At 63.0% G+C, this 57671-nt stretch carries 44 protein-coding genes (1 of these 44 running past the window's edge); 32 read left to right on the top strand and 12 right to left on the bottom strand.

What is annotated here, in order from left to right; genetic code table 11:
- Nucleotides 1-1356, top strand: a 1356-nt coding sequence (locus F4Y38_02130) for a collagen-like protein (GenBank protein MXY48075.1), incomplete at its 5' end; no start/stop codon positions are given.
- 385 nt (nucleotides 1357-1741) lie between these two features.
- Here F4Y38_02130 and F4Y38_02135 read toward each other — a convergent pair.
- Nucleotides 1742-2482: a UDP-2,3-diacylglucosamine diphosphatase gene (locus F4Y38_02135; protein MXY48076.1), complete on the bottom strand. Its 741-nt coding sequence runs from the start codon at nucleotides 2480-2482 to the stop codon at nucleotides 1742-1744.
- A 205-nt stretch (nucleotides 2483-2687) separates the two neighbouring features.
- Here F4Y38_02135 and F4Y38_02140 point away from each other — a divergent pair, with 205 nt between their 5' ends.
- The 11 genes from F4Y38_02140 to F4Y38_02190 all read left to right on the top strand — a co-directional run bounded on the left by F4Y38_02140 (nucleotide 2688) and on the right by F4Y38_02190 (nucleotide 16084).
- Nucleotides 2688-3113: a BlaI/MecI/CopY family transcriptional regulator gene (locus F4Y38_02140; GenBank protein ID MXY48077.1), complete on the top strand. Its 426-nt coding sequence runs from the start codon at nucleotides 2688-2690 to the stop codon at nucleotides 3111-3113.
- On the top strand, nucleotides 3106-4992 hold the full coding sequence (locus F4Y38_02145) for a M48 family metalloprotease (GenBank protein MXY48078.1): 1887 nt from the start codon (nucleotides 3106-3108) through the stop codon (nucleotides 4990-4992). Before F4Y38_02140 ends, F4Y38_02145 begins: the two co-directional genes overlap by 8 nt.
- A 40-nt stretch (nucleotides 4993-5032) precedes the next feature.
- Nucleotides 5033-6484 (top strand): NTP transferase domain-containing protein, encoded by a 1452-nt coding sequence (locus tag F4Y38_02150; GenBank protein MXY48079.1) that lies wholly within the window; start codon nucleotides 5033-5035, stop codon nucleotides 6482-6484.
- Complete coding sequence (locus F4Y38_02155; protein MXY48080.1) at nucleotides 6481-7254, top strand: methyltransferase domain-containing protein; 774 nt, start codon at nucleotides 6481-6483, stop codon at nucleotides 7252-7254. The genes F4Y38_02150 and F4Y38_02155 overlap by 4 nt, the downstream gene beginning before the upstream one ends.
- Nucleotides 7194-8777, top strand: coding sequence for an oligosaccharide flippase family protein (locus F4Y38_02160; protein ID MXY48081.1), 1584 nt, complete (start codon nucleotides 7194-7196; stop codon nucleotides 8775-8777). The genes F4Y38_02155 and F4Y38_02160 overlap by 61 nt, the downstream gene beginning before the upstream one ends.
- Nucleotides 8774-10048 (top strand): hypothetical protein, encoded by a 1275-nt coding sequence (locus F4Y38_02165; protein MXY48082.1) that lies wholly within the window; start codon nucleotides 8774-8776, stop codon nucleotides 10046-10048. Before F4Y38_02160 ends, F4Y38_02165 begins: the two co-directional genes overlap by 4 nt.
- Before the next feature lie 61 nt (nucleotides 10049-10109).
- Nucleotides 10110-11759 carry a TolC family protein gene (locus tag F4Y38_02170; GenBank protein MXY48083.1) on the top strand — a complete coding sequence of 550 codons (1650 nt, stop codon included), beginning with the start codon at nucleotides 10110-10112 and terminating at the stop codon, nucleotides 11757-11759.
- Nucleotides 11760-11791: 32 nt separating this feature from the next.
- On the top strand, nucleotides 11792-12736 hold the full coding sequence (locus F4Y38_02175; GenBank protein ID MXY48084.1) for a DUF3047 domain-containing protein: 945 nt from the start codon (nucleotides 11792-11794) through the stop codon (nucleotides 12734-12736).
- 123 nt (nucleotides 12737-12859) lie between these two features.
- Entirely contained in the window at nucleotides 12860-13459 is a 600-nt protein-coding gene (locus F4Y38_02180; GenBank protein MXY48085.1) for an ABC transporter substrate-binding protein, read from the top strand.
- 62 nt (nucleotides 13460-13521) lie between these two features.
- Complete coding sequence (locus F4Y38_02185; protein MXY48086.1) at nucleotides 13522-14982, top strand: alkaline phosphatase family protein; 1461 nt, start codon at nucleotides 13522-13524, stop codon at nucleotides 14980-14982.
- 10 nt (nucleotides 14983-14992) lie between these two features.
- Entirely contained in the window at nucleotides 14993-16084 is a 1092-nt protein-coding gene (locus tag F4Y38_02190) for a radical SAM protein (protein MXY48087.1), read from the top strand.
- On the opposite strand, the gene uvrA is transcribed toward F4Y38_02190, so the two are convergent.
- Nucleotides 16081-21996 (bottom strand): excinuclease ABC subunit UvrA, encoded by a 5916-nt coding sequence (gene uvrA / locus F4Y38_02195; GenBank protein MXY48088.1) that lies wholly within the window; start codon nucleotides 21994-21996, stop codon nucleotides 16081-16083. The two genes, F4Y38_02190 and uvrA, sit on opposite strands and share 4 nt — an antisense overlap.
- Before the next feature lie 235 nt (nucleotides 21997-22231).
- Here uvrA and F4Y38_02200 point away from each other — a divergent pair, with 235 nt between their 5' ends.
- Both F4Y38_02200 and F4Y38_02205 read left to right on the top strand, forming a co-directional pair.
- Nucleotides 22232-22960 carry a methyltransferase domain-containing protein gene (locus F4Y38_02200; protein MXY48089.1) on the top strand — a complete coding sequence of 243 codons (729 nt, stop codon included), beginning with the start codon at nucleotides 22232-22234 and terminating at the stop codon, nucleotides 22958-22960.
- Nucleotides 22961-23076: 116 nt separating this feature from the next.
- Nucleotides 23077-24120, top strand: coding sequence for a Gfo/Idh/MocA family oxidoreductase (locus tag F4Y38_02205; protein MXY48090.1), 1044 nt, complete (start codon nucleotides 23077-23079; stop codon nucleotides 24118-24120).
- A 281-nt stretch (nucleotides 24121-24401) separates the two neighbouring features.
- Here the strand turns inward: F4Y38_02205 and F4Y38_02210 are convergent, their stop codons facing one another.
- Complete coding sequence (locus F4Y38_02210; protein ID MXY48091.1) at nucleotides 24402-24818, bottom strand: hypothetical protein; 417 nt, start codon at nucleotides 24816-24818, stop codon at nucleotides 24402-24404.
- Between F4Y38_02210 and F4Y38_02215 the strand changes: the two genes are divergently transcribed.
- Genes F4Y38_02215 through F4Y38_02225 form a run of 3 tightly spaced genes read left to right on the top strand, consistent with a single transcriptional unit; the run spans nucleotide 24802 to nucleotide 27431 of the window.
- Nucleotides 24802-25431, top strand: a complete 630-nt coding sequence (locus F4Y38_02215; GenBank protein ID MXY48092.1) for a DUF971 domain-containing protein — start codon at nucleotides 24802-24804, stop codon at nucleotides 25429-25431. The genes F4Y38_02210 and F4Y38_02215 overlap by 17 nt on opposite strands.
- Nucleotides 25432-25442: 11 nt before the next feature.
- On the top strand, nucleotides 25443-26597 hold the full coding sequence (locus F4Y38_02220) for a Gfo/Idh/MocA family oxidoreductase (protein ID MXY48093.1): 1155 nt from the start codon (nucleotides 25443-25445) through the stop codon (nucleotides 26595-26597).
- Nucleotides 26598-26603: 6 nt separating this feature from the next.
- Complete coding sequence (locus F4Y38_02225; GenBank protein MXY48094.1) at nucleotides 26604-27431, top strand: SDR family oxidoreductase; 828 nt, start codon at nucleotides 26604-26606, stop codon at nucleotides 27429-27431.
- Nucleotides 27432-27468: 37 nt separating this feature from the next.
- On the opposite strand, the gene F4Y38_02230 is transcribed toward F4Y38_02225, so the two are convergent.
- Nucleotides 27469-28893: an aminotransferase class V-fold PLP-dependent enzyme gene (locus tag F4Y38_02230; protein MXY48095.1), complete on the bottom strand. Its 1425-nt coding sequence runs from the start codon at nucleotides 28891-28893 to the stop codon at nucleotides 27469-27471.
- 346 nt (nucleotides 28894-29239) lie between these two features.
- On the opposite strand from F4Y38_02230, the gene F4Y38_02235 reads away from it, so the two are divergent.
- Entirely contained in the window at nucleotides 29240-29446 is a 207-nt protein-coding gene (locus F4Y38_02235; protein ID MXY48096.1) for a cold shock domain-containing protein, read from the top strand.
- A 117-nt stretch (nucleotides 29447-29563) separates the two neighbouring features.
- Entirely contained in the window at nucleotides 29564-30460 is an 897-nt protein-coding gene (locus tag F4Y38_02240) for a 6-aminohexanoate hydrolase (GenBank protein MXY48097.1), read from the top strand.
- 40 nt (nucleotides 30461-30500) lie between these two features.
- On the opposite strand, the gene F4Y38_02245 is transcribed toward F4Y38_02240, so the two are convergent.
- The 5 genes from F4Y38_02245 to F4Y38_02265 all read right to left on the bottom strand — a co-directional run bounded on the left by F4Y38_02245 (nucleotide 30501) and on the right by F4Y38_02265 (nucleotide 41512).
- Complete coding sequence (locus F4Y38_02245) at nucleotides 30501-33251, bottom strand: hypothetical protein (protein ID MXY48098.1); 2751 nt, start codon at nucleotides 33249-33251, stop codon at nucleotides 30501-30503.
- Between the two features lie 39 nt (nucleotides 33252-33290).
- Nucleotides 33291-37634 (bottom strand): autotransporter domain-containing protein, encoded by a 4344-nt coding sequence (locus F4Y38_02250; protein ID MXY48099.1) that lies wholly within the window; start codon nucleotides 37632-37634, stop codon nucleotides 33291-33293.
- Between the two features lie 150 nt (nucleotides 37635-37784).
- Nucleotides 37785-38918 carry a phytanoyl-CoA dioxygenase family protein gene (locus F4Y38_02255; protein ID MXY48100.1) on the bottom strand — a complete coding sequence of 378 codons (1134 nt, stop codon included), beginning with the start codon at nucleotides 38916-38918 and terminating at the stop codon, nucleotides 37785-37787.
- The gene (locus F4Y38_02260) at nucleotides 38671-40185 is read right to left on the bottom strand and encodes an aminotransferase class V-fold PLP-dependent enzyme (GenBank protein MXY48101.1); all 1515 of its coding nucleotides are present in this window, start codon (nucleotides 40183-40185) and stop codon (nucleotides 38671-38673) included. The genes F4Y38_02255 and F4Y38_02260 overlap by 248 nt, the downstream gene beginning before the upstream one ends.
- A 79-nt stretch (nucleotides 40186-40264) precedes the next feature.
- Nucleotides 40265-41512: an adenosylhomocysteinase gene (locus tag F4Y38_02265; GenBank protein MXY48102.1), complete on the bottom strand. Its 1248-nt coding sequence runs from the start codon at nucleotides 41510-41512 to the stop codon at nucleotides 40265-40267.
- 237 nt (nucleotides 41513-41749) lie between these two features.
- Here F4Y38_02265 and F4Y38_02270 point away from each other — a divergent pair, with 237 nt between their 5' ends.
- The 9 genes from F4Y38_02270 (at nucleotide 41750) to F4Y38_02310 (ending at nucleotide 48905) form a co-directional block, all read left to right on the top strand.
- Entirely contained in the window at nucleotides 41750-43093 is a 1344-nt protein-coding gene (locus F4Y38_02270) for an MATE family efflux transporter (GenBank protein ID MXY48103.1), read from the top strand.
- Between the two features lie 13 nt (nucleotides 43094-43106).
- Nucleotides 43107-43550 carry a D-tyrosyl-tRNA(Tyr) deacylase gene (locus F4Y38_02275; GenBank protein ID MXY48104.1) on the top strand — a complete coding sequence of 148 codons (444 nt, stop codon included), beginning with the start codon at nucleotides 43107-43109 and terminating at the stop codon, nucleotides 43548-43550.
- Nucleotides 43547-44131 (top strand): septum formation protein Maf, encoded by a 585-nt coding sequence (gene maf / locus F4Y38_02280; GenBank protein MXY48105.1) that lies wholly within the window; start codon nucleotides 43547-43549, stop codon nucleotides 44129-44131. The genes F4Y38_02275 and maf overlap by 4 nt, the downstream gene beginning before the upstream one ends.
- 12 nt (nucleotides 44132-44143) lie before the next feature.
- Nucleotides 44144-44662: a hypothetical protein gene (locus F4Y38_02285; protein MXY48106.1), complete on the top strand. Its 519-nt coding sequence runs from the start codon at nucleotides 44144-44146 to the stop codon at nucleotides 44660-44662.
- Nucleotides 44663-44742: 80 nt separating this feature from the next.
- A complete protein-coding gene (locus F4Y38_02290; protein MXY48107.1) occupies nucleotides 44743-45036 on the top strand; it encodes a hypothetical protein in 294 nt (97 codons plus the stop codon).
- 80 nt (nucleotides 45037-45116) lie between these two features.
- On the top strand, nucleotides 45117-46100 hold the full coding sequence (locus F4Y38_02295) for a Gfo/Idh/MocA family oxidoreductase (protein MXY48108.1): 984 nt from the start codon (nucleotides 45117-45119) through the stop codon (nucleotides 46098-46100).
- Nucleotides 46101-46177: 77 nt separating this feature from the next.
- Nucleotides 46178-46969, top strand: coding sequence for a glucose 1-dehydrogenase (locus F4Y38_02300; GenBank protein ID MXY48109.1), 792 nt, complete (start codon nucleotides 46178-46180; stop codon nucleotides 46967-46969).
- Between the two features lie 216 nt (nucleotides 46970-47185).
- Nucleotides 47186-47788: an RNA 2'-phosphotransferase gene (locus F4Y38_02305; GenBank protein MXY48110.1), complete on the top strand. Its 603-nt coding sequence runs from the start codon at nucleotides 47186-47188 to the stop codon at nucleotides 47786-47788.
- Between the two features lies 1 nt (nucleotide 47789).
- Nucleotides 47790-48905: a hypothetical protein gene (locus F4Y38_02310; protein MXY48111.1), complete on the top strand. Its 1116-nt coding sequence runs from the start codon at nucleotides 47790-47792 to the stop codon at nucleotides 48903-48905.
- Nucleotides 48906-49033: 128 nt separating this feature from the next.
- Here F4Y38_02310 and F4Y38_02315 read toward each other — a convergent pair whose 3' ends face one another.
- Together F4Y38_02315 and F4Y38_02320 are read right to left on the bottom strand one after the other, a co-directional pair.
- A complete protein-coding gene (locus tag F4Y38_02315) occupies nucleotides 49034-50041 on the bottom strand; it encodes a potassium channel protein (protein MXY48112.1) in 1008 nt (335 codons plus the stop codon).
- A gap of 113 nt (nucleotides 50042-50154) precedes the next feature.
- Entirely contained in the window at nucleotides 50155-52083 is a 1929-nt protein-coding gene (locus F4Y38_02320) for a hypothetical protein (GenBank protein MXY48113.1), read from the bottom strand.
- A gap of 322 nt (nucleotides 52084-52405) precedes the next feature.
- Here F4Y38_02320 and F4Y38_02325 point away from each other — a divergent pair, with 322 nt between their 5' ends.
- Nucleotides 52406-53329 (top strand): phytanoyl-CoA dioxygenase family protein, encoded by a 924-nt coding sequence (locus F4Y38_02325; GenBank protein ID MXY48114.1) that lies wholly within the window; start codon nucleotides 52406-52408, stop codon nucleotides 53327-53329.
- A 40-nt stretch (nucleotides 53330-53369) separates the two neighbouring features.
- Here the strand turns inward: F4Y38_02325 and F4Y38_02330 are convergent, their stop codons facing one another.
- The gene (locus F4Y38_02330) at nucleotides 53370-54131 is read right to left on the bottom strand and encodes a class I SAM-dependent methyltransferase (protein ID MXY48115.1); all 762 of its coding nucleotides are present in this window, start codon (nucleotides 54129-54131) and stop codon (nucleotides 53370-53372) included.
- 145 nt (nucleotides 54132-54276) lie between these two features.
- Here F4Y38_02330 and F4Y38_02335 point away from each other — a divergent pair, with 145 nt between their 5' ends.
- The 3 genes from F4Y38_02335 to F4Y38_02345 all read left to right on the top strand — a co-directional run.
- On the top strand, nucleotides 54277-55824 hold the full coding sequence (locus tag F4Y38_02335) for a sulfatase-like hydrolase/transferase (protein MXY48116.1): 1548 nt from the start codon (nucleotides 54277-54279) through the stop codon (nucleotides 55822-55824).
- Nucleotides 55825-55979: 155 nt separating this feature from the next.
- Nucleotides 55980-56762, top strand: a complete 783-nt coding sequence (locus F4Y38_02340) for an SDR family oxidoreductase (GenBank protein ID MXY48117.1) — start codon at nucleotides 55980-55982, stop codon at nucleotides 56760-56762.
- A 44-nt stretch (nucleotides 56763-56806) separates the two neighbouring features.
- A protein-coding gene (locus tag F4Y38_02345; GenBank protein MXY48118.1) for a sugar phosphate isomerase/epimerase crosses the window boundary here: on the top strand, nucleotides 56807-57671 show its 5' portion. It continues 182 nt past the right edge of the window; the window shows 865 of its 1047 coding nt (coding positions 1-865); it begins with the start codon at nucleotides 56807-56809; its stop codon lies off the right edge, out of view.

A 57671-nucleotide genomic window follows, 5' to 3' on the forward strand; every position in this document is an offset into this window, starting at 1 on the left:
CCCGAAGGTCCGCAAGGTCCCAAGGGTGACCAAGGTGATCAGGGTGATCAGGGTGCTCAGGGTCCCGCCGGTCCCGAAGGCCCCGCCGGTTCCGAAGGTCCGCAAGGTCCCAAGGGTGACCAAGGTGATCAGGGTGATCAGGGCCCCGCCGGTCCCGAAGGTCCCGCCGGTCCCGAAGGTCCTGCCGGCCCCGAAGGCCCGCAAGGTCCCGAAGGCCCGCAAGGTCCCGAAGGTCCGCAAGGTCCCGAAGGTCCGCAAGGTCCTGAAGGTCCGCAAGGTCCTCAGGGCGAGGGCGTCGACACGGATCAGATAATCGATAGCGGCGTGCTGTCCGACATTCATCACATCAAGTTGGTCCAGGATGGCGATATGGATATGACCGCCGTGTATGACGCACCTGACTACGACCTCAGGGAAGGTACGGAAAACACCCTGGATCTGATCATGGCAGTGGGCGATATGACCACTATCGCCGCGAAAGCCGCCAGCCAGGACGGGTCGGTCCTTTCCGTCGACTTCGCCTTTGCGTCCGACTCCGAAGCTGTTTCGGCAGAAGGAGGTATGATCGAGGCCGTAGCGCCAACCACCGGCGCAATGATCACCATCACGGCCGTGGGCAGAGGCGTGGAGATCGAGTTGATGGTCAATGTGCTCGATGAAATCAAGCGGATCGAGTTTGCTTCGGGCCAGGCAACCTCATATGTGCTACCGGTCGGCGGTTCGATCGACTTGATGACGCCCGTCGCCTATGATGCCGAAGAGGACGGAGAAATGATCGCCGGCGCCGAAGCGCAAATCGTCTGGGTGAGTTCCGCACCCGACGTGGTCAGCGTGGACGGCAACACCATAACGGCGGAAAGCACTGGCAAGGCCGAAATCAGGGCCATGGGTCAGGGGATTAAGTCCAAGGCCAAGATCATGGTCACCGTTGCCGGCGGTACAGGAGTCATCAGGTACGTGATGAATCCATACCCGTCCAGTGCTGCCGACCGTACAAGGGCCCTGACGCTTGCCGTGGAGGACGATCCGGACACCGCAGACGAGGATGAAACGGTGGCGAGATCAGTTGAGCCTGCCACGAACATCGTGCTTGAAATCCAGGTTCTGGAGGTCGGTCCTGACGGTAGGACTTCGAACAATGATGATACCTTGACGGCGACCGTCCGTAGCCAGAACCCGGACGTGATTACCATTCCCGAAGGTCAGAACCCGGTAGTGATATCTAACGCTCTGGGGACAATTACCATCCAAACCGATGAGGAGTGGATTGTTGGTCACGGAACGGCCTACCTGGTGGTTTCGATTCCCGGCGCCGAGGATCTGCCGCTGGCTCCGATCATGATCAACGCACCCTGAACCGTCGTTTCAGGTCGCATAACCGTTCACCAGGTTCGGGATAATCCGGGCCCGTAGCCAGGGTGCTGGCAGAATCCTGGAAGTACCGTAAAAGTTCTGGGGTGTCGCCCGGGATTATCCAAAATGAGGTCAGGATCCTCTCTTGAGGATCAGCCTTCGCGGAAACCTCATGCATTTGTATCAGGCACCCTGAAACACCTTCCCGTTCGCCCTGAGTAGGAGCTACGGCCACTGAAAGGGGCGAACGGCCTGACATCAAAAGCCCCGGCAGTCTGTCGTGCTGGGGCTTTTTCTTTGCAGGATGTGCTACATTCGGCGTTACAGACTGGAGCGTGGCAAGCAGGAAGGTGAGCCCAACCCGCCGTTCGCTGATTTCGTTCCGCGCTTATCCCCCCGGGGAACCGTACCGCTCCAGGGTCATCACTCCGTCGCACAACAGGCCATAGGTGTCGTGCTGTAGCCAGTCCCCCAGGTTGATGTAGACCTTGTCCTCCCTGTGCTGCAGAGTCGGGCAGTGGTTGTGCCCGAAGACCACCGCGTCGTAACCCTTATCGAGTAGTGAGAAGGCCAGGTCCCGGTAAGCTTCCCGCGGGTCCCACGTCGTGGGTGTGCCGTGGCGCCTGCTCAGCCGCGAGGCCAGGCGGCCGATCCTGAAGCCGCAGTCCGGGTGAATCAGCTGAAACAGGCGGATGCTGAAGGCGCTGTGCATGATCTTCGAAAGCAGGCGGTATCCAAGGTCCCTGGATATGAGGCCGTGGCCGTGGGCGATATGTATCCTCCGGCCGTGATGGGTTACAGTCAGCGGTCCCTCGGCCGTTTCCACCCCGACCTGCTCGTCCAGGAAGGTCCCCAGCCAGAAGTCGTGGTTTCCGGCGAGGTAGGTGACCCGGACGCCGCTTTCAACCAGCGAGCTCAGTGCGTGCAGCACCGTGTAGTGCTGGCGCGGTACCACGGTGCGGTACTCGAACCAGAAATCGAACAGATCGCCCACGATGTACAGATGACCGGCCCGGCCCCTGAGACTTCGCAGGAAGTCCAGCAACCGATCTCTTCTACGTTCTTCCGCCGCATAATCGTCGGTGCCGAGGTGGGCGTCGGAAATGAAGTAGACGGGTTTAAGACTCATATCAGGCACCAGGTCCGAAAAAGGCTGGCAAACGCCGGTTTTCCGGGGATCCAGGGGGATAACTTTGGATTGACAATTCGCCGTGCGCGCGTTAATTAAAATACATTAGGGCATATATTTAACTAACGAAATCTTTGGTCGCAATCGCAGTGCGCGAACACCCCGGCCCGGACGCGTCGGCGTGGTGAACCGGAGAAGGGAACGGATGGCGAGAAAGAAGCTGTCGTCGTTGACGGACCTGGAAATCGATATCATGAACGTCGTCTGGCGGCTGGGACGGGCAACGGTGCGCCAGATCGTCGATTCGCTACGAAACCAGCGTCCCCTGGCGTATACCACGGTGCAGACGGTCCTGTCCATACTCACGCAGAAGGGCGTCGTCCGGTATACCCGCGAAGGCCGGGCCTATGTCTACACCGCCATTCTGAAACCCGAGGGCGTGCGCCGTGAAACCGTCCGGGCCGTCGTGGACAAGCTGTTCGCCGGATCGCCGCAGTCTCTGGTGCTGCACCTGATCGAATCGGACGCGTTGACCGCGGAAGAAGCCGAGAGCCTGCGCAAACTGCTGGACCGGTTGGCTTTGGAGACGTCGGACACCCCGGAGACGAAGCCGGAGGCATCGGATGATTGATTCCGTCCACGCCATAAGCCTCTTCGAACGGTTTGGCCGGCAGGTCGTGGACCTGTTGTGGCTTCCGAGCCTGGAAGCGTTGCTTCTGGGCGTCCTGGTCTGGGTGCTGCTGTTCGTGAACCCGGGATGCCCGGCCAGGATACGGCACTTCCTCTGGCTGCTGGTGCTGGCCAAGCCGCTGCTGACCCTCGTGCTGCCCTGGCATGGACCGTTCGAAATCCCGTGGGCGTCGATGGCAAGCCATGGTGTGCCTGCCACGGGCGGTCACAGCGCCCTGGCATCCGTAGTCTACGCCGTCGCGGGTCTGGTCTGGATGGGTTTCGCCGGTTTCGGCCTCTACCGCATCGGTTCATCGGTCATCACCATGACCCGGAGAAGGCGGCGGTCCGTCCCGGTCGCCGTCCCCCGGGTAGCCGCGCTATTCGACCGGTGCCTGGCCGAATCGGGCTTGAAACGCAAAGTGGCCCTGCGGGTCTCCGACGAGTTCGAGGTACCCGTCCTGATCGCCGCCGGGCGCCCCGCCGTCGTGATCCCCTCCTGGTGCATCCTGGAGCTTTCCAGCGCGGAACTCAGGCAGGTCCTGCTTCATGAACTGGCCCATTATGCCCGGCGGGACCACCTTACGGTCTTCCTGATCCAGTTCAGCAGGTTCTTTTTCTTCTTCCACCCGGCGGTATGGTACGCCGCGTATCGTGCCGGGATCGAGGCGGAGCGGGCCTGCGACGCGAACGTCGTGCGTGTTTCCAGGCAACCGGAGCGTTATGCGTCCACCCTGTTGAAGGTAGCCACGGGCAGGGTCCGGACGCACTGGCAGGCCGCCCTCGAACTGGCGCGGTCGGCCTCCATGGCGGCCCAGCGTATCCGGGACGTGCTCGGTTCGACGGTGAACCGGAAGGACCGTGCCTTCTTCCCGTTGCTCGCCGCCGGTATCTGCTCGCTGATCGCGGTCATGCCCCTGTTGCGGCCGGCGGTCGAAACCCCCGGAGACGCGACCGTACCGCCTCGGACGAGCATGCCCGGCGAACCGGCGGTTCCCGTCCGGATCGATACGGTGCCCGGTACGCAGCATCACGAAGATCCGGGTCCCGAGACGCAGGTCGCGCGGGCGGCAGACGCACCTCAAGCGCCGATCCGTCCAGCCATTCGCCGGACCATGGTAGACGGCCGGCCCGCGCCGCGCCGGTCCATGGCCGTCATGATGCAAAAACCGGCTGTCCGTCCCCCGGACGGGAAATTCGGATCCACGGAGCGCGAACGGATCAACCCCGCTGCGCTCGGACATGCCGCCGCCCCGGTCATCCCGGCTCGGACCCTGTCTGCGGGCAACCAGGTCAGGCAGGGACGGATCGAGGTGCAGGGCGTGGGCCGGACCGGCAATGAGCTGTTCGATCCCGGTACGGTCTCCCTGAGCGCCGGCTATTTCATTACTCCGACCCACCAGTTCGGCGGCGTGTTTTCCATTCGAAGGCCCAACGATACGGAAGCCTTTGACAATACACAGCGGTCCTCCGGCGCCCCGTACGGCGGTTCCCTCCTTCGAGCCCGGAGGCTGGCCGGTTTCGGTTCCTCGTCGGCGCAAGGGACGGTGATTGAGACCTCCGATGAAGAGCAGGCCGAACGGATCACCCGGATCGGCGCCTTCTACCGGTACAATCTGCTCGTTCCGGGCGATTCCTTCACGCCTTTCTTCGGATGGGGCGCCGGCATGGAGATCAGGCCGCAGAACCGGAACATGACCATCATCGACGCCGGGGTCGGGCTGCGATACTTCTGGGAACGGCACGTCGCCGTGGTCGTACAGGCATCCTACCGGAAGGAACTGGATGTCATCTCTCGTCCTTACCCGGAGATGACACTGGGCTTTTCCGCGATCTTCTAGCTTCTTCCTTCTTCCACATGGCCATCTGAATCTTTATCAAATGGATCATCATCCCCGAAGAGCGGCCCCGGCGCTCATCATCGCCGGCGGCGCGGGAGTGCGCCTTCAGGCCGTCACCGGTCCGGTGCCCAAACCCCTGTTGAAGCTGTGCGGCGTACCGTTGATCAAGCGGATCATACTGACGGCCGCGCGGGCCGGCGTAACGCGGTTCGTGATCGTAACGGGGTACGAGGCCGACCGGTTTCACGAGGTCCTTTCAAACGATCCCGGTCTGGACGCCCTCGAGATCGAATGGGTCCACAATGAACGATGGCATCTGCCCAACGGGGTTTCCGCCCTGGCCGCCCGCTCCCGCCTGGCGGAACCGTTCGTGCTGCTCATGGCCGATCACCTCTTCGAGCAACGGACGCTGGAGCGTCTGCTCGAGGAACCGGTGACCGATGGGGAGTGCCTGCTCGCCGTCGACCGGAAAATCGACCGCGTGTACGACGTGGACGACGCGACCAAGGTCGAAGTGCACGGGGATAAGGTGGTGCGCATCGATAAGGAACTGCAAGCGTTCAACGCGGTCGACACCGGCATGTTCCTCTGTACGCCGGCCCTGTTCGACGCCCTCGATACCGTGGAAGGACCGGAGGGCTGCGCGTTGAGCGACGGCATCCGGGCGCTTGCCGCGGAAGGGCGGATGCGCGCCTTCGACGTGGGCGATGGTTACTGGCAGGACGTGGATACGCCCGAGATGCTGGCCCATGGCGAAAAGGCCCTGCTGGGTCGCCTGGTAAAACCCACCGACGGCTGGGTGTCCCGGCATATCAACCGGCCGGTTTCGACCCGCATCAGCCGGTGGCTGGTCCGGACGCCGGTCACTCCGAACATGGTGACCCTGGCCACATTCCTTACCGGCCTGGCCGGGGCGTGGTCCGTGCTGGACGGCACCTACTGGCCGGTGCTGCTGGGCGCGCTGCTGTTCCAGGTTTCGTCCATCCTCGACGGCTGCGACGGGGAAGTGGCGGTGCTGACCTTCCGCGAATCGAAATACGGCTCGTGGCTCGACACGATCACGGACAACCTGACCTACCTGGCGTTCTTCGCGGCCGTGGTCTGGGCCTACGCGGGCGGCTCCGGGGAAACGGTAATCCGGACCCTCGGCCTGGGATCCGTCGCCGTGGTGGCCGTCTCGATTCTCGTGATGTACTACTATCTGCTGCAGACCGGGGGGAGCGGCAGCCTTGTCCGGTTCAACCGGGCCTTCGAAGAGCACGCCGTCGGGCGACGGCGCCACCTCTTCTCCAGGCTGCTCAACCTGTTCAGGATGATGGCCAAACGGGATTTCTTTACCATGCTGCTGCTGTGCTTCGCCGCCCTCGACCTGCTGAACTGGATGTTCTGGACCGTTACGGCCGGCGGCCTGGCCATGGGCCTGGCCATATTCATTTCGACGGGAAGGCTGCTGGCGCGTGACCGGGCGGTGGCCGGGGACATGCGCTCATGAGCGGGTTGCTGGACCGTGCAAGGGGACTCTTCGCCCTCCGGCTCAGGAAGGACTTCAACTTCCGCAGGGCCCAGGAAACGGTCCCCGCGTTACGCTGGCTGAAGCCGCGCAAAGGCGAGCGTATTCTCGATATCGGCTGCGGAGAAGGGACCTATGACTACCGGGTCGCCCTACGGGGCGCCCGGGTGTTCGGTTTCGACCTGGACCGGAACCAGTTGCGCCGTGCCCAGGTCCACCACAAGACGCCCTTCACGGGTTTCGTCTGTGCCCATTCGGACGCGTTCCCCCTTCGGTCGGGGCAGTTCGACACGGTCATGAGCCTGTGTGTCTTCGAGCACCTGCCGGACGACAGGCAGACGCTGCGTGAGATGTGGCGCGTGTTGCGGCCCGGGGGGCGCATCCTGCTGACGCTGGACAGCCTGAGCCTCGAGGAGATCGGCGAGCCCTGGCGCGACGAGCACCGGAAGCGCCACAGCGTCCTGCAATTCTATACGCACCCGTCGGTCGGCTCGTTGCTGGAAGCCTGTGGATTCAGACTGATCAGGCACCGGTACCTGCTTCGTTCCCGGCTGGACCTGGCGTTGATCCGGCTGAGCTACGCCACGGAGCGCATGCACGCGGTCCCGGCGGCGGTGATCCGGTTGGGACTGGTATCGGCCGGCAGGATGATATCCGCGGTCTTCAACCTGTTCACCGGGAATCAACGGGGATGGACCCTGTTGATCGAAGCGGACAGGATGACCCCCGGTCCGGCGAATCCCCCATCATGACACGTACCCAGGAGCAACCGGCTCCGGCCCGGTCCCGGTCCGACGCATCGACGATCGCCCGGGGCGCGGCCGTCAATTTCATTGGAACGGTAGCGCGGCTGATCAAGTCCGTGTCGTTCATCGTCCTAACGCGGCTGTTCGGCGCCGAGATCTTCGGTCTGTACATGCTCGGGTGGACGATCGTGGACCTCGTGTCGAAGGTCGGCCAGTTCTCGCTGGACAAGGGGCTGGTCAATTTCATCCCGCGCATGCGCGAGGACGGGGAAACGGAGGCCATCCACCGGACCATCGCGCAGGCCCTGGGCGTGGGCCTGCTGCTGAGCGCGGGGGTCGGCGCCGCGCTCTATGCCGGTGCGGCCCCACTGGCGGACGGCCTGCTCGACAAGCCCCGGCTTGCCGGCATGCTGCGGCTGCTGGCGGTCGGCCTGCCGCTCATCGCCCTGACCCAGATCATCCTGGGCGTCACCCGGGCGCACAAGGTCATGAAGTACGACGCCATGGTCCGGGGCGCGGTCGAGCCGCTGGTGCTGTTCGGAGCGGCCTGTGTCCTGTTCTACGCGGGGTGGCGCACCTACGGCATCGCCGCGGCCCACCTGGCCGCGCTGGCCTGCGGCCTGCTATACGCCGTTTACGTGTTCACCCGATTCTATTCCTGGCGGGCCTGTCTCGCCCACCTGCGCGCACTGCGGGCCGTCACACCGCTGACCCGCTTCTCGCTCCCGGTTATGGGCTATGAACTGGTCTACATGTTCATGATCCGCCTGGACGTGCTCATGGTCGGCTACTTTCTGCCGGCCGCACAGGTGGGCGTTTACGTGATCGCGGTCGAAATCGCCCTGGTGACCAAGAAAGTCCGGCAGTGGTTCGACCCCGTTTTCAGTCCCATCGTGGCCGAACTGAATCACCGCAACGACCTGCGGCGGCTGGAGCTCAATCTGCGGCTGGTCACCCGGTGGGTGCTGACCATCGGCCTGGCGTTCCTCTGCGTGGTGTCGCTGGTCGGAAATGAATTGCTTGGACTTTTCGGACCCGAATTCGTTGCGGGATTCATGACGATGGTCGTCCTGGCCATGAGCCAGGTCGTCTACGCCGCCATGGGTTCGGGCGATACCGTGCTCATCATGTCGGGCCGGCCCTGGCTGAATCTCGTGAACACCGTCGCGGTCGTGGTGGTCAATTTCGTCCTGAACCTGTGGCTGATACCGGCCCTGGGCATCCTGGGCGCAGCCCTGGGAACGCTGGCGGCGTTCGGACTGTTGACGCTGATCCGCCTGGCCGAAGTGTATCACCTGTTCCGGATCCTTCCCCTGTCCTGGCGCATCCTGAAGCCATGCGCCGCGGCGGTCCCCGCCTTCGCGTGCGCATACCTGGCGGGCGTCTACGCGACTGATATCCCGTGGCTTCGCATGGCCGCGCTGCCCACGATCTTCCTGGCCGCCTACCTGGGCGTACTGGGTCTCCTGGGGTTGGAGGAGGATGACCGGGTCGCCCTTCGGCGCTTGCGCGGACGGGGCGGACCATGAGATTCAGCGTAATCCTGTTCGCGGATACGGAATCCCTGGCGGCCGGCGCCGGCCGGTCGATTTACGGCATTTCGTTGCTGGAGCGGCACCTCCGGGTCTTCGCTTCCCTGGGGGCCGGGCAGGTCACGGTTGTCGGACCTTCGCCCGGGCGGGGATCGAATATCCGGGTCGACGGATTCGACGATCGCTGGTACCGGGAACTGGACGCCGTCGATTACGTACGTACGGACGAAAGCCCCACCCTGTGGCTGCCCGGGAAAGACGAAACGGCCCTGGTCATGGAGGCCGGTCACCTGTACGATCCTCGGGTTCTACGGGCAATGATCGACGAAGGCCCGATCCGGAGAGCCGTGGACCCGGCGGTCAGGGAATCCTGCAGGCTGCTGGTGGCGGACTCGGACTTCCTTGCAGGACTCGCGTCGTCCTGGACCGGCTCGGAGTCGTTGTGGTCCGCGCTGGACTCGGCGCAGGAATCGACCTGTCCGGTATTCGACCTGCGCGAAATGGATCCCTATATCGTGGATCTGCGCCGTAGCCTGCCCCCCTGGTGGCTGGTCGTCGATTCGGACCTGAAGATCCGCCGGGCGGAAGCCCTGCTGACCGACGCCGCACAGAAGGGTACGCTGGATTTTCCCGCGGAGTTTATCCATCCGCCCCTGGAAAACCTGATTACGAAATGGATTTCGGCCAGTACTGTGACGCCGAACCAGGTAACCTCCCTCTCCGTACTGCTCGCCTTTCTGACCACCGGTCTTCTGGCCGCGGGGCAGATGGGCACGGGATACCTCGCCGCCGGACTGGTGATCGCCTTCATCGTCGGGGTGCTGGACGGTGTCGACGGCAAGTTGGCCCGCGTGACGGTGCGGTGCACCCGGTTCGGGGACCGTTTCGAACATATCCTGGACGTAGTCTGGGAACTGACCTGGTACTGGGCACTGGGGTGGATGCTCAGCGCCGGCGGCGAGGTGGTCGGTCCCTTTGTGCTCGCCACGGTGATCACGTTCTTTTATCTGCTTGACAAGGCGGCCACGGGGATGTTCAAGTCCAGGCAGGGCATAGAACTGTTTGACTACGCGCCCGTGGATCGCTTCTTTCGCCGTATCGGCGCCCGGCGCAATACGAATGTCCTGGTGCTGCTGGCGGGTATGGCCGTCGGCATGCCGGAGGAAGCGTTCACCTGCGTGGCGATCTGGACGGTAATCACGGCGGCGTTCCATTGGACGCGGGCGATCTGGCTACTGTCGCAACCGTCGCCTGCCGACAGGTCCTGATTCCGCCGGTCGAGAGAACGAAGGGAACCGGGTACGCTCGCCGGATGTGCCACTTCCGTGCATGGAGCGGCCATCGCTATTTGTTGGATCAATAGGTGGGCGGGCGCGTTTAATATACTTGAGAAAGGGCGCATTTTCGATTACGGTGGGTCGTCGCATGAGGCGAGTCGGCGATTACGGCGACCACAGTGAGTCGGCGACTACATTGATTATGGCGGGTCGGCGACCACAGTTATCACGGCGCGTCGACCCGTACGGTGTGAAGACCCCTGCGAGAAGCGGAGGCATCGTGTTTCGTGTTCTGGCCCACATCCTGGCGGTATCGCTGATTGCGGGGCCGGTATTCGCGCATGGTCCGGGAGGATCCGACCAGGCCGACCAGGATAACCAGGCCGTCCAGGCCGACCAGGCCGCCCAGGCCGCCCAGGCCGTCCGGATGACGCTGGAACAATGCGTCGACCGGGCGTTGCGGGTCAGCCCGGATATCGAACAGGCGATCCTTACCGTCGAAGGCCTGGAAGCCAGGTTGAGCGAAGCGAGATTCGCGGGCATCACGCCCCGGTTGCAGTGGACCAATATCTTCGGTCCCGCGCCGGGCATAGAAGGCGATACGGAAGAGATCGAGACCATCCGGAGCGACTTGACCGATCTGGGCGTTTTCTCACGCACGCAGATCGAACTGGTCCAGCCGCTGTACACCTTCGGGAAGCTCAGCAACGCGAAGAAGGCGGCCGGATACGGTCTCGAAGCGGGCGAGGCAGCCGTGGAATCCCGTAAGTTCGAGGTGGCGTTCCAGGTGAAGAAGTTGTTCTATGGACTCGTACTGGCGGGGGAACTCAGGGACATCATCCTGGATAGCGTAGAAAAGGTACAGGAGGCCCGGGACCGCGTAAACGAGATGATCGAGGAGGACTCGGAAGACGTCGGCCAGAACGACCTGTTGAAAATCGATGTCTTCGAATTCGAAGTGCAGCAGAGCCGGGCGCGGACCGAGAAGTCGATCGAAATGGGGAAGGCGGCGCTGAAGACCCTACTCGAAATAGACCGCTCCGTTGATTTCGATATCGTCCATAGGGCCGCGGAGATCGAAACGGCGGACCTCGAAGAACTGGACGTTTATATAGAACGGGCGAAGAACCGGCGGTACGACATCCGGCAGCTGAGGGCCGGAGTGCTGGCCCGCCGGGCGCTGCTGAAGGTGGCCAGGAGCGACTTCTACCCCCAGATCGCCCTGGCGGGATCGCTCCAGTGGGGCATCGCACCGCACAGGCCGGAGCTCGACAATCCTTTTCTCAGGGACGAGTTCAATTTCCTTCGCGGCGGCGCCGTAATTACCTTGCGCCAGAACTTCAATTTCGGCCTGACCCGCGCGAAGTACCTAGCCCGGAAGGTGGAACTGGAAGCGCTGGTGAGCAAGGAATCCCAGGCGATGAGCGCCGTCGCGCTGCAGGTGGAGCAGACCTACCGCGACGTGATTGAGGCCCGTACCAACGTAGTCAACAGCGACCGGGCCCTTCGCTCCGCCAGGGCATGGCTGACATCGGCTCAACTGGGTTTCGACGTTACCGGAGACAGTTCGGAACTGCTGGATGCGTTTACCGCGCATGCGAAGATGCAACAGGCGCACCGGCAGTCGATGTACCAGTACCGGGTTTCGTTGGCCGAACTCGATCATGTGACCGGCAACGGGATTTACAATGGACGGCGCTGATCACGGTGCCGCGTTGAAGCACGGAACGGAGGATGGGAATGAACCATAGGCGTGGGGAGACGGACATGGGACGTGGTATATCGGCGGGCAAGGCGCGGGGCACGCCGGCAGGAAAGCCTCGTGGTTGGCCGTCCGGCAGGGCCTTCGGTTTGCTGGCAGGCGCCGGCCTGCTGATCTGCGCCGCGTTCATCGATCCGCCTTCCGTCCTTCGCACGGACACGGATCCACAGGTGCTGACGGCCCGGGAATCCAGGACGGCCTGGACGGTCTGGCCGCAGACCGCCGCATTCGTTTCGGGCGTCTCGCGGGCGGACCATGCTGACCATGCGTCCCTTCCCCAGCGTGGCGACAATCATCGTAAGTCCATCACGATTGATGACTTCGACGATTCGGCCCCGGGCGGCTTTCCCCTGACCTGGAAAGCCTGGCGTGGCGACGATGACCTGGCCCGAACTTTGTACACGATCCGTGAGGAGAAGGACAACCGGTATCTCCACGCGGCCGACGACGGCTCCTCCATCATCATTCTCAAGCAAGTCAGCGAATGGGATGCGAACGAATACCCGGTGCTGTCCTGGCGGTGGAGGGCGACGGTCCTGCCCGAAGACGGCGATGAACGCATCCGTTCCAAAAACGACAGTTCCGTGGCCGTATACGTGGTCCTGGACCAGAACTTCATCGGCGTGCCCAAGACCCTGAAATATGTCTGGAGCACCACCGTTCCCGTCGGTACGCACTACCGCCGCGAAGGCATCGGCCGTCCCCACGTGATCGTGCTCGAGAGCGGGGAGGAGAAACTCGGACAGTGGGTCGAGGAGTCGGTCGACGTGCATGCGGACTATGTCCGGATCTTCGGGAAGAAGCCGCCCCGGAAAGCCGTCGGGATCGGCATTCTGACGGATGGCAACGCGACGGGAACGGATTCGAAGGGAGACTACGACGACTTCGTGGTTTATCGCCGGGACACCGGGTCCTGACCCGGCCGGTTTGGACGATCCTGACGATCCGGGCGATCCTGACGATCCGGGCGGTCCGGCGGGGTCGTGCGATCAGGCCGATCCGGCGATCCGGCCGGAAGCATAAAAGGATGGAGGTGGGAAATGCATGTGAATCGCCGTGCGGTCCGCCGCCTGGGATGCTTTGCCGCCTGGGCTGCGGTGTCGCTGCTGGCTTTCGGGAGTTACGCGCAGAAATACTCGCCCATCGAAACGCTGAAGCAGCGGGACGCCGCGCTCCGCGCCCTGGACGGGGCCACCACCGAAGCGGCAATAGACAGCCTGGTACGCCACGCCGTCGTCTCCGGGTTCGATTTCGAACGGCACAGCCGCATTTCACTCGGCAGGCACTGGCGGGAGCGGACGGACAACGAGCGGGAGGAGTTCGTTTCGGTCCTGCGCAGGTGGACCGAAAGCCGGGCCCTCGACAAGCTGCGCAAGCGGTCGGACAGGACGACCTACGACGGAGAAGAGACCCGGGGCACCCGGTCGCTGGTGAGAACGACGGTATGGTACAAGGGCACCAAAACGCTCGTCGACTACAAGATGGAGCTTAAGGAAGGGGAATGGCTCATCTATGACATGGTGATAGACGGGGCGAGCGTCGCGCTGGCCAATCGGGATGCTTTCTACAAGAAGATCAGCAGGACCTCCTACGACGAACTGCTCAACACCCTGCGTGCGAAAACCCTTGAAATCGAGTAGTGAAAAGAGTATACTTTCAAGCCTGTAATGTATACTTGAATTGAGTAATGTAACGATGTCCTATGTTTTTAGGAGACGGGATGGCGGCGACGGTCTATAATCGATGTTTTTTTTTCCTCGTCGACGGCGCACGGGAAGACGTTATGCGGAAATTGATCGAGGCCGGCGAACTTCCGTCCCTGCGGCGGTACGTCCTCGACCGGGGAGATTACCGGAAAGCGGTGACCTCGTTCCCGTCCACGACCGGTCCGGCCCATGTGCCCTTTCTGACCGGCTGTACGCCCGGTACGTGCAATCTCCCCGGCATCCGCTGGTTCGACCGGTCCCGGCCGGAGGGGTTTACCCATTTCGGGCAGGCGCGCAGTTACGTGGGACCGGGAGGATTGTGTATCGACAGCGATCTGAGGGACGGTATCCAAACCGCCTTCGAATACTTCGACCGCCCGGCGGGGGTGTTCAGCTTATTTAACAAAGGGTTGGGCATATTCGAAAACCGAACGTTGCTGACCAGGAACTGGTACTTGTATTACGCCCATTTATCCGGCCGTTGGCAGGTCATGGACGCAGCGGCCTGGAGGTACATCGACCGGGCCGTCGACCGGGGCGTTGATTTCCTGTCGGTCGTATTCCCGGCGGTGGACGAATACTCCCATTACACCGATCCGTTTTCGGACACCACGTTGGAGGCCTACCGGGCATTCGACCGGGGATTCGGCAGGCTGGCGGAGCGGCTTCAGCGGCTGAACAGGCTGGACGACACGCTTCTCGTGGTCTCCAGCGATCATGGCCTGACCTCCACCCACACGCATTTCGAGCTATGGTCCTTTCTCGACGAAATCGGATTCAACACGCTGTACTATCCCCGGATCCTGCGCAGTGGATGCGACGCGGCAATGATGGTTTCGGGCAACGGCATGGCGCATATTTACCTGAAGAAGGGCGAGACCTGGAAAGAAAGGCCTTCATACGATGAGATCCGCGCACTGGGGGAAACCGATCCGATTGAAGCCCTGCTCGAGCAGGAGGCGGTGGACCTGGTGGCGGCGACCCGGGAGGACTCGGTCATCGTCTGCGGGCGCCGGGGGATCAGTGAAATCAGGGAGGTGTCCGGCGGTATCGCATACCGGGTGCTCGAGGGCAAGGATCCTTTCGGCTACGGCGGCATGCCGGCCGAAGCGTCCGATGAGCAGATGCTCTCCGCCACGTTCGACACGGACTATCCCGACGCGCCTTACCAACTGCTGCGCGTCTTCGGTTCGCCGCGGTCCGGAGACATGATCGTCAGCGCACGGCAGGGCTACGATCTGAGATACCGGCATGAACATCCCGAGCACAAGTCGACCCACGGTTCATTGCATCGCGACCATATGCACGTGCCTTTGATGATGAACACGGACATTGCGGCGGAATGCGTCCGCACCGTGGACGTGTTCCCCGCCATGCTGAACCTGACGGGACGCACCGTCAAGGGGACTATAGACGGCAGAGATTCCGTCACCGCCGCCCCGCGCGCGGTGGCGTAGGAGCGCATTCATGTCCGAACAGGTTCAGATCTCACCGGCGGTGGAACCCATCGCGCCGTCTCCCGCGCCTCCCCCACTGCAGCCGGACGCGGGCTATCTCGGGTACGACCGGACGTTGTTGCGGCCCATGTCCCTCGCTACGAAGCTTCGAGCCCTGCTCAAATACCTGTGGGTGCGATTGAAGGGCGGGCCGATGGTGGTGAACATGGAGGTGACCTACCTGTGCAACGCCACCTGCGATTTCTGTGATTACTGGAAGACGAAACGTTCGGGCAAGCTGGGCGATTACGATTACGTTGCGGCGCTGCGGAAGCTGAACCCCCTGACGGTCACCCTGACCGGCGGGGAACCCACGATCAACAAGCAACTGCCCGAGGCGGTAAGGCGCATCAAGGAATCCCTGGGATTCGTCTACATCGGCATGGTCACCCACGGATCTCTGCTGACCGTGGAAAAGGCCATGGCCCTGTGGGATGCCGGCCTGGACCACATTTCGATTTCGTTGAATTATATCGGACGCGAACACGACGAGGAACGGGGCATCGAGGGTCTCTACGAGCATATCACCACGCTCGTGCCCCAGTTGACGGCCCGGGGGGTCAACGTGATCTTCAACACGGTGATCATGCGGGAGAACCTGGACCACGTCGTGCCTATAGCGCACCTGGCGCGAACCATAGGCGCGAAGGTTTCCTACAGCTGCTACAGCGACTTCAAGAACGGGAACGAAACCCACCTGGTGGATCCCGCCCACGCCGAACGGCTGGAATCCGTGATCGAGGACCTGATCTACCAGAAGTCCCGGTTGGGCAACATCGTCAGTTCCGCCTGGTACCTGCGCCGCATCCCCGCCTATTTCCAGGATACTCTCACGCGGTCCTGCACGGCGGCCGGCAAGTGGCTGGTGCAACTGACCCCCGACGGTGACATAAAGCCCTGCGCGGAACTGCCCGTACAGTCCGGATATGCCGACTTCAAAAAGGTCTCGAAAAAGATCGATTGCAACCGGTGCTGGTACAGTTGCCGGGGCGAGACGGAATCTTCGTTGAAGATCGGCAGGTTGTGGGAAGGCCTTGAGAGGGTTTGGAAAGCGGGCGTCTAATCGACCCCCGCCAGTTCTCTCGATAGTATCCGCCCGGTATGGGACAGCGATCCGGCGATCTCCTCGGGCGTCCCCGCGGCAACCACGTGACCGCCCCGGTCACCACCTTCCGGTCCGAGATCGACGATCCAGTCTGCCGTCTTGATGATGTCCAGGTTGTGCTCGATTACCAGCACCGTATTCCCCTTGTCCACCAGCCGGTTCAGGACCGTCAACAGCTTGCGGATGTCGTCGAAGTGAAGTCCCGTGGTCGGCTCGTCCAGCAGGTAGATGGTCTTGCCGGTGCCCGGCCGGGAGAGTTCCTTCGCGAGTTTGACGCGCTGCGCCTCGCCCCCCGATAGCGTGACGGCCGACTGGCCCAGCTTGATGTAGTCGAGTCCTACGTCGTACAGCGTCTGCAGCATGCGCCGGATGCGGGGCACGTTCTCGAAGTGCTCGAGGGCCTCGGCCACGGTCATGTCCAGGACATCGGCGATAGTCCTGCCCTTGTAGGTCACCTCCAGCGTCTCCTTCATGAAGCGCTTCCCGTCGCAGACCTCGCAGGTCATCCACACATCCGCCAGGAAATGCATCTCGATCTTGCGCACGCCGAGTCCCTGGCAGGCCTCGCAGCGGCCCGCGGGCACGTTGAAGCTGAACCGCCGGGGTTCGTACCCCCGCATGCGGGCCTCCACGGTCCGGGCGAAGAGCTGGCGGATCGGCGCGAAGAGCCCGACGTAGGTGCACGGGTCCGACCGGGGGGAATGGCCGATGGGCGTCTGGTCGATGTTGATGACCTTGTCCACGAAGCGCAGCCCCTTGATCTCGTCGTGGGGACCGGGATTGACCTGGGCGCGGTGCAGGGTGGAGGCCAGCACGGGATACAGGATATCGTTGACAAGGGAGCTCTTCCCCGATCCGGACACCCCCGTTACGCAGATGAAGACGCCGAGGGGCAGCGTCACGTCGATGTTCTTCAGGTTGTTCTGGCGGGCCCCGATGATACGCAGCCGGTTGCGGCCCGGCTTGCGGCGGTCCGTGGGCACTTCGATGCGCAGCCGGTCGGCGAGGTAACGCCCGGTGAGCGAAGCCTCATGTTCCTTGAGGGACTCGGGCGCGCCCTGGCCCACGATCCGGCCCCCGATCACGCCGGCTCCCGGACCGAAGTCCACCAGGTTGTCGGCATGTTCCAGCGTGTCGCGGTCGTGTTCGACCATGATGAGGGTATTGCCGAGATCGCGCAGGTTCTCCAGGGCCTCGATCAGCCTGAGGTTATCCCGTGGGTGGAGTCCGATCGTGGGCTCGTCCAGCACGTAGAGCACACCGGTCAGTCCCGATCCGATCTGGCTGGCCAGACGGATCCGCTGCGCCTCGCCGCCTGATAGCGTGGGCGCCCGGCGGTCGAGCGTCAGGTACTCCAGCCCCACGTCCAGCAGGAAGCGCACGCGGTTTCGGATCTCCGTCAACACCTCCCCTGCGACTTCACGCTGAGACGCGGAGAGTTCCAGCTTCTCGATGAAGTCCATGGCGCGGTCGACGGGGAGGGCGCAGAGCCCTGCAATGGACACGCCGTCGATCAGCACGGAAAGGCTCTCGGGCCTGAGGCGCCCACCCTCACAGGCCGGACAGGGCGTCGGCTGCAGCATACGGGCCAGCTCAGGGAAGCGGTTCGCGTACCGGGCGACCAGTTCCACCGTCGGGAAGATGCCCCGGAACTGGAAGGACAGGCCGGGTACTCGCTGGTCGTCCACCCACCGGTCGCTTCCATAGAGCAATACCTGGAGCTGTTCCGGCGACAAGGCGTCGACCGGCGTCTCAAGGGTAAATCCATGCGAGGACGCCACCTGTTCCAGCAGGTCGAGCAAAGACCGCTCGCCCATGGGGCTTACACCTGCTGCACCTTCCCCCGCGGCGCCATCCCCCCAGATCGCGGCCGCGGCTTCACGCACCGGTTTCCCGCGATGGGGTATCAGCAGGTCCAGATCGATCCCGGGCTGGGTACCGAGTCCCTCGCATTCGGGGCACATGCCCGTACGGTGGTTGAAGGAGAAGCTCTGGGGCGTGGGCTCGTCGTAGCTGTTGCCGCAGGACGGACAGGAATAGTACCGGCTGAAACGGATGTCGCGGGGTCCGGCGGTGTCCGGCTCCTCCACCTCGGCGATCAGCAACCCTCCCGAAAGTTCCAGGGCCGTCTCCACCGAGTCGGCCAGGCGCTGGCGCACGTCGCCCTGCATGACGATCCGGTCCACCACCACGCACAACTCGTGGCGCCGCCGCCGGTCGATCTCAATGTCCTCCTCAAGCCGCCGCAATTCGCCGTCGATGCGTACCCGGATGAACCCGTTCCGGCGGGCCCGGTCCAGGAGGACGTCGTACCCCTCGGCGCCTTCGGGTTCCAGCGGGGCGTGGAGCGTGGCGCGGGTCCGGTCCGGAAGGGTCATGATGCGGTCCACGATCTGGCTCGGTGTCTGCGCGCCGATGGGCACCCGGCAGGCCGGACAGTGGGGGACGCCCACGAGGGCATAGAGCCCTCGCAGGTACTCGTAGATCTCCGTGATGGTACCCACCGTGGAACGAGGGTTCCGGCCCGGGGACTTCTGTTCGATGGAAATGGCCGGGGAAAGGCCGACGATGTGGTCCACCTTCGGTTTCTGCATCTGCTGGAGGAACTGCCGCGCATAGGCGGACAGGGATTCCACGTACCTTCGCTGGCCTTCCGCGTAGATCGTATCGAGGGCCAGGGAGGTCTTCCCCGAGCCCGATACGCCCGTGAACACCGTCATCCGGTCCCGGGGGATCGTCACGGAGAGATCGTTCAGGTTGTGTTCCCGCGCGCCGCGTACGGTGATCTCCCGGATGTGGCCGTCTGCTCCGGCGGTCCGGTCGTCTGCTCCGGCAGTTTTGCCGTCCGCGTCGGCGGTCCGGTCGTCTGCACCCGTTGACTGCCCGGCGGCCGGCGTAGATTCCGGAATCGCCGGCAATGATTCTGGGGTCGCCGGCAGTGATTCCGGAATCGCCGGCGTCGCCGCCGAAGGCCCTGGCGACATGCGAGGCCGCAGCACCTTGGCCAGGATCTGGCCGGTGGAAGATTCGGCGACGTCCGCGACAGTCTCCGGCGTCCCCTCGGCGATGACGCGCCCGCCCGCTTCTCCACCCTCCGGTCCCAGGTCGATGATCCAGTCGGCGGTCTTGATCACGTCGATGTTGTGCTCGATGACGACGACGGTGTTTCCCTTGTCCACGAAGGCGTTCAGCACGGCGAGCAGGTGGGTGATGTCTTCGAAGTGCAGGCCGGTCGTGGGTTCGTCCAGCACGTACATGGTCCGCCCCGTGCTGCGCTTGCACAGCTCGCGCCCCAGCTTGATGCGCTGCGCCTCGCCGCCCGACAGCGTGGGCGCGGGCTGGCCCAGCTTGATATACCCCAGGCCCACGTCATAGAGGGTCCGGAGCACCCGGGCGATGGAAGGAACGTGCTCGAAGATATCCAGCGCTTCCTGCACGTCCAGCCCGAGTACGTCGGCGATGGAATGCCCCTTGTACTTCACCTCCAGGGTCTCACGGTCGAACCGCCTGCCCTCGCAGACGGGACAGGAAACCCACATGTCCGCCAGGAAATCCATCTCCACCCGCGTCGCGCCGTTGCCTTCGCAGGCCTCGCACCGGCCGCCCCGCACGTTGAAGCTGAAACGGCCAGGCTTGTAGCCACGCAACCTGGCCTCCGGGGTTTCGGCAAAGAGGGCGCGGATCGCGTCGAAGACTTTCGTATAGGTCGCCGGGTTCGATCTCGGCGTGCGGCCGATAGGCGCCTGGTCGATATTGATGACCTTGTCCAGGTGACTCACGCCCTTGAGGCCGTCGAACTCGCCCGGCTGGGTGCCGGCCTTGTTCAGCGACCGGGCCAGGGCCGCGTACAGGATATCGTTGATCAGCGAGCTCTTGCCCGAACCGGACACGCCCGTGACGCAGGTGAACCGGCCCACCGGCAGTCGGACGTCCAGGTTCTTCAGGTTGTTCTGGCGCGCGCCCAGGATCGTCAGCCAACTGTCGTTAACGCCGCGCCGGGAGACCGGAACGGGGATCGTCTTCTTCCCGCACAGGTACTGGCCGGTCAGCGAAGCCGTGCTGGCGGCCACGACGCCGGGACGGCCCTCGGCCACGATCTCGCCGCCGTTGACGCCTGCGCCCGGGCCGAAATCCACGATGTGGTCGGACGCCCACATGGTCTCTTCATCGTGTTCGACGATGATGACCGTATTGCCCTGGTCACGCAAATAGCCCAGGGTATCCAGCAGGCGCCGGTTGTCCCTGGGATGCAGGCCGATGCTCGGTTCATCCAGCACGTACATCACGCCGACGAGCCCGCGGCCGATCTGGCTGGCGAGCCGAATGCGCTGCGCCTCCCCGCCGGAAAGCGTCGGCGCCGTACGTTCGAGCGTCAGGTATTCGAGGCCCACGTTGAGCAGGAATTCGAGCCGGGCGATGATCTCTTTAAGCGCTTCGTCGCCGATCTGGCGTTCGGCGTCCGACAGGGACAGTTCCTCGAAGAACGCGCGGATGTCGAGGATGGGCAGCCGGCACAGCGCGGCGATGGAATGGCCGCCCAGGGTGACGGACAGCGCTTCGGGCTTCAGGCGTTCGCCGTGGCATTGGTCGCACTCCCCGATGGCCATGTACCGTTCGAGTTCGGCCTTGTGCCGCTGGGACTTGAGCGTATGGTACCGCTTTTCGAGGTCGTTTACGACCCCGTTGAACCGGTCCTTGTGCGACCATTCGCCGCCCTTTCCGTTGCGGAACGTAAAGGTGATGCGCTTGTAGCCCAGTCCGTACAGCACCACCCGCCGCGCCTCTTCGGCCAGGCGCTCCCACGGCGTATCCAGGCTGAATCCCACGTGCCCGGCGATCCCTTCGTAGAAGTGCCGTTTCCATAGATTGGCGATCGTCCCAAGGGGTTCGATCGCGCCCTCGTTGATGGACTTCGACGGATCGGGCACGATGAGCCTGGGTTCGATCCGCATCATGGTGCCCAGGCCGTGGCAGTTGGCGCACATGCCCTGCGGACTGTTGAAGGAGAACAGCTGCGGCGTCGGTTCTTCGTAACTCAGATCGCACTTGTTGCAGGCGTACCGGGTGCTGAAGAGCAAGTCGGAAGTCCGGCCGTCTTCCTCTAGCTGGACCATGACGGTACCCTGTCCCAGGTGCAACGCGCCTTCGACGGCTTCGACCAGCCGGGTGCGGATGTCTTCCCGCATGACGAGCCGGTCCGTCACCACTTCGATCGTGTGCCGCATGTTGCGGTCGAGGTCCGGATCTTCGGAGAGGTTGACGACCTCGCCGTTCACCCGTGCCCGCAGATAGCCCTGCCGGCGCAGGTCCTCGAACAGGTCACGGTACTCGCCGCGGCGCCCCTGGATCACCGGCGCCATGACGAGCATCCGCGTACCTTCCGGCAGCGCCAGGATCCGGGCGACGATCTGTTCGAGGGTCTGCGCCCCGATCCGTTCCCCGCACTTCGTGCAGTGGGGCACCCCCACACGGGCGTAGAGCACGCGCAGGAAGTCGTAGATCTCCGTGATCGTCCCGACGGTGGACCGGGGATTGAGCCCGGCGGCTTTCTGTTCGATGGAAATGGCCGGCGCCAGTCCCGTGATCCGGTCGACGTCCGGTTTCTGCATCTGGCCGAGGAACTGCCTTGCGTAGGCGGAGAGCGATTCGACGTACCGCCGCTGGCCCTCGGCGTAGAGGGTGTCGAAGGCCAGCGAGGACTTGCCTGAACCGGATACGCCGGTAAAGCAGATCAGCGCGTCTTTCGGCAGGTCCAGGTTCACGTTCTTCAGGTTGTGAACGCGGGCCCCTTTGATCTGTATGGTCGTTCCGCCCATGGGATGAAGGTCGGTTTCCGAGGTGTTGAGAATCAGGTCGTTTCGCGCCGGCACAGCAACCGGAAGTTGCTATACGGGTGTTTAGAAATCAAGGTATTTTAACGACACCCGGATGATCACGTAAAAGATGCTTGTCATACGTGATGGCGGGGGTTAATCTGAGGCGTTCGGTCCTGGATTTCGACCAAATGTCCCTCGATGCGGCAGGCGGCCGATCCTGCCTTGCCGGCAGCGTTCAATCGGCCAATCCTGCTTTGCCGACAGCGTACAGGCGGCCGGAGCAATCATCATGACCAATCCCTGGTACGTCGACTACTTCGGCGAAGACTACTACCATTTCGACCACCACGCGGACACGGACCTCGAAGTGGATGGCCTCGCGCGTCTGATCGGGCGTCCGGACGGGAACTTAGTCCTGGACCTCGGCTGCGGCTACGGACGCGTGAGCACGCCGCTGAGAAAACGCGGATACCGGGTCGTGGGATACGACCTGTCTCCCCCGCTGCTGAAGCGCGCCCGCGAACGGGACCCCGCTGGGACCTGGACCTGGGTAAGGGGCGATATGCGCGAACTGCCTTTTACCGGGCGGTTCGACACGGTCATCAGCCTGTTCAACACCCTGGGATATTTTGAAGAGGAAGACGAGAATTTCAGGGTACTGAAGTCGGTCTCCGAGGCACTACGCCCCGGCGGGCGGCTCGTGTGCCAGCTCGTCAACCGCGACTACCTGGTCCGCCGGTTCGTCGCCCAGGAAGTCCATCGGCGAGACGGACTCATCCTGCTCGAAGAGCGCGAGTTCGATCCCGTGGCCAACCGAGTCCATACCCGTTCGACCGTGCTCAACGGCGCCGAAAAGCGGACGTACGCGTCATCCATACGGATCTACACGGTGACCGAACTGGACCTGCTCCTGGCCGCCGCAGGCATGACGATCGGGGCGGTCCACGGCGGACTCGATTTCAGGCCGTACGACTGGGATACGAACCAGTTGGTCATCGTCGCCGAACGGACCGGATAGCGATGAACCCGGGCCGAATCAAGCCCCCAATCTGCTTGACAAGAACCCCCTCCGACCGTAGGATTCAATGTCGTTTCATTGCATCCGGGCAAGGATAGAACGCAAAGGAAACTTACATGGCATCCGACCCGTTGCGCGTGGGGGTAATCGGGCTTGGATTCGGCCAGTACCACGTCCGCGGCTACCAGGCCTGCCCCGGCGTGGTGGTCGAGACCATCTGCAGCAGGACGGCGGCGACCGCCCAGCGCGTGGCGAAGGACTACGGGATCGCCGAGACCCAAACGGATTACCGCGCGGTGCTGGATCGCGGGGACATCGACGCGGTGAGCATCTGCACGCCCGTGAACCTGCACCGGCAGATGGTCATGGAGGCCCTTGAAGCCGGCAAGCACGTGCTTTGCGAGAAGCCGCTCGGATTGAATGCCGGAGAAGCGAAAGACATGCTCGAAAGCGCCCGCCGGAGCGGCAAGGTCCACATGACCAATTTCGGCTGGCGGTTCAATGGTCCAGCCTTTCGCATGAAATCCCTGCTCGACGAGGGCTACATCGGCAGGGTCTACCACCTGAACGCCCGCTACATGATGGGGTACCGGGCGAGTCCCCGGAAAGCGCACAGCTGGCGGGAGCGGCGCCTGGAGGCGGGGCTCGGCGCCATGGGCGACCTCGGCGTGCACCTGATCGACATGACACGGTGGTGGGCCGGTGAGTTCGAACGGGTGTGCGCGTTGATGCACACGCTCATCCCCGAACGTCGCGCGCCGGACTCCTCCGCCATGCGGGAATCCGAGCTCGAAGACGCCTGCGCCTTCCTCGCCCAGATGCAGGGCGGGGTCCAGGCCGTGTTCCACGTAAGCCGGTGCGCACTGTACACGGACTTCATTCACATCGACATCCACGGAAGCGACGGTGCGCTGCATTTCCAATTCGTACGGGACACCATGCAGGCCAGTCTGAAGGGCGGCCAGGGGCTGCGGGGCAACCTACAGCCGCTGTCCGTGCCGTCCCGGCAAGGCGCGCTGTCTCCGCAGCGGCACTTCGTCGAAGCGATCCGGTCCGGCGTCGAAGCCGATCCGAGTTTCCACGAAGGGTACTGCGTGCAACAGGTCGCCGACGCCATAACCACCTCCGAGGAGCAGCAGACATGGGTATCCCTTTCCTGAAAATGCGACGTGTTCCGCGACGTTTTCCGTGGCGGGTTCCCACCCGGTTTACGACCATGCTGATGATCCCCCTGTTTCTAACCTGGATTCCCGGCTGCGCCGGACCGGAACTGGAGCCGGAAACCACGGACGCGGGCCCCGATCAGGCCCAGGTCATCGCGGAAGAGGTGATGGAGGCCATGGGGGGGCGGGATAACTGGAACGCCACCAGGTATATCCGGTTCTCGTTCTTCGGGTTCCGCACCCACTACTGGGACAAGCACGAAGGTCGGCACCGCCTTTCATGGACCGACCGCGAAAGCGGGCAGTCCCACGTGATCCTGATGAATCTGAACACGGGGGAAGGGCAGGCGTTCGTTGACGGCTCGGAAGTCACGGACATTGAGGCGCGGAACCAATCCCTGGAGCGTGCCCGGGGCGCGTGGATCAACGACACGTACTGGCTTCTGATGCCCTACAAGCTGCAGGATCCGGGCGTTGACCTGGCCTACGATGGCGAGGAAGTCGTAGACGGCGCGGTCTACGACAAACTGCATCTCAGTTTCAGTGAAGTGGGGAATACGCCGGGCGACGAGTACTGGGCCTATATCAACCGGGAAACCCGCCTCATGGACAAATGGGTCTATCTCCTGCAACTGCGGGAGGGCCAGAACGAGCGAAGCCGGGGCGAATGGAAGTGGAATGACTGGCGCAGGCATGGCGACATCCTGTTGTCCGCGGAACGCGAGCGGATGGACGGCCAGAAGCGTTCCCACGAAGACCTGGCGGTGCTCGAGTTCGTGGACGATCGGGTATTTACGTCGTCCGACCCGGTATCTCCCGAGATGGTGCGGGAGCGAACCGGGCAGCCTGAGCCCGGCGTTTCCGATTCACCTGGCGCTTCCGAGTCGCCCGGCGCTCAGGACGGCGCCACCAGACAGCCCGCCACCACACAGCCCGCCGAAGGGTCGGAGTGATGGAGTCGTCATGTCCACCGCACCGCCCTCGCCCGAACACGTTGCCCTCGATCACCCGGAAAAGGGCGAACTGACCGTTTTCTGGAACGACGGCAGCGCAAGAAAGTACGCCCTGGCCGATCTTCGTAAAGCCTGTCCCTGCGCCACCTGCCGCGACCTGCGGGATCAGTTGTCCTCCGCCGGCGGGTTGACCCTGCTTGCCAACGAATCGCTGGATCCGAGTGTCGAAGTGATCGAAATGAGTACCGTCGGCCGCTACGCGCTGCAGTTTACCTGGAAAGACGGCCACAACACCGGCATCTACACGTACGAGTATCTGTACGGTTCGGGACAGGACCTCGACGGGAAAGGCTAAGGAGTGATTCGATGAAGGTCAAGATCGGTTTCCTGGGGGTGGCCCATCCGCACGCCCGTCCCCATTTCCGCACCCTGGAGCTGCTGGACGAGGTGTCGGGCATCGTGGCCTGGGACGAAGATGAAGAAGCGCTTGAACGGTTGCGGCGCGAGGACCATCCCAAGCTGGAACCGGGACAACCTACCTTCGAACGGATCATGGAGCGGGAGGACATCCCCATCGTCGTTTCGCTGGCGACGAATGACCGGAATCCCGAATGGGTGATCCGGGCGGCGAAGGCGGGAAAGCATGTCCTGACCGAGAAACCGGTCGCGGCCAGCAGCGCGGACATGGCGCCCCTGCTCGACGCGGTTCGCGGCGCCGGGGTCCGTCTGGGCGTCTACTACACCTGGCGGTCCCATCCCATCGTCAATGATCTCAGGGCGTTGATCGGCGCGGGTGTCATCGGAAAGTTGTTGTCCGTAGAAGGCCGGATGGTCACGTCCCAGGTCCGTTTCCGCGACCCTTCGCACTGGCTGTTCCGGAAGCGGATTGCCGGCGGCGGCATCCTCAGCTGGCTGGGCTGCCACTGGATCGACGCGATCCGGTACATCACGCGGGACGAGGTCGCGGCCGTTACCGCCATGGTGGATACGTTGAACGAGCAGCCCATCGACGTAGAGGATACGGCCGGGGTGATCATGCGGATGGGCAGCGGTGCGATCGCCACGCTTCACGCCGGATACCTCCTGCCCATCAGCCAGGCCGGGTACATGTCGGGCAGCTACGACACCTACCTGGGTTTCCGCGGTCTGGAGGGCAACATCACCTGGTATCCCACCGATGAGGATCGGCCCATTGTTGTCGAGAGCACGTCGAAGACCTGGAACGCCACGCCCCGCCGTGAATTGAAGTACGTCGTCGCGGAATCCGAGGCATACGGGGGCCGGTATGGTCAGGATTTCGTGGGGCGGTTCATCGCTTCGGCCATGGGGGCCGGTCAATCCGCCGGATCGGCCAGCCCGGATGGCCCGGACGGCCAGAGCGACTCGGACGGCCCGAACGACCCGAGCAGCCCATACGATGACGGGGAGAACGCCCTGCGCGTGCTGCGGATCATCGAAGCCGCGTACCGGTCCAGCGAAACGGGCTGCATGGTTTCCCTGGAACAGGACCGGGAGGGTTAAGCGCTCATGGCTTCGATGCGTGATAAAGTGGTGGTGGTTACCGGCGCATCGACCGGTATCGGGCAGGCGGCGGCCGTGGCCTTTGCCCGCGAAGGCGCCACGGTCGTCCTGGCAGCCCGTTCCGAGGGAAGATTGGAACGAATCGCCGCGGACATCGAAATGGCGGGCGGACGGGCGGTCCCAATGGCCGTGGACGTCACGGACCGGTCCGCCGTCTTCGAGAAGATGAAAGAGATCGCGGCGTCCCAGGGAAGCATAGACGTGCTGGTCAACAACGCGGGTATCGGCCTGCTGAGCCCGGTGGACGGGATGGATCCGGAGGAATTGAAGCGGATCTTCGAGGTGAATTTCTTCGGCCTGATCTGGTGCACGCAGGCGGTACTGCCCCACATGATCAGACAGAAAAGCGGCCGGATCGTCAATGTCTCATCCGTCGCCGGCAAGCGGGCGCTGCCCCACATCTCGGCCTACAGCGCAAGCAAATTCGCTGTGCAGGCCTTTTCGGACAGCCTGCGCATGGAAGTGGCCGAACACGGCATCACCATTACGGTCCTGTGTCCGCCCCGGGTCGACACGACGTTCCACGACACGCCCCTGATGAGACAGAAGGGGCAGCGGATGAGCGCCCCTTCGATCTCCGCCGAATACGTGGCCACGGCCATTGTCCGCGCCGCCCGCCGGGGAAGCCGGGAAGTCGTGGTGTCCTTCTACGGCAAGTTCTTCGTCTTCTTCCACTGGTTGTCGCCCCGCCTCCTGGAATGGATCATGAAGCACCTCTGGATGCGGCTTGACACGAAGAAGACCGAAAGGACGGGCAGCGACGAGCAACCTTGAAGTCCGCCATGAAGCCCCGCGCTGAAGTCCGTCCCGGCTATCCGTTCACCGATTTCGAAATCTCTTCGACCGCGCCGAGGAGTCTATCCACCTCGGCCGCCGTGACCATGATGTGCATCGAAGCGCGGTTGGCGTCCCAGCCGACCTGCAGGTGGGTCACGCTGCGGATGTAGATGTTGTAATTTTCCATCAGCTTCATATTCAGATCCCGCGTCGGCACGCCCTTGATCCTGAAGGGGACCAGTCCGGCGTGTAACCGTGGATCCTCGGAAGCGAACACCTCCACGCCGCCGATATTGCGGAGTCCGTTGGCCAGCTTGCCGGCCAGGTAGCGGATGCGGGCCTCGATCCCTTCAGGGGTCAGGTGGTTGTGGAAATCGAGCGCCGCGTTCACGGCCGTCCACTTCGCATAGCAACTGGAACCCCGGCGTGTGTACTGGCCGGCAGAACTCATCCGCTCGAGCCAGCGCTCGTTCGAGGAGAGGTCTTCGCCGTACATGTTCTTCCCCGCGAAGGGCGTGGTCGAGGTGACGGGCTGGATCCGGTCGAACATGTCCTCTTTCACATAGAAGAAACCGGACTGCATGGAGGCCAGCATCCACTTGTGCGACGGACCGGCGTACATGTCGCATGCCAGGTCGTGCATGTCGAGCTTGACCATGCCCGGAGGCTGGGCGCCGTCGACCAGTGTGATGACGCCCTTTGATCTCGCCATCTCGCAGATCTCCTTGACCGGCATGAACAGTCCGTCCGTGTAGTTCGTGTGACAGAAGCTGAGCAGCTTGGTCCGTGGCGTGATCGCGGCCTCGAAGGCTTTCAGGAGATCGTCCGGCGACTTCGGCGGATGAAGTTTCGGGTCGGACAGGTCGATGACGCCTACGTTCAGCTTGTCCCGGTGCGCCCGGTTCAACACGGGGTTCGTGCCGGCGCCGTGGCAGTGGTTGGTATAGAGGATCTCGTCCCCGGGTTCGAGGACGGGACCGAACGTACCCGTAATCATCCCGTCGGTCGTATTGTTCGCCAGGGCGAGCTCGTTGGGTTTGCAGCCGACGTACGCGGCGAATTTGGCCATGAACGCGTCGGCATAGTCCATGGTATAATGATTCTGCCTGAAATCCACGTAATCGTTGTTGATGCGATTCAACGCGTCGATCTGCGCCATGTGGACGCTGCGCGGCGAAGGTCCCCGCGTCCCGGTATTCATGTAGGCGAGGTCCGGGCGGATCAGGAACTGTTTCGTGACCAGTTTCCAGAACTGTTCGTCATCGGGCGCGGCCGCCGCGCCCATATCGTTCATGTCCACTGCCGCGTGGGCGGTTTTCGCTCCCAGCGACAGCAGGGCGGCGCCAGCCAGCGTGCCGCCGAGAAAGCGGCCCAGGAAACCCCTGCGGTTGAGTGCCGCAAGTTCCCTGGGATCTTCGAATCTCGGATCGAAGTTCAGATCCGGCGAGAGGGGATTCATGGGAGTACCTCCGATTCGGGCCGACCGCAACCGGTGCCGCACCGGGTGGTTCCTGCACGGTTTTCATCCGGTTGAAGGCGATCTGGATATAATGGGGAAGAGATACTATTATCAATGCGTCAAAGAGCGATTTTAGGCAACCTGTTTTTGACTCGAAGGCTAAGAAATCACTTGACAAGACACCCCCTTTCCGTATATTTGCCCGAAGGTGCAAATCTCTTAATCCTCTCCCCAGACAACCCATGCGCGACCGTGACCAGACATCCCACCGTCTTTGTCGGTGGCGCGTATTTATTGAGGTTTGTCAGGGAGACTTTTTCTTCCTGAGAAGGGTAGGAGTGTCAGTATGGAACGCGGCACGGTAAAGTGGTTTAACGAACGCAAGGGGTTCGGATTCATCGCGCGTGACGATGGGGACGATGTGTTCGTACACTATTCAGCGATCGTCGCACAGGGATTCAAGACGCTGAATGAAGGCGATGAAGTCACCTTTGACATTACTGAAGGTCCCAAGGGACTCCAGGCCGCTAACGTAACCAAGGTGTCCGGTTAGAGACACCGTCACAGCACTGTTCACAAGTGTGATAGCCCGTGGACTGATCCGCACAGTACACGGGCTATTGTGTATCAACGGACCCGCCCGAACGCCGGGCGCCCTGGAGACGCCAGTATGCCCGGCAGAGAATCGCCTGTTCCGGTAATCGACTTCGACACGCCCGCGCTCGAGTTTGACTTCCCCAGCCTGAAAATCGGATTCGCCGAATACGACGAAGGCCCGACCGGATGCACGGTCTTCCTTTTCGACGAAGGTTTCGTCACGGCCGTCGACGTGCGCGGCGGTATGCCCGGCGTGGTCGAATCCGAGTACCAGTTCCACCACGCCATCTGCTTCGCAGGGGGTTCGTTGCACGGGCTGGAAGCCGTTTCCGGCGTGCGGGCCGTCCTGACCGCTGCGGCGGCGCCGAGCAATCCCCCGCCCCTCCCGCTCGTCGCCGGCGCGATCATCTTCGACTGGTTCAACCGGAAGGGTTTCGTGTACCCGGACAAGGCGCTTGGCAAAGCGGCCGCGGAAGCGGCTGCCCCGGGCCGGTTCTACTTCGGCCGGCGTGGCGCGGGACGCTGGGCCGGCGTCGGCCAGGGAGGCGCTTTTCGCGAGATCGGAGCGACGAAGATCGCGGTGTTCAGCGTGGTAAACGCCCTGGGTGATATCGTGGACCGCGAAGGCCGGGTCCGCACGCGGGATCATCGCCATCCCTACGACAAGCTGGAAGCGCGCCTCGCCAGGGGCTCGAAATCCAGGTCCGACCAGGTGGGCAGGCATACCACGCTGACGCTGGTCGTGACCAACCAGAAATGGACCCAGGGTGAACTGAACCAGATCGGCAGGCAGGTCCACGCGTCCATGGCCCGGGCGATCCAGCCTTTTCACACGACACGGGACGGGGACGTGCTGTTTACGGCGACGACAGGCGAGGTGGAGAACAGGCGCCTGAAGAGCACGACCGATTTCGGGTTGATCGCCTCGGAACTGGCCTGGGACGCCGTGCTGAACAGCCTGGGGGAGTGACGGCATGTATGCCCGGGTTGTCCCGTCGGAATGTTCCTCCCTACGGTTTAGGTAGATTCAGGTCGGGCACAACCCTCCGTGGAGCGATGCGTATCAGCGAAGCCAGACCTGCCGGCGAGTCTTCGTAGACCTCGAACTGATGGACATCCTCGTCGACGTCCCCGACGGGCGACGCAATCCCGGTCTCCGCGTCCACCGTATACAGTTTCGCCGTCCAGCCACCGGCCATGTACAATGCGCCTCCGTGTGAAGTCAGTCCGGTCGGCAGATCCTCTCCCACGCCGAACTCGGATGGGTCACCGACCGGCATCGCCGAGCCCGTCGAAGGATTCAATACGTACAGTCTTCCCGATCCGTAACCGACCATGTACAGGCTGCCTTCGTGAGAAGCCAGGCCGAAAGGGTGGGGTTCATCGACACCGAACCGGTCGGCATGGCCGACGGGCGTTGCTGCTCCCGTCACGGTATTCAGCGCGTAAAGTCGGGCGTTCGCCCCGCCGGCCATATACAGCGTTCCTTCGTGGGAAGCCAGTCCCGTCGGCTGGGTCTCGGCGACCCCGAATTCCACCGCGTCGCCGACCCGCATGGCCGCGCCGGTATCCGGGTCCAGCGTGTACAGCGCCGCGTTCCATCCGCCCGTCATGTACAACACGCCATTATGCGCGGCCAGACCGTGGGGTTCGTACTCGCCGGCGTCGAATAGCACGGTGTCTCCCACGGGTTGGGCTTCTCCCGTGTGAGGATTCAATCTGTACAGCCGGTCGGTCCCGTTGCCAACCAACAACAGTCCCTCCGAAAAGCCGGCTTCGTCGCAGCGCGGACCCGCTGGGTTGTCAAGAGCATCGAACCAGGTAAGCAGCTCCGGAGCGCTCGGTAGACACAGACCGTCATTGTCATAGAAGAAAAACGCCAGAAGGTCTGTAAGGCCCGTAAAGGATCCTGGTATTTCCCCGGTGAACCGGTTTCCATGGAGAAACATGCCTTCGAGGTCGTCAAGCTGTCCCAACTCGGATGGGACAGGTCCGGACAGTTCATTATTGAACAGGTACAGCCCTTCGAGATCCTCGAGCCGTCCATACTCGGGCGGGATAGGTCCGGAAAGCTGGTTGTTGTGCAGCAACAGGTATTCGAGATTGTCCAGACTGCTCAGTTCTACCGGCAACGGTCCCGAGAGTTTGTTTCCATACAGGCTTAGCAGACGCAACTGGGCAAGATCACCCAGGACGGGGGGGATCTCACCGGAGAGACCGTTACTGTTGAGGAACAGCACCTCGAGATTCGTCAGATGTCCCAGTTCCTCGGGGATCGGTCCCGTAAACCTGTTTTCATCGAGGTCCAGACGTTCCAGGTTGATCAGTTGACTTAGTTCAATCGGAATGGGGCCGGACAATTCGTTTTTCCAGAGTATCACACTCTCCAGGTTGGCCAGATCGCCCAATTCCGGGGGGATCGTGCCGCTCAGCTTGTTTCTGTAAAGGTACAGTACTTCCAGGTTGTGCAGGCGTCCCAGTTCGGCAGGTACAGGTCCAAGCAGTTCGTTACTGTCCAGGGCAAGACGCTCGAGATTGGCGAGTTGACCCAGTTCTGCGGGGACGGTACCGGTCAGGCGGTTTCTGCCGAGGTCCAGTCGCTTCAGGCTGGATGCCAGCCCCAGCTCCGGTGGTACGGATCCCGAAAGACCGTTGTTTTCGAGGTCCAGTACTTCCAGGTTGGGCAGCAGGGCGAGTTCGGCGGGAACCGTACCCGATATCTCGTTCCCGCCGAGATTGAGGATCCTCAGTTCCGCGAACTGAGTTAATTCGACGGGGATGCCACCGGATATCTGATTGAACGCCAGGTCCAGTTCCCTCAGCAGGTCGAGATCGACGAGGCTTGCGGGCAATCTGCCCGACAGGCCGTTCGCTCTCAGCTCCAGGCGGATTACTCTCCCGTTCGCGTCGGTAGTTACGCCGTGCCACTCGCTCAGGGGCACTTCTTCATTCAGCCAGTTTTCATTGTCTTCCCAGTCTGGACCACTCAAGGCGTGGTAGAATCCGACCAGCGTGGTGCGGTCGTTGACAACGATGGCCACGGTTACGGGCACGCTAGTCGAGACCGCGCCGGAGGTGGCCGTAACGACCGTACGGCCGCTGCTCACCGAGGTAACCGTTCCAGCGTCGCTTACCGTCGCCACCGTTTCATCGGCACTCACCCATTTCACCAGCGCGTCTTCGACTATCTGACCGTTCTCGTCCAGGACCGTGGCCGTCAGTCCGGTGGTCTCGCCGGCCACAGTCAGCGACACGGACGCCGGTGCGACGGTGATCGTCCCTGCCGACTGGGATACGGTAACCGAAGCAACCGCCTGTTTCTGTCCCACGGTGGCCGCGATGTCGGCCGTACCGTTACTGTGGGCGGTGACGAGCCCGCCGCCGCTCACGGAGGCTACCGACGGATTCCGGCTCGACCAGACCACCTCGTAGCCCGTCAACGCGTTGCCGGTCTCGTCCTGCACCTGCGCCGTAAGCTGAACGGACTGACTGATCGCCGTGATGGTAATGGCGCTCGGAGCCACTACGACTTTAGCCGGACCGGTCGGACGTGTGGGACTGTCCTCACCGCATGAGACCGCGGCAAACAGGGCGAAAAGGAAGAAGATGGGGATCCGGGTTTTATGGGAGGACGTCTTCGGTGTTTGTAGTATACCGGCAGATGAAACCGATTCACGATTGGACCGGCGTTGAAAACACATGTAACGCACCTCCTGGTGGGATGAACTGCGACAGGTGTCGCGTTTGCCCGTGATTCCCATGTCTCTTCGTCGGAGAAGTCTCCCGCGTCCAGCGGGACGTCAGAAGCTTATGCGTCCGATGAGACCTATGCGGTGATGGACAGGTCCGCCCCTTTGATCGACACGCGAGCCTGAAAGCTCCAAGGAACCGGAACGCCGACTTCGGACCGGGGTGCCGACGCGGGTTCCGATCCGCACCTGCCGCCGTTCATCGCCGTAGAGATTCATCTCGCCGAAAGAGGTGAACAGCACGCCGGCGGAAGAAGCCAGGCCATACCCCACCTCGGTCCGCAGGGAATGGGCGTCGTTTCTTCCGCGTAAATCGGATCCGGCAAGCGGCCGGTCGCGCCACATCATGCCGGAGTCGCCGGCTCCGGCGCCCACGCGCGGGGCCACGGACATCATAAGGCCCCGCCCGTCCGCGTCGGGATTCATGAAGGCGACCAGGGAGAACCCGTGTTCGCTGTAACCCTGGCCGGTATGGACGGCCAGGAACCTGCCTCGTGCGTGCACGCCGATCCGGTTTCCGGCCAGCCGCAGGCCGCCCGATACCTCGAGGCCCTGTCCGGTTCGTCCGTCGCCGCCGTCATGGCGTCCGGCCACCTGGACATAGGGGGTTGCCGTGGCGCCGCCGCCCAGAGATGCCGATCGCGAACCTTCCAATCCGATGCGCATACGCTGGACGCTGGCGACAATATCGCGCAACGCGGCTGATCCACTATCGGAGGTGGAAACGCGCAGCAGTCCCGCGTCGCCCACCACGTCGATCCCCATGCTTCCGGAGGAGGCCAGCCGCGACCGCAGCCCCGCCATGCCCATTCGCATGTCCAGATCACTGGCGTCCGTTCCGTCGTCGACGTTACCGGAACCGAGACCCAGGATCGTCCACACTTCGGTGCAGCATCCCTCCCCAGACCAGCGCGCGTAGGGCAGTACGCTGGCGAGGCTGGCCTCAAGGCTTCCGCTGGCCACGGCGACGTCGTAGTCGGACCGTCCCATGGTGTAGGAGAGGGCGATACCGGCCATCCAGCGCTGCCGCGCGGCCAGGTCTACGCCGAGATAGGCCGTCGTCGTGTTGCCGTCAAATGAGGCGCCGTCCGCGGGTTCGTTCTTGAAACGCTGCCAGTCGCCGGCCCCCCATACGCCCCATCGAAGACGGTCGCCGGCGGCCTGGTCGTCGAAGGCGTAGGAGAAGGCGCTGGACCGGAGCAGGTAATCTCCGCGGCCACCGTCCCGATGCCGTCCGCCGTCCATCAGCGCCATTTCTCTTGACGAATCCCGGTTTCGGTGCCCAGTCACGTCAGCCAGCGCCGACACGGCGGCCGCGGGACCGTCGATCCTGCGTCCACCCACGACCACACCCTGGCCGCCGCCGGTGAAACGCCCTCCGACTGTGGTCGAAACGCTCGATAGCATGCCGCGGCCCATGGCGGCGAGGATATCGGTATACGTCTCGCGTTCCGCCAGGACGGCCGTGACGGTTACGCCGAAGACGAGGCTGGCCTCACCGGCCGCGTTCCTGGCGGAGAGGGTCACCGTGGCCGATCCTTTGCGCACACCCGTTACGCTCAGCGTGGCGCCGGAGAGGACCGCTTCGGCCACGCCGTTGTCCGACGAACTCACCGAATAGGTCGGCGAGGTGCCGCTGAAGAGCGCGCCCGCATCGATCGTCTCGGAATCCCCCGCTTCCAACGTGACCGGCGGCACGACGCCGGAAACCGCCGGAGCCTCGAAGGCATCGCTTATCTTGAGCGTCGCGGCGCCGAGATCCCGGCCATTGAAAAGCGCTGTGAAGATGATCGTTTCGTCCCCCAATTCGTACACATAGTCACGGACGGGCGTGATGGTAAGCCCCGTCGATCCCTCCGTCTCCCCGCCGGGAATCGAGATACTCAGATTTCCGCTCACACTGTAGTCGTCGCCGGCAGCTGTGCCGGAAAGCGAGAGGGGGATCACAACCGCGACCGGTATGGCCAGACCCGTCCGCGTCGCCGTCACGGTCACGGGCTGCGCGCCGGCGGCCTCCGACACGGCGGCCGGACTCACCGTAAGCGTGATGTCGGGCACGTGTTCTGTAACGTCGAAATAGATCCCCGATCCGATGATGTATTCCGTTCCGCCGTAAGTCGCGGTCTCCGCGTAACTCACCTTCGGCGAGCCGGATGCTTCATCTCCAACTACGTCCGGGTTGTCGAAGTAATACTCGACGAAACCGCCTCCGGCCTGTGCGGCCATGATGATTTCACGGGTGTAAAAGACCCCGTTGAGGTCCTGGTGATCATAGAGGTTCACGTTTTCCAGCGATGAATTGGCGCCGTGAAACAACAACACGCCGTCGTCCCGATAGATAAACAGGTAAACCGCCCCGTGCTTCCAGGGACCGTCTTCTTCTCGGAGCGCTCTTCCTATCTGCGCCGGTGGCGCTTCCGGACCGGAGCCCGTCAGCGCAAAGGCCTCCTCCGACCAACTGGCCGCGCCCTTCACGAAAGATCTCAGCGTTTCCCGGTCCATAACGTCCCGCGCCCATACCGCGGGTGGTTCCGGCAGTTCCGATTCCTCGCCGCTCGTTATGTACTGATTGAAACCGGCCGCCACCACCCAGGTCTGGCCGGTCTGCGCAAGGGCATAGGGGATCGCATAGGCAACCCGGTCCGGAGGAGATGTCGAGGCGATCCGGAGCGGATCGACACCTTCCACATCGGGATCGTCCCACGTGTAATCGACGAAACCACCGCCGGCCGCTGCCGTCTCCAGGATCTTTCGGACGACCAACACTCCGTTGTCGTCTTCCAGGTTGCTCGCGTCGATACCGTCCCGGGTAGGGTCGTCCGCGTGCAGGAACACCGTGCCGTCGGGATGGAACAAGACGAAATACATCATGCCGGGCACTCTCCAGATCCCCTCCGATCGGATATCCGCCTGGAGTCGGACGGCTTCGTCCGCGGTGTCTATGGTATCCAGGTAATCCCTGAAACCCGTCACGAAGGATCGAAGCGTCTCGCGGTCCACCACGTCGGCCGCCGTTACGAACTGCGCTGAATCTGTCAGCGCGATGGTGGCGGACGCCAGGTCGTTGCCCTCATAGACGGATCGGACCACGACGGTCTCGATGCCTTCCGCCGTTCCGTCGTCGAATACCCTGAGGGTAAGCGACGTGGAAGCCGAGGCGGCGTCCCGGGGGATGATGATCTCAAGGGTTCCTTCCAGGTCGTAATCATCGGATGTGGCCGAACCCTCCAGGAAAAGGTCGATGATCGTCGCCACCGGCACCGGTTCTTCACTCAGCGTGGCCGTCACCACCACCTCCTGGTTGTCGCCGCCTTCGGACAGGGCCGCGGGACTCACCGCCAGGGTGATCTCGGGTACGTCATCCACGGGCCTGCGGTAGAAACCGGCGCCTACGACGAAATGCTGTCCGGGGTACCGCGCGACTTCCATCAATTCCGCGTAGCTCACCTTGAACGAACCGAGTTCTTCATCGCCCATGATCGACGGATCATCGTAGTGGTACTCGACGAAACCGGCGCCCGTGGTCGCAGCCTCGATGAGCTCCTCGATGAATCGAACGCCGTTGAGGTCTTCGAGATCGATACGGATTTCGCCTTCCTGCGTTCTGTCCGCGCCGTGGAAGAACACGTATCCTTCCGTGGTGACGATGAAGAGGTAGATCGCGCCTTCTCTGAACGGACCGCCCTCTTCTCTCAAGGCGATCGTGATCGCCCCGGCGTCCGCATCGTGCTCCTCCACGGCGTCGAGGTACCACTGGATCGAGCCTTTTACGAAGGCCTTGAGCGTTTCCCGGTCCACCACGTCCGAGGCGCGCACCGCGGGCGGGTCGGGAAGCGTACGCTCTTCCGGATCGTTGATCGCCATGTGGAAACCGCCCGCCAGGATGTAATCGCCCACGCCGAACCCGGAGGTATACCGAATCGCGAAGGCCACGCGGTCGGGTTCGTCGTCCGGATCCCTGAGATCATCCCAGGTATACTCTATGAACGAGCCGTCGGCGTCCACTGCTATGATTTCCTGTACGACTTTCTTGCCGGTGTCGTCTTCCAGCCCGCTGATATCGGTTTCGACGATATAGGGATCCCCCCCATGTTCGATCACCACGCCCTCGAGACTGAGAATCACCAGGTACAGGTCACCCTGTTTCCAGTCGCCTTCGTTCCGCAGGGCTCTTTGCATTCCGGGCACATCGTTGAGGTCGTTGATCCGTTCCAGGGAATCCGCCACCGACACGACGAAGGCCTTAAGCGTCTCACGGTCCGTGACCTGGCCGGCTGTAATCGTCCTGCCCTGGGCAATGGCTGGCTTTGCGTGTGCGAACAGGCCGGCCAGGCCGACAAGCAGCCCGAAGACCAGGATCGATCGCCTCGAAACGTGAGCAGTTATGGAAGACATCGAATCTCTCCTGTCGGATTTAATGGCACTTCGCGTAATGAACCGGTACAGACGGAAGCAACTCCTTCGCAGAACCGAGACCCGGATGCGGCGAGACCCGGATGCGGTGAGACCCGGATACGGCGAGACCCGGATGCGGCGATGCGGATGTTACACAGCGGCGCGGCCCCGTTCCAGCGCCTTCGCCACTTCGGATTCCCACGTGCCGTCCACGCGGACGCCGTACTCCACCACCCCTCCGGTCGCCCGTGGTCCAGTGACATAGGGCCGGTAGTCCCGGCCGTCCTCGATGAGCCGTTCGGGCGCATAGTCCGCACGGAGAAAGTGGAAGGCGATGCCGGCGCGGGACCGGTCCGTCCGGTTGTGGCCGGTGCAGTGCGCGGTTCCGTAGCAGAAAAACAGGGCGCCACCCGCTTTCAGTTCGATAGTATCCGCCTGCTCCTCCGGAGGATAGCAGCGGATGTGGTGGTCGCTGTAGGGGTCCCGGCTGTGCTCGTAGGGTGTCCGGTAGCTGCCGGGAATCACCTGCATGGTGCCGTTCTCGACCGTCGCGTCGTGCACGGCGATCCAGACGGCCGTTCCCATGAGCGGGTCACGGATCTTGAAATAGGCGTTGTCCTGGTGCCAGTGGGTGCCCATGCCGTCACCGCCCGGTTTGAGAAAGACCTGGTCCAGGTGAAGGATAAAGGGATCCCCGATCAGCCGGGAGATGGCAGCGACCACGTCGGGCTGGAACGGGAGGGCGCGAAACAGGTCGCTGTGCCGGTACATCGGGCAGAGTTGCATGTTGCGCTGCGTGGTGGACGTTGTCTTCCCGTCGCCCGCCGTGGCGACGTTCCGCATTGCGCCGTTTTCCATGAGACGATCGATCTCGGCCTGGAAGGCACGGGTTTCCCGGTCTGAAAAGAATCCCGGTTTGGCCACGTAACCGTGGGATCTGAAATGGGCGACTTCATCGTTTGTCAATGCCATACGCTCGACGTCCTTTACCTTTGGAGATCTATACCGGTTGAGGTGCTTTACAGATGGAAGTCCTTTACCGGGTCTGATGGGTGCTCCCCCGGTCCACGTCACTCCGGACTTCGGTTTCCGAAATCGCCTCGTTTCCGAATTGTTCAATGGCTTCCAGGGTTTCGCGCACGTCGTCCCAGGTCGTATTATGGTTGACGATACAGAGCCTGAGGGTAAACCTGCCCCGCAACAGGGTCGATGACATGAGGGCGCGGTCCTCCCAGAAGACGCGGGCGAGCACTTTCCGGTTGATCTTCTCGAGGGATTCTTCATCGAGATCCGGAGCGGCGGGGTTGACGCGGAAGCATACGATACCGAGCGAAGACGGCAACAACAATTCCAGGGTCCCGCTTTTCCGGATATGCTCCTCGGCCCGCCCGGCCAGTTCCATGCCCTTGGATACGGCGTTTCGGAATGCAGCCATGCCAAAGGTCTTCACGGACACCCAGATTTTCAGGGCCCGTACCGAACGGCTCAGTTGCAGGCCCCGGTCCGAGAAGTTGGGATGATTCGCGCCCCATATCGTGTCCTGGAGGATATCGTGTCGTACGGCGAATGCGCGCTCGAGGTCGCCTAAGTCCTTCACCATCAGGCAACCGGCTTCGTAGGGTTGAAAGAACAGCTTGTGCGCGTCCAGACCGATGGAGTCCGCCCGTTCGATCCCGCGCAGAAGGTCCTTTCCCTTTTCGGTGATTACCGTAAAACCGCCGTAGGCGGCATCGACGTGGAGCCAGATGCCGTCCGCCTCGCAGAAATCCGCGATCGTATCGAGCGGATCGATGGCGCCCGTACTGGCCGCCCCGGCGTTGGCGCAGACCGCCACCGGGTTGCATCCCGCGGCCCGGTCCTTCGCCACCATTTGCTTCAGCGCCTCCGGATCCATCCGGAAAAGCGCGTCGGTAGGAATCAATCGCACGTTTTCGGATCGAATGCCCATGATCCTGGCCGCCCGGACCAGCGCGCTATGGCTCTGGTCGCTCATATAGACCGTGCCGCGTTCGGGAGCGCCCGCGGATTCCCGCGCCGCGACCAGGGCTTCCAGGCTGGCCGCGGAGCCGCCGGAAGTCATCAGGCCTCCGGCGGTATCCGGATAGCCCAGCCAGCGCCGGATCCAGTCCATGACGACCAGCTCCATCTGGCTCGCTCCGCTGGATGTGAGCCAGGTACACTGGTTGACCTGGTATGCGGAGACCATGAAGTCGGCCAGTATGCCGGGCCAGGTCGGCGCCGACGGGATGAACGCGAAGGACCGGGGGTGATCGAGGCGGGCTCCCAGGGGGAGTATATCTTTTGCCGCCCTCCCCAGGACCTCCAGCGCGGGACTGCCTTCTTCGGGCGGATCCTCCATGAGTTGGTCTTCCAGTTCCCTCTTGAACTCGCCGTCCCATGCCTGTTCATCCGGAAGATTCCTGATACGTTCTATAATGAGTTCCGCCGTCTTGTTCGCGAGCTCGAGCATGACGTCCGGGGCCATCTGGAGGCCGTTGTGCGCTTCCGCACCTGATGCCGCGTGCTGCTTTTCGAGGTTCTCCCGAGCCACTTTTACCTTCTCCTGTTCCGGTTATTGCTCAGTGCGACTTATTACTCAGTGCGACTTATTGCCCAGTGAAACTCATTGCTCAGTGCCACGACTCCAGGTACGCCCGCTGTTCCGGCGTCATCTCGTCAACGGCCAGTCCCATGCTCGCGAGCTTCAGGCCGGCGATCTCGTGGTCGATCTCATCCGGCAGGATGTGTACGCCGGGTGCCATCTTTTCGTGCCGGGCCGCGAGGTGCTCCACCGCCAGGGCCTGGTTGGCGAAGGACAGGTCCATGACCGCGGCGGGATGTCCCTCGCCGGCTACCAGGTTGACCAGCCGGCCCTCGCCGAGGAGATACAGTCTCCGGCCGTTCGCCAGGACGTATTCCTCCACGTATGACCGCAGAGACTGTCGCTCGACCGCGAGGGCGTCCAGGGCCTGCACGTCGATTTCCACGTCGAAGTGTCCGGCGTTGGCCAGCATGGCGCCGTCTTTCATGGCTTCCAGGTGATCGCGGCGCACGACCCCGCGGTTTCCGGTCACGGTGATGAACAGGTCGCCCAGCGCGGCCGCCCCGCCCATGGGCAGTACCTGGAATCCTTCCATGGCGGCTTCCAGGGCCGCGACGGGGTCCACTTCCGTAACGATGACCTGGCCGCCCAGCCCCCTGGCCCGTGACGCCACGCCCCGTCCGCACCAGCCGTAGCCGCATACCACCACGGTTTTGCCTGCGATCAGCGTGTTGGTGGCCCGGAGGATGCCGTCGAGCGCGCTTTGCCCCGTACCGAACCGGTTGTCGAAGAGGTGCTTGGTCTTCGAATCGTTGACCGCGATGACCGGAAAGGCCAGGTCGCCGTTCCGGACCATGCTTCGGAGCCGGTTTACGCCCGTGGTCGTCTCTTCCGTTCCGCCGATGAACTTGTCCAGTTGCCGGCGGTGGTCCCGATGCGCCGCGGTGACCAGGTCGGCTCCGTCGTCCAGCAGGATACCCGGCTGCGCGTTCAGCACGGTGTGCAGGTGCCTGCTGAAGGTGCCGGAGTCTTCCCCTCTTTTCGCGTATACGGGCACCCCGTGGTGCACGACCAGGCTGGCCGCCACGTCGTCCTGCGTGCTCAAGGGATTGGACGCGCACACGATGGGGTCCGCGCCGCCCGCCTTGATCGCCGTGACCAGGTTGGCCGTCTTGGTCGAAATGTGCAGGCAAACGCCGACGCGCAGGTTACGAAGTGGCTGTTCCCGCGCGAACCGGTCTTTTATCGCGCGCAAGACCGGCATCTGGCGGGCGTCCCATGCCATGCGCGCCGCACCGGCCTCGGCGAGATCGGGATCCCGGATGTCAGATTCCATAGGCTACTGACATTATGCTTTTCGGCGTATTGTGCGTCAAGGTTAATGGGAAGGTTGCGCCGCCGCTTCGGTTGCATGCCCGGAACCAGGACGTACTCCTTCCGCGCCGCCCTCATATGCCCTTGACATCAAGGAACTTCAACGACTAACATGGTGAGGTTTCACTTCCCGGTAAGTGACTGATTTATCGCGTTTTACACGGACCGTTCTTCCTATCTCCGATCGTTCGGACACCCCATGCTCGACCTCTCCAGAAAACGCCTCAACCGTACCATCCTTTCCCTCGCATGGCCTGCCATACTCGAAAACCTGATGCACACGACGGTGTACATCGTCGACAGCATCTTTATCGGCACCCTCGGAACGCTGGCTTTCGCCGCCGTCGGCCAGAGTTCCATGATCCTCTTTACCGTAGTTTTCGTCTTCTACGGGATCGGGGTGGCAACGGGGGCCGTCGTGGCGAGGAACCTGGGCCGGGGCGACCAGAAGACGGCCTGCGAGGCCGCCGGCCAGGGGATCATACTCGGAACGTCCATCGGTCTGATGGTGGCCGCGCTCGGCCTGATGTTCGGCGAGGACCTCATGGTATTCCTGGGTACGGAGCCGGACGTGGTCGCACGGGCCCAGGAGTACATGCCCATCGTCTTCGCCTTCAGCGTACTGCGTCTTTTCATCTACACCAGCAGCGGGATCCTGCGCGCGGCCGGCGACACCAAGACGCCCATGTGGATCACGGGCGTCATGAACGTGTACAACATCTTCGCCGACTGGGTGCTGATCTTTGGCATCGGACCCTTCCCGGAACTGGGCATAACAGGCGCGGCCCTGGCTACGGGCACGGCCTACGTCCTGGGCGCCGTCCTCCTCATGTTCAGGCTGTTTCGCCGTCACGCCAGATTCAGGCTGTGCGGCAGCGACATCGGGAATATCAGATCCGAGCACCTGCGGACCATCATCCGGATCGCCGTGCCGAATCTCGGCGAACAATCCGTCATGCAATGCGCCTATTTCTCGTTCATGTGGATCGTGACCAGCCTGGGCACGACGGCGCTCACGGCGCATTTCATGACCATACGGGTGGAGATGGTATCCTTCATGCCCGTTTTCGGGCTTTCCATGGCCGTGGCCACCGTGGTCGGACAGAGTCTGGGCGCCGAGCGGCCCGAAATCGCCGAGCTCGCCGTGAAGAAGGCCGCTCGAATCGGCCTGATCGCCATGAGCGCGCTGGGTTTTATCTTCGTCGCCGTACCGGGCCTGCTCGTCGGCATCTACAGCCCGTCGCCGGAAGTGTATGACCTGGCCGTGCTCTGCGTGCGCATCGCCGCCCTCGAACTGCCGACGTCGGCTTTGCTGATGATTTATACAGGCGCCATGCGCGGCGCGGGAGACACGGTGAGTCCCATGCTGATCAGCATCTTCGGCGCGATCTTCCTGCGGATCGGCATGATGTACGTGCTGGTGATCGAACTGGGCTGGGGGTTGCCGGGGGTATGGTACGGTACGGCGCTGGACTGGGGCATCCGCCTGGTGATCGCCTGGTTCCTGTTCCGGCGGGGACGCTGGAAGAGGATAACAATCTAGGGGGTATGAATAGATGCGGGTAGTATTGCAGCGCGTCTCCAGCGCTTCCGTCAAAATCGATGGTGAAACAACCGGAGAAATCGGTCCCGGTCTCGTACTGCTCCTCGGCATAGCGAAGGACGATGCGCCGGAGGACGTGGAATACGTCGTAAACAAATGCGCCGGACTCCGGATTTTCGGCGACGATCAGGGGAAGATGAATCGTTCTCTGCACGACGTGGGGGGCGAGGTACTGGCGATTTCCCAATTTACCCTGTTCGGAGATACCCGCAAGGGCCGAAGGCCCAGTTTCGAAAGCGCCGCGCCGCCGGAACACGCCGAGCCCCTGTATGAGCTAGCGGTCGAACGCCTCAGGGAACGCGGTATACGGGTCGCCACTGGCCGTTTCGGAGCGTACATGGAAGTTTCACTGGTCAACGACGGCCCCGTGACCCTGACCGTCGAGTCCCGCCGATGAAGCAGATCGTCCTGGCCTCTTCCTCGCCCCGTCGGTCCAGCCTGCTCCGGCAGATAGGGATGAATATCGAAATCGTGCCACCGGACGTCGACGAATCCCGGTATTCCTTTGAAGGCGATCCTTCCGGTACGGCGGAACGGCTTGCGCTGGCGAAAGCGAAGAGCGCGGCCGGCCGGGTCGACGCCCGCGACCGTTTGGTACTCGGTGCCGACACGGTGGTCCTGTTCGAGGGCGAGGTCATCGGCAAGCCGAAAGACGCGAAGGACGCCTGCGCCATACTGCAAAAGCTGGCCGGCCATGCTCACCGGGTGCTCACGGGCTTCGCACTGCTGGATCCTCGGACGAACCGGGCGGTGACGGCGCACGAGTGGACGGCGGTCTCTATGCGCGAATTGACCGACGCCGAAATCCGTGCGTACGTGGATACGGGCGAGCCCCTGGACAAGGCGGGATCCTATGGCGCCCATGCCCTGGGCGCCGGTCTCATTACCCGCGTGGAGGGCTGTTTCTACAACGTGATCGGCCTTCCCCTCGCCCGGTTGCTTATGACGCTGAAAAACTTCGATGACCTGGCGACGTGACCGAGTAACTCCATGGCTGATTTCAGAGGACACGTCTGGGGTGGTTTCGTCGCCACCCTCATCTCCATGGCGCTCTGTGCCGCCGGACTTTGGTGGACGGAGCTGCTCGAACCCTACCGGACCCTGGACGTCTGGCCGGAGGTACTTCTGCTGCTCTCCATCGGGTTGTTGTCGGCCTGTTTCCCGGACGTGGACACCGAGAGTAAATCGCAGCGGCTGTTCTACCGCCTGTTGATTCTGCTGGACATCTGGTTTATCTTGATCGGGGATTACAGGACCGCGGCCCTGCTGGGACTCGGCGCCATGCTGCCGCTGCTCGGCAAGCACAGGGGATGGACCCATACCTGGCTGGCCATGTTGCTGGTGCCCGCGCTGTTCCTGCTCGTTCCCATGTACCTGAAAGGGTCCGTTGAGTCCTTTCCGATCGTCTGCTACGTCGTATCGGTCTCGGCCTATGCCAGTCACCTGGTACTCGACGGATACATAGAACAGACGGGCCGGCGTATCCGACGACTGGTCGCGGGAAACTGAGCGCGGGAAACTGAGCGCGGGAAACCCGGCGGCGTCCGCCATCAACGTCGAGCGGCGTCCGCCATCATACCGGAGATATCATGAAAAGCGCACTGGAAATCGCCATGGAGAAGACCGCCGGCGCACAGCAGGGCGGCAAGCTGACGGACGAGCAGCGTAAGGGGATCGCCGACCTGGAGAAGGAATACCAGGCCAAGATCGCGGAACAGGAGATCATGATCGAATCGAAAATCAAGGCGCTGGCGGTCCAGGCGCAGGGCCACGAGTTTCAGCAGCAGGTACACGCCCTGCGGGAACAACTCGTCCAGGAGCGGGAACGTCTTGAAGCGGAGAAGAATGCGAAAATACAGGCGGTCCGTGACCCATCCGCTTAGCGGTACCAAGCTCCCCTTAGCGATTCCAATCCAGGATCGGATGATTCCACGCGCTCAACTCGGATACAGGAGATCATGACATGGCAAAGAAGCGTCTGCGCGTCGCCCTGATCGGCTGCGGAGGCAACATGCGGGGCGCCCACGTGCCGCGCATCCAGGCCGACGGGGCGGTCGAAATCGCGGCGGTTGCGGATACCTCGGAAGAAGCCGCCCAGGCGTTGATGGACCGATGGGGCCGCCCGGTGCCCTGCTACGACGACTACCGGGACATGATAGAGGGACACCGGCTCGACGCGGTCATGGTGAGTTCTCCCCACGCCCTGCACTACGAGCAGGTGGATTACGCCCTGGATCAAGGTCTGCACGCGCTCGTCGAAAAGCCGCTCACCATCTCGTCCAGCCATACGCGCTCACTGATCGGGAAGGCGGAAGAAAAAAGCCGGATCCTGCTGGTGAGCTACCAGCGCAATTTCATGGCGCCTCATGTCTTTGCCCGGGAGCTGATTCGGAAGGGCGCCATCGGCGAGCTGCGCGGCGTCGTGGCCTACGTTACGCAGAACTGGGGCGGCACGCGCGGGTGGCGGCTCGATCCGGTCCTTTCGGGCGGCGGCATGTTTCTCGACACGGGCAGTCACCTGGTGGCTTCCACGCTGTGGATCACGGATCTCAAGCCCCTCGAGGTGAGCGCTTTCCTGGACAAAGCCGGGAGGGACGTGGATATCAACATGGTGGTGGCGGTGCGGTTCAGGGACGGCGCGTACGGCACGCTGAATACCTTCGGAAACGCTTCCCGGCACGACGAACGCATCGCGATCCACGGCAGCGAAGGAAGCCTGGTCTTCCACCTGCACCAGTGGCAGGTCAAGTCGGTCCTGCTGAACGACGAGCCGCTGAAGATCCCGGCGAGAATCCGGGAGGACACGCCGGACGCCGCGTTCTTCCGCATGATCCGCACCGGCGGGAAGGGGTACGAGCCTCCTCACTTCGCCCTGGCCGTTTCCCAGGTCAGCGAGGCGGCATACCGGTCGGTGGAAGCAGGAAAACCGGTTCAGGTCGCCGGGTAGCCCGGGCGCGCCCGGGCTACCCGGGCACAGCCGGGCACCGCCGGAACGAGGAGACCAGGAGATTCAGGAGACCGAACATGAGTGCGACAGGGCGTCTGGCGGAGAAGCGGGCGGTCGTCACCGGAGCGGGGCGCGGTATCGGCCGGGCCATCGCGCTGAGACTCGCGCAGGAAGGCGCGCACGTGGCGGCCGTGGACATCGATCGCGAGAGCGCGGAAGCCACGGCGGACCAGATCCGCGACGACGGCGGCATCGCGGCGGCATTGACCGCCGACCTGGGCCGCGTCGACCGCATCGTCCCCATGATCGACGAAGCCGTTTCCGCACTGGGCAGGCTGGATATCCTGGTCAACAACGCGGGACGGGTTGAAATCAAGCCCTTCCTCGATCTGACCGAGACGGAATGGGACCAGGTCATCGATCTCAATCTGAAGGGGACGTACTTCTGCATGCAGGCGGGGGCCCGACAGATGATCCGTCAGGGTGACGGTGGCCGCATCATCAACATGTCCTCCATCTCGGGCAGACACGGCCGGGCCGATTCGAGCGCATACGCCGCCAGCAAGATGGCCGTCATCAGCATCACGCAGTCCGCGGCCCTGGCGCTGGCGGATCACGGGATCCTGGTCAACGCGCTGTGCCCGGGCGTCGTGGCCACACCCATGTGGGACCACATCGACGAGGACCGCGCCCGCCTGTTCGGATACGAGCCGGGAACGGCCCGCGCACGGTTAGTGGAGAAAATACCCCTCAAGAGGGTCTCCGAGCCGGAGGAGATCGCCGCCGCGGCGGTCTTCGTCGCATCCGATGAAAACACGCTGATCACCGGCCAGGCGATCAATGTCGACGGCGGCATGGAAATGAACTGAAACCGGGGACGGCGCCTGCGGGACGACAGCGAAGCGGCCGTTCGGGTTTGATCTTGACAGTGCGCAACGCCCGCCGTATACTCGGTAGGTTCCTTTTCACAACCATTTCTGGTACATCGCATCGGCCGGCATGGCCTGCACAGTCTGCATAGCCTGCACAGCCATCGTGGCCGCCATAGCCCGCTCAGGCAAGACTCCATCAGAAAGACACCATCAATGGATCCACGAAGACGCGAAAGACTCTCCAAGCTCCTCTCCCTGATTCTCCGCCATAAACCCGAAAGATTCGACATATCGCTCGACGAAAGGGGATACGCTTCGATCGACGAGATCGTCGAGGCCATCCAGGAGAAGTTCGATCTGCTGACGAGGGATGAAATCCTCGAGATCGCCGACGGCGCCGAGAAGAGAAGATTCGAGGTGGAAGAGGACCGCATCCGGGCGCGCTACGGACACAGTTTTCCCATCGACCTGGGGCTGCCTCCCGCGGATCCGCCCGAGTACCTTTATTACGCGACCGTACCCGCGCGGGCCTCGGTCATCACCAATGGCGGCCTGTCGCCCAGCGACCGCCAGTACGTCCACCTTTCCCTTTCCGAAGATATCGCCACACAGGTAGCCAGGAACCAGACGGATACGCCGGTCGTTTTCCGCATCAACGCGCGGCAGGCCACCGAAGCCGGCGTGAACTTCTACGACCGCTCTCCGGTCATCCTGACCACTGGCGTGCCCTCCGAGTTCATCGATGTGCTGCAGGAGGCCCCGCCGCCTCCCGCCGAGTTCGGCCGCCGGAAGCGGAAGGCCCCACCGCGCAGATAACATGCGCCGCCTCGTCCTCCCTCTCCTCGGCCTGTTGCTCGCCGTCTGCCTGCTGTTGTTCGACCTGACCATCCTGTGGTCGGGGCGCACCGCCATACGCCCCGTGATGCAGAAGGGCGTCGCCCTGGGAGTTTTCAAGGCCTCGGAGGGGATGTCCTATTACCGGTCCTCCCTGGAAGACATCGCGGCCCTGGGCGCTTCCCACCTTTCCGTTCCCGTTTTCATCCTGCAGGATTCCGTGGATTCCGTCACCCATTTCACCCGCCCGTCGGACGGCGCCACTGGGGAACAGCACGAACGCGTGATCCGGGAAGTCATCGACTTCGCCCACCGGATGGGGTTGAAGGTCATGCTGACGCCCATCGTTAACCTGGACCGACCCGGCAAGAACGAATGGCGCGGCACCATATCCCCGCACGACTGGGAGGCGTGGTTTGAAAGTTACCGCGGCATGGTCCGTCATTACGCCCGGCTGGCCACGGAAATGGACGTGGAGTATCTGAGCGTGGGTACCGAGCTCGTTTCGGCCGAAAGGTTCACCGGGCAATGGAGGGAGACCATCGCCGATGTGCGCGGGATCTTCCCCGGTCAACTCACGTATTCCGCGAATTGGGACCGGTACGACCGGGTCGCGTTCTGGGACGACCTCGACTTCGCGGGGATATCGGCTTACTACGAACTGTCGGACTACGAGGATCCCACCGTGGAACAACTGGTCGCCGCCTGGCGTCCGGTCAAGGAGGGTTTGCTGAGCTGGCAGGCCCGGTGGAACAAACCCCTGTTGTTCACCGAGATCGGTTACATGAGCCAGTCCGGTGTCGCCTCCCATCCCTGGAATTACGTCTCGGAGAAGCCCCTCGACCTGGAGGCGCAGCGGCGTTGTTACGAGGCCCTGCGGCTGGCCTGGGAAGGGGAAGAGCGATTTGCCGGCCTGTACCTATGGATCTGGGAACCGGAAAAGCGGGGTGGGCAAGACCGGGGGTACAATTTCGCGGGCAAGCCCGCGGAAGCGGTCGTTCGCGACTGGTACCACAGCGTGCCGGATAACGCCAACGTCCTCGACTACGCCGTCAACGGCATGGAGCGGTTTCTGCGGTCCCTGAGGCAGGGGCTGTAAGGACACTTGCGCTACGATCTGTAGCGGCGGGTCGGCCTGGCGTGCCGTCCCGCGACTCGCGCTCCGTCATGCACTCCGCGTATGATGGGGATGTTGCACGGCGCCGACCCGGAGTGCCGGTCCGGCCGCTAGGGAACGCCGGATGGATCTGCGGTCCTGCGCAATTTCATCAGTTCGTCGCGGCTTCCCATGACGATCAGGATGTCTCCGGATTCCAGCTTCCGGTCGCTTCCCGGGTTGAAGACGACGTTTCCGCCGGACCCCTGGACGGCGATAACGATCACGTCATGGGACGAACCGATGACGCCGCCCCCTACGGATGATCCCGTGAGCCCCGATCCCGGCCCGACCTCGATCTGGTCGAGTTCCAGGTCGAGCTTGTCCGCCATGGACGCCAGCTCCATGAAGTCGGCCACGGCCGGCTTGAGCAGCATCTGCGCCATCTGCCGGGAACCCGTGATGACCGGAGAGACCACCTTGTCCGCCCCGGCGCGGGTCAGCCTGGGGATAACGGACTCCTCGTTGGCCCGGGCCACGATGTGGATATCCGGGTTCAGGTCCCGCGCCGTCAGGGTAATGTACAGGTTCTCCGGATCGGACGACACGGCGCATACGATGCCCCTCGCCCGTTCGATACCCGCCGACTTCAACACATCCTCTTTCGTGGCGTCGCCCTCCAGCACGCGGTAACCGTCCGAATCGAAGGGCTCTGCACCGTCTTTGGTCTCGATGAGCACGCAGTCCAGGCCACGGGTGGTTATTTCCTGTCCGATTCTCCTGCCGACGCGGCCCGCGCCGCAGACGATATAATGGTCTTTCAGTTCCTGGATTTCATTCATGAGACGCCTCTTCCCCAGTGAGGAGACGATTTCGAGCGATACGACCGACTGTACGGCGACGGAAAGCGCGTAACCCAGCGTCCCGACGCCCACGACGATCAGGAGCGTGCCGAAGTAGCGGCCGTTTTCGGTGAGGTCGGCCGGTTCGGTATACCCGATGGTCGTGATAGTGATCAAGGTGAAGTAGAAGCTTTCGAACCAGGTCCACTCCGTCAGCAGCTTGAATCCCAGGGTACCGAATCCCAGGATGACCACGATGGCGAGGGAGGCCCCTATGAGTTTGTGCTTGGGATTCATGTATCCGGACCGCCTGGACCGACTGCCTGGACCGACTGCCTGGACCGCGTGGACCGTCTAGACGGACGCCGGTGCCGCGTGGCCGACGCTGCCTGGTGCAGTCTCGATGCCGTTCAACCGGACGCCGGCGCTGCGTGACCCCCGTAACCGAGGGTTTCCACGTCCTGGTGCAGGCGTTCCAGCACCCGGGACCTGACCTCTTCGAAGAGCTCCCGGGTCAGGAAATGCACGGCGGGCAGGTCGCCCTTGGACTGACCGACGAAGACGTCGGCCGGCATGTCGTATTCGTCCGGAGTGATCCCCTGTTTCTGTTCGAGGGCGAAACCCAGGATGTGGGCCCGGTAGGTGGCGTCCAGCACCCGATCGGACGAGAAAGGCACCCCGAAAACGGACTCTATGCCTTCGCTGACCTGGTCCGGCGGGGCCATGGTGAACAGGCAGCCCCCGTGCAGGTCCTTGTTCACCATTTTCCAGCCTTCCTCGGTGATGTTATGGACCCAGTAATCGGCGGAATCGGGCTTGCAGTCCGGGTCCATAACGTACAGCAGGAAGGTGCGCATGGACATGTGGCCGCCGGCTACGGCGAAGGGATAGCCCGGGTTGGTCTGTCCCAGGTAGGCGGAGAACTCGACCCCCTTGGCATGCATGGCGAAAGCCTTTCCTCCGATCTCTTCGGCGATCGCCTGGACGCCCTTGCCGAAGAGGGGTTCGCGTCCGTAGGCGATATCCTCCTTGAGCCGGCGGGTGCCTTCCGCGTCCCCGAAAGTGACGCCGCCCGCGACGGTACCGTTGCCCCGGGCATTGTAATCCATCAGGAAGGAGATCACGACGTTGGCCGAAATGGTATCGAACCCCAGGTCGTCGTCCAGCCGGGCGAGCTCCAGGTTATCGTGGGGATCCAGGATGCCCAGGTTGGCGCCGGACAGTTCCATGGGTTCGAACTCGAACCGGCCGAGGTATTCTCCATGGTTCCTCCGGGCCTTGCGCCAGTCCGGATCCTTGCCACCTTCCGGGACGTCGTAGAAGTCCTGGTGGCAGGTAATCTGGCAGCCGTAGCAGCTTTTGTCGATGACGATGAAATCTTTCGATTCCCGCATGGTCTCCAGGTGTACCGGGACGGCCACGTTCTCGCCGGGCGGCTCGAAGTTCCTGTAGGGCAGCACCCCGAATCCGTCGAGTATCTTGCTGTTCTTGCCCGTGCCGCCCAGTCCGTTCCGGTTGTGCGGATGGCGGTATCCCCGGCTCTGCTCGCCCCGTCCGATCTCGTTGTTGATGACCTTGAGTCGGTCGTCGCCCTTGCGGTAATAGTCGTTCTCCGCCCGGGCTACGATGCCGAGGATGTTCTTGGAACCGAGTACGGATCCCATGCCGAGTCGGCCTGCGAAACGCCACTTGTCTTCCCCGCTCATCAACTGTTCCTGGGTCGAGCCCACCACGGCGGCGTACCAGACCGTTTCCCAGTGCTCGCCGGCCGGTCCGAGGACGGCGAAATGGGCGTGGTAGTTCTTGTCGCCATCGTTGTAGCGTTCGTCCAGGTAGACCATCTTTTCCCGGACCCGCGCGCCGATCAGGTAATCCGGGGCTTCGACCAGGGAAAGATCGGGGCCGTCGTCTGTCTGCCTGATCACCAGGAAGCTGGGAACGGCGGCGCGGCCGGTGAGGATCAGGTCGCCGATGCCGGTGTAGGAGAACTTGCGGCCGAAACTCCCGCTCATGGCCGACCATACGGGCATGGGCATACCGGCCCGGGTGCGCTTCAGGGGAGAATAGCCGGAAAAATACGCCCGCAGACCGGTCATAAACTGCGTGCCGGTGAAGCAGCCGGTATTGATGACCAGCGGGACGTCCGGCGCAAAGGGATCGCTTACGTCGTAACCCGAAAGGATCTTGAAGGACCGGCCGATGCCGCCCAGGAAATCCATGTCGTCCTGGACGCGGTGGTCCTCGACGCTGACTTTGCGGCCTTCGGCCAGGTCGTATTCGATACGGGTATAGCAATAATCGGTCACGTCTCCCGGCGTGCCGTTTACGGGTTTCAGCACGATATCCCCCTCGCTGTTGGACTCGAATCGTATGTCATCTGAATCGGTTTGGATTTCAAACGGGACCGCGACGGATTACCCCGCGGCTTCGTTCGAACGGGACCGCGCAGCATCACCGCGCGGGTACGGTTAATATAAAGGAATGACCGCGCGAAAACAGCAATAATCCCTATGAGGTGTAATGAGCGGTGAAATTACCCCTGCCGGGCAATGGTCTGTTGACAAAACCCCTGCGATTCATTTAGAATAACGCCGGGAACGACTCCGTTCCGCGCTCGAATCTTCCGTCCTGAACCGTATGTCGCCGAGGCCAGCCATGACCATGACCGACCTTTCCCAGCAGACCGAACCCGCGATCGAAGTCCCACGAATCGTCGACGATGAGCAGATCCAGTTCTACGTGGACAACGGCTATCTCGTCGTTCCCGACCTGATGACCACCGGGGAACTCCAGGAATTGAAGGACGACCTGGTGGACGTGGCGCGGGGCAAGTATCCCTGCCGGGGACTCGAACCGCCGAAGCCCGAAGACACCGACGACGACGTGCTGCAGCGCATCCTGTGCATACACCAGCCTCACTTCGTCAGCGAGGTGATCGAGAAGTACGTGCGCCATCCAAAGATCTGCGGCGTGCTGAGCCAGATTACCGCGGCCCACCTGCCCTACTGGGACGGGAGCGTCAAGTGCATGCAGTCCATGTACTTCATCAAGCCACCCCGGTTCCAGGGCCAGGCCTGGCACCAGGACGAGATCTTCATCCCCACGCGGGACCGGTCCCTGATCGGCGCCTGGATCGCCGTGGACGACGCGACGATCGAGAACGGTTGCCTGTACGTTGTACCCGGTTCCCACCGCAACGGCTACCTGTATCCCCAGCGTGCGCATGAGAACCCTGACGAGTTCGACTTTGCCCCCGAGAGTTACGGCTTCGACGAATCCGTGGAAGTACCGGTCGAAGTCCGCGCCGGCGCCCTGGTGTTCTTCAACGGCTATCTCCTGCACCGGTCCTACAAGAACCGGAGCGGTCAGACCCGCCGCGTGCTGGTGAACCACTACTGCAACGCGTGGAGCCTCCTGCCGTGGGGTATCGAAGAGGGCGAGCGCCCCGCCACGGCCGACCGGCGCGTGATCGTTCCGGTTTCCGGTACCGATCCCTACGCCTGGAAGGGCTACGAACCCGCGCAGGACAAGATCTGGATTCGAAACTGCAAGGCGGCCGACGAGATGAAGGAGGAGGCGCATTAAGCGCTGTCTCCTGGACCTCGTCTCCTGGACCCCGCAGCAGTCACTCCCTGACCGCCGCGAACCCGATGACGGGGGGCGCGGCCATGAATTCGTCCCAGTACTTGTTGTCCCGCTCGCACGGATGCAACTGCGGGTCGACCCAGCGAAAACCCTCAAAGCCGGCTTCCTCGAAAACCCGACGATAAGTTCCAGGTAAGAGGTAGTAGTTGTTGAACTCGAACCGCGTGCCGTCGTCGTTCGTGAACTTGTAGACAATTGGGTCGCCATCGGACGGCGTCGCCCCGGCCGGCGTTCCTTTGTACTCCTTTTCAAATCCGTACCGTGCGTAGGAGACCGTGCCGCCGGGCACGTTCAGGACATTGTCGTTGAAACCCACGAACCGCCCGCCCGGTTTCAGCGCGCCGTGGGCCGCCTGGACGAAACGAAGGAGTTCGTCCGGGTCGCGGGCGTAGTTCAGCAGGTACATGGCCACGACGAGATCGACCGGGTCGTCCAGGACCAGGGCCGCCGCGTCCCGGTTCAGGTACCGGCAACCCGTGGGCCGCGCACGTTCCTCGGCCTCGGCCAGCCGGATCATTTCGGCCGAGACGTCGACGCCGAGCACCTCCCCGGCGCCGGCAAGTTTCAGCTTGCGCGTGTAGAACCCCTCGCCGCAGGCCAGGTCGAGCGCTTTCTCCCCGCTGATGTCCCCAAGCATTTGGAAAAGCGAGTATTCCTCGATGTACTGACGGAAGGACAGTTGCTTGGAGTCTTTGTAGGCCCCGGCAATGGCGTCGTATTCGGATTCGGCTGGTCGCTTCATATGGGTTTCCCTTTGCTTTACCTCTCACATTATACCTGAACAGAACGGTGATTCAAGTTCCATTGTCCCGTTCGGAAGCGGTTTACACGGTCCGCAGGCCCATGCGCTTCGCCCGCAATTCCGTTGACGAAACGGCCTCCTCCGCATAGTTTTCCCATTGATTGCGATTCCGGCATCTAAGTACAAAAATATCGTCCCGTTACCCCACGGAGCCCCCGTGAACGTTATCTGTGTCTGCCTGGACACCTTTCGCGCCGACATCATCGGCCCGGGCAGGAAGTACAGCCACGCGCACACGCCCAATCTCGACGCCTTCCACCGCAGCAGCATCCGGTTCAACCGCGCCTTCGGCGAAGGGCAGCCCACGCTGCAGGTCCGTCGCGCCCTGTTCACCGGGATGCGCAGCTTCCCGTGGCGCTACAACTTCGACCGGCGCGGCCACTGGCACCATGCGCCTGGCTGGCACAAGATCCCGCCGGAGCAGGATACGATCGCGGAGGTGCTGCTGGAAAGGGAGTACCTGACGGCCCTCATCGCCGACACGTACCACATGTTCAAGCCCACCATGAACTTCTCCCGGGGGTTCGCTCACCTGGATTTCGTGCGGGGACAGGAATCGGACAACTGGAAGAGCGGCGATCCGAAACTCGTCGAGGCGCAACTTGCCCGGCACGTGAGGCAGCCCGTGGACATGTTGAAACATACGGGGCTTGTGAACTACCTGCTCAACCAGCGCCACAGGAAGGACAGGGAAGACTACCAGTGCGCCCGGGTGTTCAACTCGGCCTGCGCGTGGCTTGCCGACAACCATACAGCGGGGCCCTTCTTCCTGTGGGTCGACAGCTTCGATCCCCACGAGCCCTGGGACCCGCCGCCGGAGTACGCCGACCGGTATTTCGAGCACGACGGCCTCGATTTCATCGTGCCCGGTCCCGCATACGCCCGTGACGGATCGGGCGGATCAGGCGGGCCAGGTGGAGCAGGCGGGCCATCTGAAGCGGAACTCCGCCGCATCGAGGCGCTGTACCTGGGGGAGGTCACCCTGGTGGACGAGTACGTGGGCCGGTTGCTGAATGCGGTGGCGGACCGGAACCTCCTCGATGAAACCCTGATCGTGATCCTGTCGGACCATGGGACCCAGTTGCTCGACCAGGGGAGCTTCGGCAAGGGGCCGAACGAACTGCATCCCTTCAATACCCAACTCAACCTCATGATGCGCGTACCCGGCGGTCCGACGGACGTGGACGTGGACGCCTTCGTGCAGAACCACGACCTCATGCCCACGCTGCTCGGCCGGCTCGGGGTACGGGCGGACTGGACGGACGGCGAGGACCTGTGGCCGCTGGTCACGGGTGAGAAGGCCGCCATCCGTGATCGGATCGTGACCGGGTGGGCGTCCTTCATCACGGGCAACGCCGTGGGCCGGGCTAGTGTGCGGGACGATCGCTGGAACTTCTGCACGTCGGTGGGCTACGAGGACGAGAACGGCGATGAACTCTTCGAACTGGAGGACGATCCGGAAGAACGGCGGAATGTCGCAGGACAGCATCCTGACGTTGTCTCGGAGCGTCGTGGCGACGTGGAAGCGGTCCTGGGTCAGCCCCTTCCCGGCCGGATGGTGGAGGTATGTGATCCCGCCCCTGCGCCCATGACGCACTGGCTGGAGCAACGGTTGCGGAGGCGGCAGGATTGAACCATGGGTGTGTGCGTTGTTATCGTCGTCGGAACTGTTTGCGCTGGCCTGAGTAGATGCGATTTTTAAAAGATGCGATCCGTAGAGGTTCAGATACAATTGTACAATTGTACAACTAAAATGCGCATGCCTGGGATCGCACCTGCGGAGTGGCCATGCGACTAGCGGACAAGGCCGCGATCGTGACGGGCGCGGGGGACGGAATAGGACGGGGCATCGCGCTGGCGCTCGCCCGGGAAGGCGCCGCGGTGGCGGTGTGCGACATCAACGCCCAAACCGTCGCGGAGACCGGCCGCCTGGTCGCGGACACGGGCCGGCCCGTCCTGGCGGAGGCGCTGGACATCACCGACCATGACCGGGTCCGGTCCTTCGTGGACGACGCGGCCTCCCGGTTCGGCAGAATCGACGTCCTGGTCAACAACGCCGCCATCATGCCCGTAAGCCCCATCGAGCACCAGGACGAGGAGACCATGTCCCGCATCCTCTCCGTCAACCTCCTGGCGCCGGCCGTCTTCAGCAAGTACTGCATTCCGCATATGCGTGCCGCGGGCGGCGGATCGATCATCCACATGGCCAGTGTGACGGGTCATAACGGCCATCCGGGCGTGGCCGTCTACGGGGCGACGAAGGGCGGGCTGATCGCCCTGGCCCGAGGCCAGGCCATGGAACTGGCCGAGGACCGGATCAGGGTCAACACGGTTTCGCCCGGCACGGTGGATTCGCCCATGCTGCACAACTTCGTGAAGGAGAACGCCGGAGACCCGGAGGCGGCGCTCAGGGCTTTCGACCGCCTGCACCCCATCGGCCGGGTCGCTACCATCGGGGAGGTCGCCAACGTCTTTGTTTTCCTGGCGAGCGACGAATCCAGCGACATCACGGCGACGGACATCCGGTGCGACGGCGGCTACGCGGTCCAGGGACGACAGCCGACCGAATAGCAACAGGCAAAGTCGGCAATGAGCACCAGCGGCAAGGAGAATCTATGTCAGTAGGGGTTTGCGCGTACTCGTTCAACACGGGATACGACGCCTTTCAGCTCATGGACATGGCCGTCCAACACGGCCTCGGCGGCGTGGAGTTTCCTCCCGACGACTGCCTCCCCGATCTGTCCCCGGCCTCGCTGGAGCGGGCCCGTGCCCGGGCCGAGGAGATCGGGTTGTACGTCGTAGCGGACGGCGGTCAGGTCGAGGGCGAGATGATGCACCGCCTGATCCCCGCGGCCGCGAGCCTCGGCGCCTCGACGTTGCGCGTGGTCATGAGCGGCGTCCTCGGCGGCGACCGCCGGCCGCTGTCGGGCCGGTGGAACGCCCATCTCGCCGGGTGCAGAGACATCCTGCGCGAGGCGCTGCCCCTGGCCGAGGAACACGGGGTGACCATCGCGGTGGAGAACCACTCGGACGCCACGTCCCACGACATGCGCTGGCTCTGCGAGGAACTGGACAGCGCGTACATCGGCATCACGCTCGACGTGGGCAACGTGCTGGCGGTCTGCGAGGAACCCTTCGGATACACGGAACGCATCCTCCCTTACCTGAAGCATGTCCACCTCAAGGACTACACGATCCATCCCTCCGACGAGGGGTACCGCATCGCGCGGTGTTCACTGGGCAGCGGCGTGGTCGACTACCGCGGCCTGCTTTCCCTGATCGACGTATACCGGGGCCAGCGCGGCCAGGCGGTCCAGCCCGGCCCGGCGGACCAGCCCAGCCCGGCGGACCAGTCCGGCCCGGCGGACCAGCCCGGCCAGATCACGAAAACCATCGAACTGGGCGCCATCTACGCCCGGCACGTGCGCATGCTCATGGATGACTACTGGGCGGAATACCCCGAACGCGACATCAGGGACA

The sequence above is a fragment of the Gemmatimonadota bacterium genome (assembly GCA_009838645.1).
GTDB lineage: Bacteria > JAAXHH01 > JAAXHH01 > JAAXHH01 > JAAXHH01 > JAAXHH01.

Excerpts from the sequence above, each read along its gene's own strand:
- F4Y38_02185 (MXY48086.1), top strand. The coding sequence starts at position 13,522 with ATGTTTTTAGGAGACGGGATGGCGGCGACGGTCTATAATCGATGTTTT.
- F4Y38_02245 (MXY48098.1), bottom strand. The coding sequence starts at position 33,251 with ATGGGAATCACGGGCAAACGCGACACCTGTCGCAGTTCATCCCACCAG.
- F4Y38_02190 (MXY48087.1), top strand. The coding sequence starts at position 14,993 with ATGTCCGAACAGGTTCAGATCTCACCGGCGGTGGAACCCATCGCGCCG.
- F4Y38_02325 (MXY48114.1), top strand. The coding sequence starts at position 52,406 with ATGACCGACCTTTCCCAGCAGACCGAACCCGCGATCGAAGTCCCACGA.
- F4Y38_02270 (MXY48103.1), top strand. The coding sequence starts at position 41,750 with ATGCTCGACCTCTCCAGAAAACGCCTCAACCGTACCATCCTTTCCCTC.
- F4Y38_02160 (MXY48081.1), top strand. The coding sequence starts at position 7,194 with ATGGACCCTGTTGATCGAAGCGGACAGGATGACCCCCGGTCCGGCGAA.
- F4Y38_02180 (MXY48085.1), top strand. The coding sequence starts at position 12,860 with ATGCATGTGAATCGCCGTGCGGTCCGCCGCCTGGGATGCTTTGCCGCC.
- F4Y38_02140 (MXY48077.1), top strand. The coding sequence starts at position 2,688 with ATGGCGAGAAAGAAGCTGTCGTCGTTGACGGACCTGGAAATCGATATC.
- F4Y38_02265 (MXY48102.1), bottom strand. The coding sequence starts at position 41,512 with ATGGAATCTGACATCCGGGATCCCGATCTCGCCGAGGCCGGTGCGGCG.
- F4Y38_02135 (MXY48076.1), bottom strand. The coding sequence starts at position 2,482 with ATGAGTCTTAAACCCGTCTACTTCATTTCCGACGCCCACCTCGGCACC.
- F4Y38_02275 (MXY48104.1), top strand. The coding sequence starts at position 43,107 with ATGCGGGTAGTATTGCAGCGCGTCTCCAGCGCTTCCGTCAAAATCGAT.
- F4Y38_02235 (MXY48096.1), top strand. The coding sequence starts at position 29,240 with ATGGAACGCGGCACGGTAAAGTGGTTTAACGAACGCAAGGGGTTCGGA.
- F4Y38_02170 (MXY48083.1), top strand. The coding sequence starts at position 10,110 with ATGGAGCGGCCATCGCTATTTGTTGGATCAATAGGTGGGCGGGCGCGT.
- F4Y38_02230 (MXY48095.1), bottom strand. The coding sequence starts at position 28,893 with ATGAATCCCCTCTCGCCGGATCTGAACTTCGATCCGAGATTCGAAGAT.
- F4Y38_02145 (MXY48078.1), top strand. The coding sequence starts at position 3,106 with ATGATTGATTCCGTCCACGCCATAAGCCTCTTCGAACGGTTTGGCCGG.
- maf (MXY48105.1), top strand. The coding sequence starts at position 43,547 with ATGAAGCAGATCGTCCTGGCCTCTTCCTCGCCCCGTCGGTCCAGCCTG.
- F4Y38_02340 (MXY48117.1), top strand. The coding sequence starts at position 55,980 with ATGCGACTAGCGGACAAGGCCGCGATCGTGACGGGCGCGGGGGACGGA.
- F4Y38_02155 (MXY48080.1), top strand. The coding sequence starts at position 6,481 with ATGAGCGGGTTGCTGGACCGTGCAAGGGGACTCTTCGCCCTCCGGCTC.
- F4Y38_02315 (MXY48112.1), bottom strand. The coding sequence starts at position 50,041 with ATGAATCCCAAGCACAAACTCATAGGGGCCTCCCTCGCCATCGTGGTC.
- F4Y38_02205 (MXY48090.1), top strand. The coding sequence starts at position 23,077 with ATGGCATCCGACCCGTTGCGCGTGGGGGTAATCGGGCTTGGATTCGGC.
- F4Y38_02310 (MXY48111.1), top strand. The coding sequence starts at position 47,790 with ATGCGCCGCCTCGTCCTCCCTCTCCTCGGCCTGTTGCTCGCCGTCTGC.
- F4Y38_02255 (MXY48100.1), bottom strand. The coding sequence starts at position 38,918 with ATGAAGAATCCCTCGAGAAGATCAACCGGAAAGTGCTCGCCCGCGTCT.
- F4Y38_02210 (MXY48091.1), bottom strand. The coding sequence starts at position 24,818 with ATGCCTGCGCCAGTCATTCCACTTCCATTCGCCCCGGCTTCGCTCGTT.
- F4Y38_02220 (MXY48093.1), top strand. The coding sequence starts at position 25,443 with ATGAAGGTCAAGATCGGTTTCCTGGGGGTGGCCCATCCGCACGCCCGT.
- F4Y38_02290 (MXY48107.1), top strand. The coding sequence starts at position 44,743 with ATGAAAAGCGCACTGGAAATCGCCATGGAGAAGACCGCCGGCGCACAG.
- F4Y38_02295 (MXY48108.1), top strand. The coding sequence starts at position 45,117 with ATGGCAAAGAAGCGTCTGCGCGTCGCCCTGATCGGCTGCGGAGGCAAC.
- F4Y38_02200 (MXY48089.1), top strand. The coding sequence starts at position 22,232 with ATGACCAATCCCTGGTACGTCGACTACTTCGGCGAAGACTACTACCAT.
- F4Y38_02285 (MXY48106.1), top strand. The coding sequence starts at position 44,144 with ATGGCTGATTTCAGAGGACACGTCTGGGGTGGTTTCGTCGCCACCCTC.
- F4Y38_02225 (MXY48094.1), top strand. The coding sequence starts at position 26,604 with ATGGCTTCGATGCGTGATAAAGTGGTGGTGGTTACCGGCGCATCGACC.
- F4Y38_02300 (MXY48109.1), top strand. The coding sequence starts at position 46,178 with ATGAGTGCGACAGGGCGTCTGGCGGAGAAGCGGGCGGTCGTCACCGGA.
- F4Y38_02175 (MXY48084.1), top strand. The coding sequence starts at position 11,792 with ATGGGAATGAACCATAGGCGTGGGGAGACGGACATGGGACGTGGTATA.
- F4Y38_02215 (MXY48092.1), top strand. The coding sequence starts at position 24,802 with ATGACTGGCGCAGGCATGGCGACATCCTGTTGTCCGCGGAACGCGAGC.
- F4Y38_02150 (MXY48079.1), top strand. The coding sequence starts at position 5,033 with ATGGATCATCATCCCCGAAGAGCGGCCCCGGCGCTCATCATCGCCGGC.
- F4Y38_02165 (MXY48082.1), top strand. The coding sequence starts at position 8,774 with ATGAGATTCAGCGTAATCCTGTTCGCGGATACGGAATCCCTGGCGGCC.
- F4Y38_02330 (MXY48115.1), bottom strand. The coding sequence starts at position 54,131 with ATGAAGCGACCAGCCGAATCCGAATACGACGCCATTGCCGGGGCCTAC.
- F4Y38_02240 (MXY48097.1), top strand. The coding sequence starts at position 29,564 with ATGCCCGGCAGAGAATCGCCTGTTCCGGTAATCGACTTCGACACGCCC.
- F4Y38_02305 (MXY48110.1), top strand. The coding sequence starts at position 47,186 with ATGGATCCACGAAGACGCGAAAGACTCTCCAAGCTCCTCTCCCTGATT.
- F4Y38_02250 (MXY48099.1), bottom strand. The coding sequence starts at position 37,634 with ATGTCTTCCATAACTGCTCACGTTTCGAGGCGATCGATCCTGGTCTTC.